The sequence below is a fragment of the Inquilinus ginsengisoli genome (assembly GCF_031453975.1).
GTDB lineage: Bacteria > Pseudomonadota > Alphaproteobacteria > DSM-16000 > Inquilinaceae > Inquilinus > Inquilinus ginsengisoli_A.
Genome location: NZ_JAVDPW010000013.1, coordinates 1 through 56,189, shown reverse-complemented (window position 1 = coordinate 56,189; position 56,189 = coordinate 1). Strand labels below are relative to the sequence as shown.

The 56,189-nt window shown below is 70.7% G+C and carries 48 protein-coding genes; 22 read left to right on the top strand and 26 right to left on the bottom strand.

Features of this window, described 5'->3' with window-relative positions; translation table 11 throughout:
* Positions 1-180: 180 nt before the first annotated feature.
* The 3 genes from dgcN to E9232_RS30605 all read left to right on the top strand — a co-directional run bounded on the left by dgcN (position 181) and on the right by E9232_RS30605 (position 3,665).
* Positions 181-1,179 carry an N-acetyltransferase DgcN gene (dgcN, locus tag E9232_RS30615; RefSeq protein WP_309800741.1) on the top strand — a complete coding sequence of 333 codons (999 nt, stop codon included), beginning with the start codon at positions 181-183 and terminating at the stop codon, positions 1,177-1,179.
* Complete coding sequence (gene dgcA, locus E9232_RS30610) at positions 1,179-2,162, top strand: N-acetyl-D-Glu racemase DgcA (protein WP_309800738.1); 984 nt, start codon at positions 1,179-1,181, stop codon at positions 2,160-2,162. The genes dgcN and dgcA overlap by 1 nt, the downstream gene beginning before the upstream one ends.
* A gap of 306 nt (positions 2,163-2,468) precedes the next feature.
* Entirely contained in the window at positions 2,469-3,665 is a 1,197-nt protein-coding gene (locus E9232_RS30605) for an adenylate/guanylate cyclase domain-containing protein (protein ID WP_309800736.1), read from the top strand.
* Here the strand turns inward: E9232_RS30605 and E9232_RS30600 are convergent.
* Both E9232_RS30600 and E9232_RS30595 read right to left on the bottom strand, forming a co-directional pair.
* A complete protein-coding gene (locus tag E9232_RS30600) occupies positions 3,625-4,572 on the bottom strand; it encodes an alpha/beta hydrolase (protein WP_309800734.1) in 948 nt (315 codons plus the stop codon). The genes E9232_RS30605 and E9232_RS30600 overlap by 41 nt on opposite strands.
* Before the next feature lie 166 nt (positions 4,573-4,738).
* A complete protein-coding gene (locus E9232_RS30595) occupies positions 4,739-5,647 on the bottom strand; it encodes a LysR family transcriptional regulator (RefSeq protein WP_309800732.1) in 909 nt (302 codons plus the stop codon).
* Positions 5,648-5,816: 169 nt separating this feature from the next.
* On the opposite strand from E9232_RS30595, the gene E9232_RS30590 reads away from it, so the two are divergent.
* Positions 5,817-9,404, top strand: coding sequence for an ABC transporter ATP-binding protein (locus E9232_RS30590; protein WP_309800731.1), 3,588 nt, complete (start codon positions 5,817-5,819; stop codon positions 9,402-9,404).
* A gap of 263 nt (positions 9,405-9,667) precedes the next feature.
* Here the strand turns inward: E9232_RS30590 and E9232_RS30585 are convergent, their stop codons facing one another.
* Positions 9,668-10,669, bottom strand: a complete 1,002-nt coding sequence (locus E9232_RS30585; RefSeq protein WP_309800728.1) for an ABC transporter ATP-binding protein — start codon at positions 10,667-10,669, stop codon at positions 9,668-9,670.
* Positions 10,670-10,785: 116 nt separating this feature from the next.
* Between E9232_RS30585 and E9232_RS30580 the strand changes: the two genes are divergently transcribed.
* The 4 genes from E9232_RS30580 (at position 10,786) to E9232_RS30565 (ending at position 12,267) form a co-directional block, all read left to right on the top strand.
* Positions 10,786-10,974, top strand: a complete 189-nt coding sequence (locus E9232_RS30580) for a zinc-finger domain-containing protein (protein ID WP_309800726.1) — start codon at positions 10,786-10,788, stop codon at positions 10,972-10,974.
* A gap of 157 nt (positions 10,975-11,131) precedes the next feature.
* Positions 11,132-11,482, top strand: coding sequence for an MmcQ/YjbR family DNA-binding protein (locus tag E9232_RS30575; RefSeq protein ID WP_309800724.1), 351 nt, complete (start codon positions 11,132-11,134; stop codon positions 11,480-11,482).
* Between the two features lie 62 nt (positions 11,483-11,544).
* A complete protein-coding gene (locus E9232_RS30570; protein WP_309800722.1) occupies positions 11,545-11,787 on the top strand; it encodes a hypothetical protein in 243 nt (80 codons plus the stop codon).
* A 78-nt stretch (positions 11,788-11,865) separates the two neighbouring features.
* A complete protein-coding gene (locus tag E9232_RS30565) occupies positions 11,866-12,267 on the top strand; it encodes a DUF6984 family protein (RefSeq protein WP_309800720.1) in 402 nt (133 codons plus the stop codon).
* A gap of 22 nt (positions 12,268-12,289) precedes the next feature.
* Here E9232_RS30565 and folE read toward each other — a convergent pair whose 3' ends face one another.
* From folE to E9232_RS30550, 3 genes are all read right to left on the bottom strand, one after another.
* Positions 12,290-12,937, bottom strand: a complete 648-nt coding sequence (folE, locus tag E9232_RS30560) for a GTP cyclohydrolase I FolE (RefSeq protein WP_309800717.1) — start codon at positions 12,935-12,937, stop codon at positions 12,290-12,292.
* A 106-nt stretch (positions 12,938-13,043) separates the two neighbouring features.
* The gene (gene apaG, locus E9232_RS30555; protein ID WP_309800715.1) at positions 13,044-13,436 is read right to left on the bottom strand and encodes a Co2+/Mg2+ efflux facilitator ApaG/CorD; all 393 of its coding nucleotides are present in this window, start codon (positions 13,434-13,436) and stop codon (positions 13,044-13,046) included.
* Positions 13,437-13,694: 258 nt separating this feature from the next.
* Positions 13,695-14,162, bottom strand: a complete 468-nt coding sequence (locus tag E9232_RS30550) for an OmpA family protein (RefSeq protein ID WP_309800713.1) — start codon at positions 14,160-14,162, stop codon at positions 13,695-13,697.
* 160 nt (positions 14,163-14,322) lie between these two features.
* Here E9232_RS30550 and E9232_RS30545 point away from each other — a divergent pair, with 160 nt between their 5' ends.
* Positions 14,323-15,705 carry an FAD/NAD(P)-binding protein gene (locus E9232_RS30545; RefSeq protein WP_309800712.1) on the top strand — a complete coding sequence of 461 codons (1,383 nt, stop codon included), beginning with the start codon at positions 14,323-14,325 and terminating at the stop codon, positions 15,703-15,705.
* Between the two features lie 58 nt (positions 15,706-15,763).
* On the opposite strand, the gene E9232_RS30540 is transcribed toward E9232_RS30545, so the two are convergent.
* The 7 genes from E9232_RS30540 to glpD all read right to left on the bottom strand — a co-directional run bounded on the left by E9232_RS30540 (position 15,764) and on the right by glpD (position 23,329).
* On the bottom strand, positions 15,764-17,554 hold the full coding sequence (locus E9232_RS30540) for an ABC transporter substrate-binding protein (protein WP_374710675.1): 1,791 nt from the start codon (positions 17,552-17,554) through the stop codon (positions 15,764-15,766).
* Positions 17,555-17,641: 87 nt separating this feature from the next.
* Entirely contained in the window at positions 17,642-17,920 is a 279-nt protein-coding gene (locus tag E9232_RS30535) for a DUF2160 domain-containing protein (RefSeq protein WP_309800710.1), read from the bottom strand.
* Between the two features lie 12 nt (positions 17,921-17,932).
* Positions 17,933-18,736, bottom strand: a complete 804-nt coding sequence (locus E9232_RS30530) for a carbohydrate ABC transporter permease (protein ID WP_309800708.1) — start codon at positions 18,734-18,736, stop codon at positions 17,933-17,935.
* Positions 18,733-19,605 (bottom strand): carbohydrate ABC transporter permease, encoded by an 873-nt coding sequence (locus E9232_RS30525; RefSeq protein ID WP_309800706.1) that lies wholly within the window; start codon positions 19,603-19,605, stop codon positions 18,733-18,735. Before E9232_RS30525 ends, E9232_RS30530 begins: the two co-directional genes overlap by 4 nt.
* Position 19,606: 1 nt before the next feature.
* A complete protein-coding gene (locus tag E9232_RS30520; RefSeq protein ID WP_309800704.1) occupies positions 19,607-20,692 on the bottom strand; it encodes an ABC transporter ATP-binding protein in 1,086 nt (361 codons plus the stop codon).
* Positions 20,693-20,696: 4 nt separating this feature from the next.
* Complete coding sequence (locus E9232_RS30515; RefSeq protein ID WP_309800702.1) at positions 20,697-21,809, bottom strand: ABC transporter ATP-binding protein; 1,113 nt, start codon at positions 21,807-21,809, stop codon at positions 20,697-20,699.
* Positions 21,806-23,329: a glycerol-3-phosphate dehydrogenase gene (gene glpD / locus E9232_RS30510; protein WP_309800700.1), complete on the bottom strand. Its 1,524-nt coding sequence runs from the start codon at positions 23,327-23,329 to the stop codon at positions 21,806-21,808. Before glpD ends, E9232_RS30515 begins: the two co-directional genes overlap by 4 nt.
* A 300-nt stretch (positions 23,330-23,629) precedes the next feature.
* Here glpD and E9232_RS30505 point away from each other — a divergent pair, with 300 nt between their 5' ends.
* The 4 genes from E9232_RS30505 to E9232_RS30490 are packed head-to-tail and all read left to right on the top strand — an operon-like array spanning position 23,630 to position 27,429.
* Complete coding sequence (locus E9232_RS30505; protein ID WP_374710673.1) at positions 23,630-24,637, top strand: sulfate ABC transporter substrate-binding protein; 1,008 nt, start codon at positions 23,630-23,632, stop codon at positions 24,635-24,637.
* Complete coding sequence (cysT, locus tag E9232_RS30500) at positions 24,600-25,475, top strand: sulfate ABC transporter permease subunit CysT (RefSeq protein ID WP_374710672.1); 876 nt, start codon at positions 24,600-24,602, stop codon at positions 25,473-25,475. The genes E9232_RS30505 and cysT overlap by 38 nt, the downstream gene beginning before the upstream one ends.
* On the top strand, positions 25,463-26,353 hold the full coding sequence (cysW, locus tag E9232_RS30495) for a sulfate ABC transporter permease subunit CysW (RefSeq protein ID WP_309800697.1): 891 nt from the start codon (positions 25,463-25,465) through the stop codon (positions 26,351-26,353). Before cysT ends, cysW begins: the two co-directional genes overlap by 13 nt.
* A gap of 5 nt (positions 26,354-26,358) precedes the next feature.
* On the top strand, positions 26,359-27,429 hold the full coding sequence (locus tag E9232_RS30490; protein WP_309800695.1) for a sulfate/molybdate ABC transporter ATP-binding protein: 1,071 nt from the start codon (positions 26,359-26,361) through the stop codon (positions 27,427-27,429).
* Between the two features lie 25 nt (positions 27,430-27,454).
* On the opposite strand, the gene E9232_RS30485 is transcribed toward E9232_RS30490, so the two are convergent.
* Positions 27,455-28,891, bottom strand: coding sequence for an MFS transporter (locus E9232_RS30485; RefSeq protein ID WP_309800693.1), 1,437 nt, complete (start codon positions 28,889-28,891; stop codon positions 27,455-27,457).
* 211 nt (positions 28,892-29,102) lie between these two features.
* Between E9232_RS30485 and E9232_RS30480 the strand changes: the two genes are divergently transcribed.
* The gene (locus E9232_RS30480; protein WP_309800692.1) at positions 29,103-29,519 is read left to right on the top strand and encodes an ester cyclase; all 417 of its coding nucleotides are present in this window, start codon (positions 29,103-29,105) and stop codon (positions 29,517-29,519) included.
* A gap of 6 nt (positions 29,520-29,525) precedes the next feature.
* Here the strand turns inward: E9232_RS30480 and E9232_RS30475 are convergent, their stop codons facing one another.
* The 6 genes from E9232_RS30475 to E9232_RS30450 all read right to left on the bottom strand — a co-directional run bounded on the left by E9232_RS30475 (position 29,526) and on the right by E9232_RS30450 (position 38,334).
* The gene (locus E9232_RS30475) at positions 29,526-29,837 is read right to left on the bottom strand and encodes a hypothetical protein (protein WP_309800690.1); all 312 of its coding nucleotides are present in this window, start codon (positions 29,835-29,837) and stop codon (positions 29,526-29,528) included.
* Between the two features lie 239 nt (positions 29,838-30,076).
* Positions 30,077-31,885 (bottom strand): translation elongation factor 4, encoded by a 1,809-nt coding sequence (gene lepA / locus E9232_RS30470; RefSeq protein WP_309800688.1) that lies wholly within the window; start codon positions 31,883-31,885, stop codon positions 30,077-30,079.
* 256 nt (positions 31,886-32,141) lie between these two features.
* Complete coding sequence (locus E9232_RS30465) at positions 32,142-34,505, bottom strand: DUF6600 domain-containing protein (RefSeq protein WP_309800687.1); 2,364 nt, start codon at positions 34,503-34,505, stop codon at positions 32,142-32,144.
* A gap of 164 nt (positions 34,506-34,669) precedes the next feature.
* Positions 34,670-36,913 carry a peptidoglycan-binding domain-containing protein gene (locus E9232_RS30460; RefSeq protein ID WP_309800684.1) on the bottom strand — a complete coding sequence of 748 codons (2,244 nt, stop codon included), beginning with the start codon at positions 36,911-36,913 and terminating at the stop codon, positions 34,670-34,672.
* Positions 36,888-37,538 carry a DedA family protein gene (locus E9232_RS30455; protein ID WP_309800682.1) on the bottom strand — a complete coding sequence of 217 codons (651 nt, stop codon included), beginning with the start codon at positions 37,536-37,538 and terminating at the stop codon, positions 36,888-36,890. Before E9232_RS30455 ends, E9232_RS30460 begins: the two co-directional genes overlap by 26 nt.
* 64 nt (positions 37,539-37,602) lie before the next feature.
* Positions 37,603-38,334 carry a glycerophosphoryl diester phosphodiesterase gene (locus tag E9232_RS30450; RefSeq protein ID WP_309800681.1) on the bottom strand — a complete coding sequence of 244 codons (732 nt, stop codon included), beginning with the start codon at positions 38,332-38,334 and terminating at the stop codon, positions 37,603-37,605.
* Positions 38,335-38,583: 249 nt separating this feature from the next.
* Between E9232_RS30450 and ychF the strand changes: the two genes are divergently transcribed.
* A complete protein-coding gene (ychF, locus tag E9232_RS30445) occupies positions 38,584-39,678 on the top strand; it encodes a redox-regulated ATPase YchF (RefSeq protein WP_309800679.1) in 1,095 nt (364 codons plus the stop codon).
* A 93-nt stretch (positions 39,679-39,771) separates the two neighbouring features.
* On the opposite strand, the gene E9232_RS30440 is transcribed toward ychF, so the two are convergent.
* The gene (locus tag E9232_RS30440; RefSeq protein WP_309800677.1) at positions 39,772-40,107 is read right to left on the bottom strand and encodes an MliC family protein; all 336 of its coding nucleotides are present in this window, start codon (positions 40,105-40,107) and stop codon (positions 39,772-39,774) included.
* A 190-nt stretch (positions 40,108-40,297) separates the two neighbouring features.
* Between E9232_RS30440 and E9232_RS30435 the strand changes: the two genes are divergently transcribed.
* The 3 genes from E9232_RS30435 to E9232_RS30425 all read left to right on the top strand — a co-directional run bounded on the left by E9232_RS30435 (position 40,298) and on the right by E9232_RS30425 (position 44,287).
* Complete coding sequence (locus tag E9232_RS30435) at positions 40,298-41,539, top strand: PQQ-dependent sugar dehydrogenase (RefSeq protein ID WP_309800675.1); 1,242 nt, start codon at positions 40,298-40,300, stop codon at positions 41,537-41,539.
* A 636-nt stretch (positions 41,540-42,175) separates the two neighbouring features.
* Positions 42,176-43,696: a YifB family Mg chelatase-like AAA ATPase gene (locus E9232_RS30430; protein WP_309800673.1), complete on the top strand. Its 1,521-nt coding sequence runs from the start codon at positions 42,176-42,178 to the stop codon at positions 43,694-43,696.
* A 318-nt stretch (positions 43,697-44,014) separates the two neighbouring features.
* Positions 44,015-44,287: a hypothetical protein gene (locus tag E9232_RS30425; protein ID WP_309800671.1), complete on the top strand. Its 273-nt coding sequence runs from the start codon at positions 44,015-44,017 to the stop codon at positions 44,285-44,287.
* 274 nt (positions 44,288-44,561) lie between these two features.
* Here E9232_RS30425 and pth read toward each other — a convergent pair whose 3' ends face one another.
* The 5 genes from pth to E9232_RS30400 all read right to left on the bottom strand — a co-directional run bounded on the left by pth (position 44,562) and on the right by E9232_RS30400 (position 50,734).
* The gene (gene pth / locus E9232_RS30420) at positions 44,562-45,134 is read right to left on the bottom strand and encodes an aminoacyl-tRNA hydrolase (RefSeq protein ID WP_309800670.1); all 573 of its coding nucleotides are present in this window, start codon (positions 45,132-45,134) and stop codon (positions 44,562-44,564) included.
* 40 nt (positions 45,135-45,174) lie between these two features.
* On the bottom strand, positions 45,175-45,825 hold the full coding sequence (locus E9232_RS30415; protein WP_309800668.1) for a 50S ribosomal protein L25/general stress protein Ctc: 651 nt from the start codon (positions 45,823-45,825) through the stop codon (positions 45,175-45,177).
* 289 nt (positions 45,826-46,114) lie between these two features.
* Positions 46,115-46,921: a MetQ/NlpA family ABC transporter substrate-binding protein gene (locus tag E9232_RS30410; RefSeq protein ID WP_309800666.1), complete on the bottom strand. Its 807-nt coding sequence runs from the start codon at positions 46,919-46,921 to the stop codon at positions 46,115-46,117.
* A gap of 65 nt (positions 46,922-46,986) precedes the next feature.
* A complete protein-coding gene (locus E9232_RS30405) occupies positions 46,987-47,199 on the bottom strand; it encodes a hypothetical protein (RefSeq protein WP_309800665.1) in 213 nt (70 codons plus the stop codon).
* 598 nt (positions 47,200-47,797) lie between these two features.
* Positions 47,798-50,734 (bottom strand): Rne/Rng family ribonuclease, encoded by a 2,937-nt coding sequence (locus E9232_RS30400; protein WP_309800663.1) that lies wholly within the window; start codon positions 50,732-50,734, stop codon positions 47,798-47,800.
* A 589-nt stretch (positions 50,735-51,323) separates the two neighbouring features.
* On the opposite strand from E9232_RS30400, the gene E9232_RS30395 reads away from it, so the two are divergent.
* The 4 genes from E9232_RS30395 (at position 51,324) to prfB (ending at position 56,009) form a co-directional block, all read left to right on the top strand.
* Positions 51,324-53,765, top strand: a complete 2,442-nt coding sequence (locus E9232_RS30395; RefSeq protein WP_309800661.1) for a penicillin-binding protein 1A — start codon at positions 51,324-51,326, stop codon at positions 53,763-53,765.
* Positions 53,766-53,840: 75 nt separating this feature from the next.
* Entirely contained in the window at positions 53,841-54,125 is a 285-nt protein-coding gene (locus tag E9232_RS30390; RefSeq protein ID WP_309800659.1) for a DUF4242 domain-containing protein, read from the top strand.
* Between the two features lie 36 nt (positions 54,126-54,161).
* Entirely contained in the window at positions 54,162-54,617 is a 456-nt protein-coding gene (locus tag E9232_RS30385) for a DUF3293 domain-containing protein (RefSeq protein WP_309800657.1), read from the top strand.
* Between the two features lie 266 nt (positions 54,618-54,883).
* Positions 54,884-56,009 (top strand): peptide chain release factor 2 gene (gene prfB, locus E9232_RS30380; RefSeq protein ID WP_309800654.1). Its coding sequence is split into 2 segments (ribosomal slippage): positions 54,884-54,952 and positions 54,954-56,009, totalling 1,125 coding nucleotides; the frame shifts between segments, so codons are not numbered across the junction.
* Positions 56,010-56,189: the final 180 nt, after the last annotated feature.

The window sequence follows — 56,189 nt, the reverse complement described above, 5'->3', positions numbered from 1 at the left end:
CTGGATGCCACGGTCAAGCCGTGGCATGACAAGAAACAGGGGCACGGGCCGTCCATCCATCACGCCCGCGACCGCCGCCGGACCGTGACCGCCGGTTATGACATGCGGATGCCGCGTTCCTGGCCAGCCTGCCGATTCCCGGTACACTCGCGGCGACCGTTGCCCGAGGAGCTTCGCATCGTGGATATCAGGCGCCCGTATCTGCTGTTCCTGGGGGACGCCGGGGACCAGCTCGCCGCCAAGACCGCCTATGGCGTGGCGCAGTGGCGCCGCGACGGCTGCGTCGGCCAGCTGCGGCTGGAGGGCTGCCGCGCCACCTGCGGCCTGCCGGACCTGACCCTGGAGGAGGCGGCGGCCAAGGGCGCCCAGACGCTGATCATCGGCGTCGCCAACCGCGGCGGCCGGGTCTCGGAGCTGTGGCAGGACACCATGCTGCGGGCGCTCGACCTCGGCATGGACATCGCCTCGGGCCTGCACAACCGCATCGCCGACCTGCCCGCGGTGGCCGAACGGGCCCAGGCCCTCGGCCGCAGCCTGTTCGACGTGCGCCACCCCGACCGCGACTTCGACGTCGCCACCGGTGAGCCGAGAAGCGGCCGGCGCCTGCTGACGGTCGGCACCGACTGCTCGGTCGGCAAGATGTTCACCTCGCTGGCGCTCGAGCGCGAGATGCGGGCCCGCGGCCTGAAGGCCGACTTCCGCGCCACCGGCCAGACCGGCATCCTGATCGCTGGCGGCGGCGTCTCGGTCGATGCCGTGGTCGCCGACTTCATCTCCGGCGCCACCGAATGGCTGTCGCCGGCCAACGACCCGGACCATTGGGACCTGATCGAGGGCCAGGGGTCGCTGTTCCACGCCTCCTATGCCGGGGTGTCGCTCGGCCTGCTGCACGGCGCCCAGGCCGAGGCGCTGGTGATGTGCCACGAGCCGGGGCGGCCGCACATGCGCGGCCTGCCGAAATCGCCGGTGCCCGACATCGCCGACTGCATCGCCCTGAACGAGCGCTGCGCCCGGCTGACCAGCCCGAACGCCAGGGTCGTCGGCCTCGCCTTCAACACCTCGGCGCTCGACCCGCAGACGGCGGAGCGGACGCTGAAGGAGGCGGAGGACCGCTACGGCCTGCCGGCGGCCGACCCGGTGCGCACCGGGGTCGGCGCCATCGTCGACCGGTTGGCCTGATGGGCCGGCAGCTGTCGGTCCGCGAGGCGGTCTGGCCGATCCGCGGCGTCTTCACCATCTCGCGCGGCAGCCGCACCGAGGCGCGGACGCTGATCGCCGAGGTCGCGGCCGGCGGCCTGGTCGGCCGCGGCGAATGCACGCCCTATGCCCGCTATGGCGAAAGTCTCGACAGCGTCCGGGCGCAGATCGAATCGGTGGCCTCGGAAATCGCCGCCGGGGCCGACCGCCCGGCGCTGCAGGCACTGCTGCCGGCCGGCGCCGCACGCAACGCCATCGACTGCGCGCTGTGGGACCTCGAGGCCAAGCTGGCCGGGGTGCCGGCCTGGGCCCTGGCCGGCCTGCCCGAACCCAGCCCGGTCACCACCGTCTTCACCCTCAGCCTCGGCAGCGTCGAAAGCATGGGCCAGGCGGCGCGGGAGGCGGCGCATCACCCGCTGCTCAAGCTGAAGCTGACTGGCGACGGCGACCTGGAGCGGGTTCAGGCGGTGCGGGCGAACGCGCCGGCCAGCCGGCTGGTGGTCGACGCCAACGAGGCCTGGTCGATCGGGCACCTTGAGCGTTTCGGCTCCGCCTTCGCCGAGCTCGGGGTGGAACTGATCGAGCAGCCGCTGAAGGCGGCGGAGGACGGCGCGCTGAAGGGGTTCCGCAGCCCGATCCCGCTCTGCGCCGACGAAAGCTGCCACGACACCGCGAGCCTGGAGCACTGCGTCGGCAAATACGCCATGGTGAACATCAAGCTCGACAAGACCGGCGGGCTGACCGAGGCGCTGCGCCTGCGCGACGCGGCGCGCGAGCGCGGCTTCACCGTGATGGTCGGCTGCATGGTCGCCTCGTCGCTGGCCATGGCGCCGGCGACGCTGGTGGCCCAGGGGGCGGAGGTGGTGGACCTCGACGGCCCGCTGCTGCTGGCCCAGGACCACGACCCGGCATTGCGCTACGACGGCGCCACCGTCTGGCCGCCGGACCCCTCGCTCTGGGGCTGAGAGCCCGTTCGAGGCGGGGCTGACAGCCGCAGCGATGCCGGCCGGGCGGCGCTGACCGCCCCTGCGCGCCCCACGGCTTCATGAACTCCGATTCGCACCATAGGGCGCGCCCCCTGCGGCATCGGCGCCATCTCGCCACCGCGGCCGATGTCGGGCATGCTGCGCAGACATGTTGCCGGGGTCTGCTGCCCATTTTGCGCAGTGCAGGGGCGCCTGACTCGAAATCCGGGTGTGGCGCGCCTAGATGAAGAGGGTTGTGCTGCGAGGGGCGGGAAAATGGGCATCGTGATCGAGAAAGACCAGACGATGACGAGCTGTACCGGCTCCCCCACGCTGGACTGGCTGCTCTATGAGGCGCCGGCCATCCGCGACACCGGCCTGCTGCTGCAGGAATTCTGTGAAAGACTGCAGTCGCAGGGCGTGCCGGTGGCGCGCGGCCTCGCCATCATCCCGGCGCTGCATCCGCTCTATTTCGGCACCGCCTACATCTGGCGCGGCTCCGGCGCGATCGAGCGCCGCCGCGGCCTGTGGGAGAACCGGGATGCGCCGGAATACCAGGACAGCCCGATCCGCGAGGTGATCGACAACGGCGCGGACGCGCTGCGCCGCCGCCTGGTCGGCCCCAAGGCCCAGCTCGACTACCCCGTCCTGGTCGAGTTCCGCGACGAAGGGCTGACCGACTACGCCCTGTTCGGCCTCAGCTTCAGCAGCGGCCGGCGCTCCGCCATCTCCTTCGCCACCCGGGAGGAGGGCGGCTTCCCCGAGGAGGCGCTGGCCCAGATCGACCGGCTGATGCCGATCCTGACCCGGCTGATCGAGATCCACTCGCTGCGCGCCACCGCGGTCAACCTGCTCGACACCTATGTCGGCCACGATGCCGGGGCGCGGATCCTGAGCGGCCAGATCCGCCGCGGCATGTCCGAATCGCTGAACGCCGCGATCTGGTACTGCGACCTGCGCGACTTCACCGCGATGAGCGAGAAGGTCGGGCGCGAGCAGATCGTCGCCTCGCTCGACAGCTATTTCGAGACCATGGCCGCCGCGGTGCAGGAATCTGGCGGCGAGATCCTGAAGTTCATCGGCGACGCCATGCTGGCGATCTTCCCGGTCGATGACGAGGGCGCGCGGGCGGCCACGCTGAAGGCCCTGGCGGCCTCGGCGATGGCGGAACACGGCATGGCCGCGCTGAACGAGCGCCGCGCCGCCGACGGGCTGCCGGCGCTCGACTACGGCCTGTCGCTGCATATCGGCGAGGTGATGTACGGCAACATCGGCGCCGCCGACCGGCTGGACTTCACGGTGATCGGCCCGGCGGTGAATCTGGCCAGCCGGGTCGAGGCGCTGTGCCGGATCACCGGCCGCCGCCCGCTGATGACCGAGGCCTTCCGCGCCATCGCGGAGGTCGAGGCCGAGCCGATGGGCCGGTTCAGCCTGCGCGGCGTGTCGGAGGAGCAGGAGGTGTTCAGCCCCCTGCAGCTGCCCGTGCCGGAGCCGGTGGCGTAACCAGGTCCCGGCGGGCGGCACCGCGCTGGTCCGCCCCTGAGGGCAGGGCCGGCCCGGGGTGCAGCACCCAGTCGGCGATGTCGCGCTGCGGGGCCCGCCGGCCGAGGTCGCGCAGCAGCCAGTGCCAGCCGCGGCTGTAGGAGGCGACCACGACATCCGGCCGTCGCGGCAGCCGCTGCAGCAGCCTCTCCACCGATTCCGGCGCCAGCACCTGCTCATGCTCCGCCATCAGCACCAGGGTCGGCTCGGCGATCTCCGCCACCGCGTCCGAGGCCCGGCCCATCAGGTCGACCACCCCGTCGATGGTGTCGACCCGGGTGGCGCGGATGTACAGCGGGTCGCGGCCCAGCGCGACCAGCATCGGGATGTTGTCGCTGGCCTGGATGCCCAGGTCGCGGCCGGTGAAGGTCATGCCCGGGATCAGCAGGCGGCTCAGCCACAGCGTGGCCCGCGGCAGGGCGGCCATGGTCTGCCGGCCCCAGGTCGCCGGCGACGACAGGATCAGCCCGGCGATCGGCGGATGGCCGGGCGCGGTCGCGGTCAGGATCGCCACGGCGCCGCCCATGCTTTCGCCCAGCAGGTAGAGGGGCACGCCGGGATGGCGAGCCTCCAGCAGCCGCAGCGTCGCGGCGGCGTCGGCCGTCAGGGTGTTCGTTCCCGGCCAGATGCCGCGCCGGGCGGTGGCGCCGAAGCCGCGCTGGTCATAGGCGTAGGTGGCGATGCCCAGCTGGCCCCAGAACCGGGCCGGGTCGTCGAAGGCGTTGCCGTATTCGTTGAAGCCGTGCAGCGCCAGGATCACCGCGCGGGGCTTGTCCACCGGCCCCCAATGCCGCAGCGGCAGGCGGTAGCCGTCGGCGGCGACGATCGCCTCCGCCGCCAGCTGCGGCGCCGCGGTCTGCCCGCCCATCGGCTGGGTCATCCCCCCGCAGGCGGCGAGCAGGAGCAGGGCGAGGACGGGAAACAGGCGACACAGAAGAGGAAATCGGGACTCGGGCATGGCGGCGCGGGGCACGGTTCTCATCACGGGCATCTGTCGCTCATTGCCATTGTCATCCGCCATCACGGCGGCACGATCAAGGCGTCACGGCGTCTTCGGGTAGCCGGCCTTCCAGCAGGTCGCGCTGCTCCCGGAACAGGGCCACCAGCGAATCCATCACCCGGCGCACCCGCGACAGCGCGCGCAGGTCGCGATGCACCAGCAGCCACTGGTCGACCCCGACCTCCGCGATCACCGGGCCCAGCCGCTGCAGGCCGGGGTCGGGGTCGCCTCGATGGCAGGGCAGCAGCGCCACCGCCTCGCCGCTGCGCACCACCTCCTGCAGCACCAGCCAGTTGTTGACCCGGACTGCCGGGCGGGCGCCCCCCAGCAGCTCGGCCACCCAGGCCTGCCCCGGCATGTAGCTGTGCTCCTCGTCGAAGCCGACCCAGGTCAGGCGGCGCAGCGCTTCCGGCCCGGTATCCGGCCCCGCGCGGCCGCGGGCGGCGTAGATCGCATATTCCACCCGGCCCAGTCGCCGGGCCACGATGCTGGCGATGTCGGGCACCTGCTCGCGCACCATCAGGTCGGCTTCGCGGCGCGACAGGTTGGCCAGCATGTGGCTGGCCACCAGCTCGATCTCGATGCATTGCAGGCCGCGCCGCAGCCGCGGCAGATGCGTCGCCAGGAAGCCGGCCGTACCCTCGCCGGCCGACAGCCGCACCGTGCCATGGGCGGTGTCGCCCAGGCCGGCGCTGCGGCGCTGGATCGATTCGGCCGCACGCTCCATCGCCTCGGTGTCGGCCAGCAGCTCCTCGCCGGCCGCGGTCAGCACGAAGCGGTCGGGCAGCCGGTCGAACAGCCGGGCGCCGATGGCGTCCTCCAGCGCCTTGACCCGCCGCGCCACGGTGGGGTGGCTGACCTCCAGCCGCCGCGCCGCCGCGGTCAGGTTGCCTTCGCGTGCAAGGGTGAGGAACACCCGCAAATCGTCCCAATCGGCGGCCATGGCCCGGCCTTCTCCGCAAAGCTGCTCTGAACGAAAACGTACAAGGCATTCTTGAATTTGTCGAATGGCGTACGTCAGCGTTCAGATTATCGTGCAGTGAAGAGCGGCCCGACCCATCCATCGACCGGCGGCCGACCAACGTCTTCACCGGTACAATGGAGCCCGCGCGATGCATTTCGAACCGCGCCTGTGGAATTTTACCCAAGGGGTGCGCCTGCGCATCCTCTGGTCGGTCGCGATCGGGCTGGTCTCGGTCGGGCTCGGCGTCGCCCGGCTGGCGCTGCTGGGCTGGCTGATCGGCCAGGTCTTCGCCGGCCGGCCGCTGGCCGAGCTGGTGCCGTCGATCGCGCTGATCGCCGGCGTCATGCTGCTGCGCGGCGTGTTCGAATATTTCAGGGTGATGGTGGCGCATGAGACGGCGTCGCGGGTCCAGGCCAAGCTGCGGCGGACGATCTACGACCGCATCGCGACGCTCGGGCCCGGCACGGTCGGCCGCCGCCGCTCCGGCGCGCTGACCCTGTCGCTGATCGACGGGGTGGAGCAGCTGGAGACCTATTTCGGCCAGTTCCTGCCGCAGTTCCTGATCGCGCTGCTGACCCCGATCCTGATCTTCGCCGCGATCGCCTTCGTCGACCTGCCGGTGGCGGCGGTGATGCTGGCCTTCGCCCTGGTCGCCCTGTTCGCCCCGGCGCTGTGGCACCGGCACGAGACCGGCAGCGCCCAGGGGCTGCGCAAGGTCTACTCCACCTTCGCCGCCGAGTTCCTCGATTCGGTCCAGGGCCTGGCCACGCTGAAGGCCTTCGGCCAGAGCAAGGCCCGCGCCGATGTGCTGGAGCGCGAGGCGCAGTCGGTGTTCCGCAGCACCATGCGGGTGCTGGCGACCAATGTGCTGGCCCGCGGCATCACCGACAGCGCCGTCGCCTGCGGCGCCGCCGCGGCCCTGGCGCTGGGCGCCTGGCGGGTGGACAGCGGCACCATGGCCCTGCCGGCGCTGCTGGTGATCCTGATGCTGGGGGTCGAGATCTTCCGGCCGATGCGCGAGCTGCGGTCGGTGCTGCACCAGGGCATGGTCGGCCTGTCCGCCGCCCAGGGCATCTATCAGGTGCTGGACGACCAGCCGGAGGTGGCGGATGCGCCGGCCGCTTCGCTGGCCCGGCCGCTGGCCCCCACCATCGCCTTCGACGGCGTGCGCTTCCGCTATCCCGGCACCCGCCGCACCATCCATGAGGCGCTGAGCTTCGAGGCCAAGGCGGGCGAGCGCATCGGTCTGGTCGGCCCGTCGGGCGGCGGCAAGTCGTCGATCGTCCGCCTGCTGCTGCGCTTCTACGACCCTGAGGCGGGGACGATCCGGCTCGGCGGGCACGATCTGCGCGGCCTGTCCTTCGACCAGATCCGGTCGATGATCTCGGTAGTGAACCAGGACACCTTCCTGTTCCACGGCACGGTCGAGGACAACATCCGCATGGGCCGGCTGGAGGCGACCGAGGCCGAGGTCGAGGCCGCCGCCCGCGCCGCCAACATCCACGGCTTCATCCAGTCGCTGCCGCAGGGCTACCGCAGCGTGGTGGGCGAGAAGGGGGTGAAGCTGTCCGGCGGCCAGCGCCAGCGCGTCGCCATCGCCCGCGCCCTGCTGCGCGACACCCCGATCCTGGTGCTGGACGAGGCGCTGTCCGCGGTCGACGCCGAGAACGAGGCGGTGATCCAGGAGGCGCTGGACCGGCTGATGCAGGGCCGCACCACCCTGGTGCTGGCGCACCGCCTGTCCAGCGTGATCGGCTGCGACCGCATCCTGGTGCTGGATGGCGGCCGGGTGGTGGAAAGCGGCCCGCATGCCGCGCTGATGCAGCAGGGCGGCGTCTATGCCGGGCTGATGGCGGAGCAGGCGCGCGAATCGGCGGCCGGCACCATCATCGACTTGCCCGTAGCCGTCCGCGCCGTGGAAGCCACCGGCCCAAGTGACGCCATGGGGGACGATGCCGTGGCCAAGCCGCTGACCGAGGGCATCCTCAAGGCCGAAGGGCTGGGCTGGGGCCGGCTGGTGGCCGAGCTGATGACGCTGGCCATGCCGTGGAAGGGCAAGCTGGCCCTGACCTTCGGCTTCGGCGTGCTGCGCGTGGTGGCCTTCATCGGCGTCGGCGTGCTCAGCGCCCTGGTCCTGCTCGCGCTGAAGAACGGCGAGCCCTATGGCGGGCTGCTGTGGGCCCTGGCCGTGGTGGCGCCGCTGTCCGGCGTGCTGCACTGGCTGGAATCCTGGATCGCCCACGACATGGCGTTCCGCCTGCTGGCCGAGATGCGGATGGACGTGTTCCGCAAGCTCGACGCCCTGGCCCCGGCCTATCTGGTGCGCCGCCGCACCGGCGACCTGATGGCCCTGGTCACCCATGATATCGAGCTGGTGGAGTACTTCTTCGCCCACACCGTGGCGCCGGCCTTCGTCGCCGCTTTGGTGCCGGCCGCGGTGCTGGTGGTGCTGGCCTGGGCCAGCCCCTGGATCGCGCTGGCGCTGCTGCCCTTCCTGCTGGCGGTGGCGGTGAGCCCGATGCTGGGCCGCGGCCGGGTCGACCGGCTGGGGTCCGAGGCGCGCGAGGCGGCCGGCGAGCTCGGCGCCTTCGCGGTCGATTCGGTGCAGGGCTTGGGCGAGATCGTCGCCTTCCAGCAGGAGACGGCGCGCGGCGACCGGCTGGACGCCCTGTCCGACCGCTTCATCCGGCTGCGCCTGCCCTTCTTCGGCGAGCTGACGCGGCAGCAGAGCCTCTTGGAGATCCTGACCGGCCTCGGCGGCCTGGCGGTGGTGGTGACGGGCGCCGCCCTGTCGGCCCGCGGCGTCCTCGACCCGGGCCTGCTGCCGCTGCTGACCATCCTGGCGATGGCCGCCTTCCTGCCGGTGTCGGAAATCGCCCAGATCGGCCGCCAGCTGGCCGACACGCTGGGCGCCACCCGCCGCATCTACGGGCTGAAGGCCGAGCCGGTGCCGGTCGAGAACGGGCGGGGCGTGCCCGACCACCCCGGCGCGGCGGCGCTGACCCTGGAGGGCGTCGGCTTCACCTATCCGGGCCAGGGCCGTCGCGCCCTGTCCGGGGTGACGGTGGCGATCCCCGCCGGCAAGACCGTGGCGCTGGTCGGCACCTCCGGCGCCGGCAAGACCACCACGGCCCAGCTGCTGATGCGGTTCTGGGACGCGGATGAGGGCCGGATCACCCTGAACGGCGCCGATCTGCGCGACTACGACCTCGACGATTTGCGCCGCCGCATCGCCCTGGTGGCGCAGGACACCTACCTGTTCAACGACAGCTTGCGCGCCAACATCATGATTGCCCGGCCGGAGGCGACCGAGGCGGAGCTGCTGGAAGCGGTCGAGCACGCCTCGCTGGCCGAGCTGGTGGCGACCCTGCCGGAAGGCCTCGATTCGCCGGTCGGCGAGCGCGGCACCTCCCTGTCCGGCGGCCAGCGCCAGCGCGTCGCCATCGCCCGCGCCTTCCTGAAGAACGCGTCGGTGCTGATCCTGGACGAGGCGACGTCGCATCTCGACACGGTGAACGAGCAGGCGGTGCGCCGGGCGCTGGACCGGCTGCAGGCCGACCGCACCACCATCGTCATCGCCCATCGGCTGTCGACCATCCGCGACGCCGACCTGATCGTGGTGCTGGACGAGGGCCGGCTGGCCGAGACCGGCACCCATGCGGCGCTGGTCGCCCGCGGCGGGCTGTACGCCCAGCTGGTGTCGCGCCAGCTCGCCTCGGCGCATGCGGCGCAGTGATCCGTCACCTCAGGGACGGGAGCCGCCCCATGCAGCGGATCACCCCATTCCTGTGGTTCGAGGGGCAGGCGGAGGAGGCCGCGGAGTTCTACGTCAGGCTTACGCCGGGGTTTAGGGAGTGGTCCCTTTTCTGTCATTGCCCGGCTTGACCGGGCAATCCAGGGGCCACCAAGAACTGCTCTGGCCGCCCCTGGATGCCACGGTCAAGCCGTGGCATGACAGGTCGGGGATGAGACCGGGAGTACGAGGGACGCCGGCGGCGCCTACTCCCCCGCTGCCTGTCGGCGAGCGGCGGCGGCTTCGCCGGTCAGCTGCAGGAAGATGTCCTCCAGGTCGGTCTCTTCCGTGCTCAGATCGGCGATGCGCACGCCGTTCTGGTCCATCAGGGTCAACAGGTCGCCCAGCCGGGTCTCGCTGGGGCGGTAGCGCACCACCAGCCGGGTCGGCGCGGCCAGCTCCATGCCGCGCCCGGCCAGGCCGGGGGGCAGGGCGGCCAGCGGCTCGCTCAGGCTCACCACCATGGTCTTGCTGTCGACGCTGGACAGCAGGTTGGCGGTGCTGTCGCAGGCGACGATGCGGCCCTGGTCGATGATCGCGATCCGGTCGCACATCTCCTCCGCCTCCTCCAGATAGTGGGTGGTGAGGACGATGGTGGTGCCGGCCCGGTTCAGGGCGCGGACATGGGCCCACAGGCTGCGCCGCAGCTCGATGTCGACGCCGGCGGTCGGCTCGTCCAGCACCAGGACCGGCGGCGAATGCACCATGGCCTTGGCCACCATCAGCCGCCGCCGCATGCCGCCGGACAGGGTGCGGGCGTAGCTGTCGGCCTTGTCGGCCAGCCCCACCGCCTCGAGGATCTCGGTGGTGATCCGCTCCCGCTTCGGCACGCCGTAGAGGCCGGCCTGCAGGTCCAGCAGCTCGCGCGGGGTGAAGAACGGGTCGATGTTCAGCTCCTGCGGCACCACCCCGATCGCGGCGCGGGCCTGGCGCGGCGACCGGGCGATGTCGTAGCCCCAGATCCAGGCGTCGCCGGCGGTCTTGGTGACCAGCCCGGCCAGGATGTTGATCAGCGTCGACTTGCCGGCGCCGTTGGGGCCGAGCAGGCCGAAGATCGAGCCGGCGGGGATGTCGAGGTCGGTCGGCCGCAGGGCCAGCTTGTCCGGCTGCTTGTTGCGGCCGCGATAGGTCTTGGTCAGGCCGCGCAGCCGGATGGCGCTCTCCGGTGCGGCGCCGGATTGCGAGGTAAGCGACGGCTCGGCGGCCATGATCCCGTGCGAAATGGTTGATCGGTTGGGCGCCATGGGTATCATCCGGCCGTGATCCGGGCAATGATGCCCGGCCGTCCGTGTTGCCGCCCACTGTTCGCCAGGAAGCCCCAGCCATGCAGCCCGTCCTTCAGTCGCCAGAGGTCATCGAAGTCGACCGCGATGTCGAGACCGTCGGGTGCGACGGCGGCGGCGCGCCGCTGGGCCACCCCATGGTCTACTACCCGATCGCGCATGGGCACGAGGTGGTGTGCAACTATTGCGGCCGCCGCTTCGTCAAGAAGGCCAACCGCCACGGCCATTGAAAGCCCATCCGACAATGCTACTGCTGTGGCCGTCTGACGGCGGTTTCTGCGCTTCCGGTGCTCACGGACCAAACGTCCGCTGCGCGCCGGTTCTCGAAACCACCGCCAGCCGACTCACATCAGCGCATTCTCGAACGGGCTTTGGGCATATGCGTCGATGACGCCCGACGCGCTCGAGGAATTCTGCCTGTCCCTGCCCGGCGCGCGCCTGAGCGTGCAATGGGGCGGGGCGCATGTGTTCAAGGTCGGCGGCAAGATCTTCACCATCCTGGCCGGCCTGTCGCGCGGCGCGCCGGAAGCCTGGTTCAAGGCCTCCGAATTCTCCTACATCCTGCTGGTCGAACAGCCGGGCATCCGCCCGGCGCCCTATCTCGCCCGGGCGAAATGGGTTGCGGCCGCCCTCGACGCCCTGCCGGCCGACGATCTCCGCGCCTATCTGGGCGAGGCCCACCGCCTGGTGCTGGCCAAGCTGACCCGGGCGGCCCGGGCGGAGATTCTGGGGGCCTGAGAGCCACGCCGCTCCGTTGAAAAGGACTCCCCATCGGCCGCATCGAGTCGTATTTTGCTCAAATGCGGGAACAGATCAGGAACAATTGGGATATCGCGCTGCGGCTGAGCGACCTTTCGGCCGGCACGGCCATCGTCGCGAAATGCGGCCGCTGCGCCCGCAGCCGGGCGCTGAATCGCCCGCTGCTGGTCAAGCGCTACGGCCCCGACGCCCGATTGTTCCGGCTGGAGCAGACCCTGCGCTGCACCCGCTGCGGCAGCAAGGCAGCGGGCCGGATCGAGCTGCACGACGCGCCACGGAACTGAGATGCCCGCATCACCGGCTCCGGCACCGTGATAGCATCGCCCATGGTGCCTGATGAGATACTGATAGCTGAGAAGAAGATGCCGCCCCTTGCCGCGACGGACTACGAGGCCTGCCTTGCCTGGCAGCCGATTCGGTCGCTGCATGAATGGGAGCGACAGGTCCTGTCGGCACTGATCGAGGCGTCCTCGTTGGATGCGGCGCTCAGGAGCCCGGAGGCGCTCGATGCGCTGCGCGTCCGCGACATGCTGGATGGCGGCATGGACTCCATCCGGTTCGTCGCCCCGCAAGGTGAGACAAAGCGAAAGCTGGGGGCGGCCGGCGTTGCCGAGCTTGCCTATGTCGACGTGGATGGAGTCATGGTGTCGTTCGCCCTGAACCTCGACCAGCAGCGCGATCTCTACGAGATCGACGCCTGGAAGGTCGATTCCTCACCCCTTCGCCAGCCGCCGTCCCGCCGGGATCTGACCGTCAAACTGTGACGATGGGGACCCGGCGCAGTTCCTAAACCGGCATCCCGAGCATCATCTGGAATTCGCGGCGCAGCTGGGAGTCCTCGCGGAAGGCGCCGGTCATGTAGCTGGTGATCATCTGGGTGCCGTGCTTGTGCACGCCGCGCGTGGTCATGCAGTGGTGCTGCGACGACACCATCACCGCCACGCCGCGCGGCTTCAGCACCTCGTCGATCGCGGTCGCCACCTGCGCCGTCAGCCGCTCCTGGATCTGCAGCCGCTTGGCATAGGCGTCAACCACCCGCGCCAGCTTGGAGATGCCGACCACCCGCCGGCTCGGCAGGTAGGCGACATGCGCCTTGCCGATGATCGGCACCATGTGGTGCTCGCAATGCGACTCGAAGTCGATGTCGCGCAGCAGCACCATCTCGTCATAGCCCTCGACCTCCTCGAAGGTGCGGGACAAGAGCTCGACCGGGTCCTCGTGATAGCCGCGGAAGAACTCCTCATAGGACTTCACCACCCGCTTCGGCGTGTCGCGCAGGCCTTCGCGCGCGACGTCCTCGCCGGCCCAGCGCAGCAGCACGCGCACCGCGTCCTCGGCCTCGGCCCGGCTCGGCCGCGAAGCGGCCTCGGTGGCGGGCGTCGCGACGCCTGCGACATTGGCGGCGGCCACGGGCGAGAAGGGGATGCGGGTCATGGGGCCGGCCTTTCGGGACGGGGTGTCGATGCCGGACGGGGTCGGCGGCGTGGACGAGGCGGCGTCGTCCGCCGGGCCCTCGGGGTGTGATCCGTGATGCGCCACGTCAGTTCAGCCGCATCGTGCGGTGCGGGCTGTCCAGCGAGAAGGCCGGGATCGCCACGTCGAAGCGCTCGCCGCCCGGCGTCTCCATCTCATAGGTGCCGACCATGATGCCGGACGGCGTCGCGATCGGCGCGCCGCTGGTGTACTGGAAGTCCTTGCCCGGCTCGATCACCGGCTCGACCCCGACCACGCCCTTGCCGCGCACTTCCTGCACCCGGCCGAAATCGTCGGTGATGCGCCAGTAGCGGTTGCGCAGCTGCACCCGCTCCAGCCCGCGATTGGTGATGCGGACGGTGTAGGCCCAGACGTAGTGGTGCTCGTCGGGCGAGGATTCGTCCTCGAGATAGACCGGTTCGACCGACACTTCGATCGCCCGGGTTTCCGCTGTGTACATGAACCTCGATCCGCTTCAGGCGCGAGCCGCGCCATCGATCCCGAGCAGACTATATGGGGCCGCGGGCCCGCTCGTCCAATTGCGACGGCTGCCGGCCCGGCATGGCTGGCCCCCGCGAGACCGTCTGGAAACGCGCCGGCGTGGCCGCCTGATGGCGGTTGCTGCGCTTCCGGTGCTCACGGACGACCATGTCCGCTGCGCGCCGGTTCTCGAAACCACCACCAGCCGACTCACGCCAACGCGTTTCCAAACGGTCTCTTAGAAGCCGATCTCGACCCGGTCGTTGGCCGGCTCCGGCGTGCCGGCCGGGGCCGGCAGCAGCGGGTCGGCGGCGCCGGCGCCGCTGACGGCGATGCGGTCCGGCGCGATCCCCGCAGCGGCCAGCCGCCGCGCCACCGCCTCGGCCCGCCGCAGCGACAGGCGCTGCGCCACAGCGGTGTTGCCGGATCCGGGGCCACTGGAATCGGTGTGCCCGGTGACGGTCAGGCGGGGCAGGGGGCCCTTGGCCCGGCGCCGCGCATCCTCGACCACCGCGGCGGCGATGGCGGCGTCGCCCGGCGGGGTGATGGCAGCCTTGCCCGGGGCGAAGAAGACATAGCGGATGTCGGCCGACAGCGGCCGCTCCAGCGGCACCGATTCCGGCAGCTTCACCGGGGTGCGCGACGGCACGCAGCCCGCCGCCAGCACCGCCGCCATCGCCATTGCCGCCAGGAACCGTCCGGTCATCGCCCTGCCTCCGAATCGGCCGGCAGCATAGGGCTCCACCATGGCGGCGGCGAGGCGGCATGGCGCCGTGGCGGCCCGTTCTCCGGCGCGGCGATCCATCAGTGGCCGGATCGGGGAGGACGCGGCTACCATGCGGAGTCGAAGTTGCGGCTGGAGGATCATGCGCATCGCCATCATCGGCGCCGGTTTCACCGGATGCCTGCTCGCGGTCCAGCTGCTGCGCCGGTCCGCCGGCGCGGCGCAGGTCGTGCTGGTCGAACGCGGCGGCCCGCCCGGCCGGGGCATGGCCTATGGCACGCCGCATCCCGCCCATCTCTTGAATGTGCGCACCGCGAATATGAGCGCCTTCCCGGACGAGCCGGAGGATTTCCAGCGCTGGGCCCAGGCGCATGGCGCCGGCGACGAGCCGTACCTGCCGCGCCGGTTCTACGGCGACTATGTCGCCGACACGCTGGCCGCCGCCGGGCGCGACTTCCCCGGCGGCCTGACCATGCTGGCGGATGCGGCGGTGGCGCTGGACCGCGACGAGGCGGGGGTAACGCTGCGCCTGGCCTCCGGCCGGACCGAACGGATCGACGCCGTGGCGCTGTGCACCGGCAATGCGCCGCCGACCGCGCCGATTCCCCTACCGGACGTGCCGGGCCGGATCCTGGTGGGGCCGGAGGATGCGTGCCTGCCCTCGATCCTGCCCGACGAGACCGTGCTGATTCTCGGCACCGGGCTGACCATGGTCGACATCGCCGCCGGGCTCGCGGCGCAGGACCATCGCGGCAAGGTGCTGGCCGTGTCGCGGCGCGGGCTGGTGCCGCGGCCGCATCGCGGCGTCGCCAGCAAGCCGGCAACGCTGGCGGCGGCGGATTTCGTCGGCCTGCCGGCGTTGGCGCTGCTGCGCCGGCTGCGGGCGCTGTGCCGCGAGGCCGAGGCGGCGGGCGGCGACTGGCGCGCCGTGATCGACGGGCTGCGCCCCTTCACCCAACGGATGTGGCAGGCCTGGGACGAGACCCAGGCGCGGCGCTTCCTGCGCCATCTCCGGCCGTGGTGGGACGTGCACCGCCACCGCGTGGCGCCGGCCATCGCCGACACGGTCGGGGCGATGATGGCCTCGGGCCAGCTGCAGGTCCTGGCTGGCCGGCTTGGTGCCGTGACGGCCATCGAGGAGGGCTTGAGCGTGACGCTGCGCCGGCGGGGCGCCGCGGCGGACGAGACCCGGTCGATCTGCCGCCTGGTCCTGGCCAGCGGGCCGGAGACCGATCCCGGCCGCAGCGACGACCCGCTGCTGCGGTCGCTGCTGGCCGGCGGCGTGGCGCGGCCGGACCGGCTGCGCCTCGGCCTCGACATCGATGCCGCCGGGCGGCTGATCGGGCATGACGGCGTGGCCTCGCCGCGGCTCTACGCTGTCGGGCCGCCGACCCGCGGCGCGTTCTGGGAGATCACCGCCGTGCCCGACATCCGCCGGCAATGCGCCGAGGTGGCGGATGCGCTCCTGGCGGGCGCCGACGCTTTGGGTTCCGTCCCGCGGCGCGGTTTCGATCCGGGGATTTAGCGGCCAGCGTAGGTTGGGTTCGCCGAAGCGAACCCAACCTACGAAACGGGCGGCTGTCCTAGCGGACTTTCCCTTCCTTCCAGGCCTGCAGCAGGCTGTCATAGGCCACGGTCTGGCCCTTTTCCTTCTCGTTCTCCAGCTTGGGCTTGGGCGCGCCGGGCTGGTCGTACCAGTACTGCGCGTCCTTCTCCTCGTTCAGCTTCGGCCCGCAATCGCCGAGGTTGCCGGCCCGCTCCAGCCGCGCCAGCACCTGGTCCTGCTGCTTGGCCAGGTTGTCCATCGCCTGCTGCGGCGTGACCTCGCCGGTCACCGCCTCGGCCACGTTCTGCCACCACAGCTGCGCCAGCCGTGGATAGTCCGGAACGTTGGTGCCGGTGGGAGTCCACGCCACCCGGGCGGGACTGCGGTAGAACTCGACCAGACCGCCCAGCTTCGGCGCCATCTCGTCCATCGCCTTGGAGCGGATGTCGCTGTCGCGGATCGGGGTCAGGCCGACCTGCAGCTTCTTCAGCGAGGTCGATTTGCAGATGCAGAACTGGGCGTACAGCCAGGCCGCCTGCTGCCGCTCCTTCGGGGTGCTTTTCAAGAGGGTCCAGGAACCGCAATCCTGGTAGCCCAGCTTCATGCCCTCTTCCCAGTACGGGCCGTGCGGCGACGGCGCCATGCGCCACTTCGGCGTGCCGTCCTCGTTCACGACCGGCAGGCCCGGCTTGGTCAGGTCGGCGGTGAAGGCGGTGTACCAGAAGATCTGCTGGGCGATGTTGCCCTGGCCCGGCACCGGCCCGGCCTCGGAGAAGGTCATGCCGGCCGCCTCGGGCGGGGCGTACTTCTTCAGCCACTCGATGTACTTGTCCAGGGCGTACACCGCGGCCGGGCCGTTGGTGTCGCCGCCGCGGGTGACGCTGGACCCGGCCGGGCGGCAGCCCTCGACCCGGATGCCCCATTCGTCGACCGGCAGGCCGTTCGGGATGCCCTTGTCGCCGGCGCCGGCCATCGACAGCCAGGCGTCGGTGAAGCGCCAGCCCAGCGACGGGTCCTTCTTGCCGTAATCCATGTGGCCCCAGACGCGGACGCCGTTGATCTCCTTCACCTTGTTGGTGAAGAAGTCGGCGATGTCCTCATAGGCCGACCAGTTGACCGGCACGCCGAGATCGTAGCCATAGGCGGCCTTGAACTGCTCTTGCAGCTTCGGGTCGCTGAACCAGTCATGGCGGAACCAGTACAGATTGGCGAACTGCTGGTCCGGGATCTGGTACAGCTTGCCGTCGGGCGCGGTGGTGAAGCTCTTGCCCATGAAGTCGTCGACGTCGAGCGTCGGCAGGGTGAAATCCTTGCCGTCGCCGGTCATGAAATCGGACAGCGGCACGGCCTGGCCGTAGCGGAAATGGGTGCCGATCAGGTCGCTGTCGTTGACATACGCGTCATAGATGTTCTGGCCAGACTGCATCTGGGTCTGCAGCTTCTCGATCACGTCGCCTTCCTGAATCAAATCGTGCTTCAGGTTGATGCCGGTGATCTCGGAGAAGGCGCGGGCCAGCGTCTTCGACTCGTATTCGTGGGTGGTCAGGGTCTCGGACACCACGTTGATGTCCATGCCGCGGAACGGCTCGGCCGCCTTGATGAAGAACTCCATCTCCTTCATCTGCGCGTCCTTGGACAGCGTCGAGGGCTGGAATTCGGTGTCGACCCACTTCTTGGCGGCGGCGGTCATCTCCTCCGTCGTGGCCGCGAAGGCGCGGCGGGCGAAGCCCGGCACCGCGGCGGCCAGGCCCAGCGCCGAGGCGCCGCGCAGGAGGGTCCGGCGATGGACCGGGAATCCGCCCGGCGCGTCGTGCTGCATCTTGGTCATGATCTCTCCCCGTGTTTCACGTGAAACAAGCATTCCGACCCCTGTCCCGGGGCCTGGTCCGGCCAAGCGTCAGCTCATCGCGTCAGCTCATCCGAACCGCATCAGCGCGATCATCCAGACGACGGCGATCGCGGAGCCGTACCACAGGCTGCCCGAGGCCAGCCCGATCCAGGCAAGGTGGATGAAGGCGGCGCCCAGCAGGCCGATGAACAGCCGGTCGCCGCGGGTGGTGGTCAGCGGCAGCAGGCCGCGCCGCGGCACCGAGGGCGAGGCCAGCTGCCACGCCGTCATGCCGACCAGGAGCGCCGCGATGCCGCAGAAGAACCAGGCGGTCGGCGCGGTCCAGGACATCCATTCCAGGGTCATGGCGTCGCCTCCTCACACCCGGCCCAGGGCGAAGCCCTTGGCGATGTAGTTGCGGACGAACCAGATCACGATCGCGCCGGGGATGATGGTCAGCACGCCGGCGGCGGCCAAGAGCGACCAGTCCATGCCGGCGGCGCTGACCGTGCGGGTCATGGTGGCGGCGATCGGCTTGGCCTCGACCGAGGTCAGGGTCCGGGCCAGCAGCAGCTCGACCCAGGAGAACATGAAGCAGAAGAAGGCGGTGACGCCGATGCCGCCGCGGATCAGCGGCACGAAGATGGTCAGGAAGAAGCGCGGGAACGAGTAGCCGTCGATATAGGCGGTCTCGTCGATCTCCTTCGGGATGCCCGACATGAAGCCTTCCAGGATCCACACCGCCAGCGGCACGTTGAACAGGCAATGCGCCAGGGCCACGGCGTAGGGCGTGTCGATCAGCCCGATGGCGGAATAGAGCTGGAAGAACGGCAGCAGGAACACCGCCGGCGGCGACATCCGGTTCGACAGCAGCCAGAAGAACATGTGGGTGTCGCCGATGAAGCGGTAGCGGCTGAAGGCATAGGCCGCCGGCAGCGCCACCAGCACCGAGATCACCATGTTCATCAGCACATAGGTGATCGAGTGGATGTAGCCGGAATACCAGGACTGGTCGGTGAAGATGGTGACGTAGTTGGCGATGCTCAGCTTCTGCGGGAACAGGGTGAAGCCCGACAGGATCTCCTGGTTCTCCTTCAGCGACATGGTCACCAGCCAGTAGATCGGCAGCAGCAGGAAGACCATGTACACGACCAGGATGGCGGCGCGGGTGCGCGGGCTCATGACGCGTCGCCTTTCCCGAGGTTGGTGATCACCGTGTAGAACAGCCACGAGAACAGCAGGATGATCAGGAAGTAGATGATCGAGAACGCCGCCGCCGGCCCCAGGTCGAACTGGCCGACCGCCATCTTGGTCAGCTCCTGGCTCAGGAAGGTGGTGGCGTTGCCGGGCCCGCCGCCGGTCAGGACGAAGGGCTCGGTGTAGATCATGAAGCTGTCCATGAAGCGCAGCAGCAGCGCGATCAGCAGCACCCCGGTCATCTTCGGCAGCTGGATGTAGCGGAACACCGCCCAGCGCGAGGCGCCGTCGATCCGCGCCGCCTGGTAGAAGGCGTCCGGGATCGAGCGCAGCCCGGCATAGCCCAGGAGGGCGACCAGCGAGGTCCAGTGCCAGACATCCATCACCAGCACGGTGATCCAGGCATCGAAGGAATCGCCGGTGTAGTTGTAGTCGATGCCCAGCCGGTTGATCAGCACCCCGGCCAGGCCGATGTCGGGACGGGCGAAGATCTGCCAGATGGTGCCGACCACGTTCCAGGGAATCAGCAGCGGCAGCGCCAGCACCACCAGGGTGACCGACACGGCCCAGCCCCGCGCGGGCATGCACAGCGCCACCAGCACGCCGAGCGGGATCTCGATCGCCAGCACGCAGAAGCTGAAGATCAGCTGGCGGCCCAGGGCGGCCTGCAGCCGGTCGTCCTGCAGCACCTGCTCGAACCATTCGGTGCCGACGAAGACGCCCTGGCCGGGGCCGAAGATGTCCTGCACCGAATAGTTCACCACGGTCATCAGCGGGATGATGGCGCTGAACGCCACCAGCAGCACGACCGGGAGGACCAGGAGCCAGGCGGCGTTGTTCGGGGTCTTGTCCATCTCAGCCCACCAGCCTGCTGTCGGCGTAAAGCAGCGTGCGCTCCGGCGGGAAGCGCAGGAACGCGGTGTCGCCGGACAGGCGGCGGTCCTCGCCCAGCTTGGCCTTCACCGTGGCGCTGCCCAGCCGGAGGGTGACGATGGCATGGGTGCCGAGGTCGTCGACCGCGGTCACCGCCGCCGGCACGCCGCTGTCGGCGATCTCCAGGAATTCCGGCCGGATGCCGATCTCCAGCGTGCCGGCGCCGCCCTGCAGGAAGCCCGCGACCCCCTGCAGCATCGCGGCCGACAGCGGGATGCGGCCGCCATCGACCACGGCGTCGCCCTGGTCGACCACGCAGGGCAGCAGGTTGATGCCGGGGCTGCCGATGAAATAGCCGACGAAGGTGTGGGCCGGCCGCTCGAACAGGGCCTGCGGCGTGCCGATCTGCACCACCTGGCCGTCATACATCACGATCACCTCATCGGCGAAGGTCAGTGCCTCGACCTGGTCGTGGGTGACGTAGATCAGGCTGGTGCGCACCTGCTCGTGCACCTCCTTCAGCTTGCGCCGGAGCTGCCACTTCAGATGCGGGTCGATCACCGTCAGCGGCTCGTCGAACAGGATCGCGGCGACGTCCTTGCGCACCAGGCCGCGGCCCAGCGAGATCTTCTGCTTCTCGTCGGCGTCCAGGCCGCGGGCGCGGCGCTTCAGCACCGGCGTCAGCTCCAGCATCTCCGCCACCTCGGCGACGCGGGTGGCGATCTCCGGCTTCGGCAGCTTCCGGTTGCGCAAGGGGAAGGCCAGGTTCTCGGCCACCGTCATGGTGTCGTAGACCACCGGAAACTGGAACACCTGGGCGATGTTGCGCTGCTCCGGCGACGCCCGGGTGACGTCGGTGCCGTCGAACAGCACCTGGCCGTGGCTCGGCGTCACCAGGCCGGAGATGATGTTCAGCAGCGTGGTCTTGCCGCAGCCGGACGGACCCAGCAGCGCATAGGCGCGGCCGCTCTGCCACACCATGTCCATCGGCCGCAAGGCATAGTCCGACGGCTCGGTCGGGTTCGGCTTGTAGCTGTGGGCGAGGGCTTTGAGCTCGATGCGGGCCATGTCCTCACCCGTTCCTGGCTAGTGTGGGCCTGGCGTCGGGGGCCCGCTGCGGGGCGGCCGCCAGCCGTCCGGCCGCGTCGAACACATAGATCCGGCGGGGGTCGATCGCGATCGTCACCGGCGTGCCCAGCGGGTGCTTGTGCACCCCGGTCTGCTGCGCCACCCAGGGCCGGTCGCCGAAGTGGAAATGGATGTAGGTCTCCGACCCGCTGATCTCGGCCAGCTGGACCTCGGTCGCGACCGACGCTTCGCCCGGCCCGGCGTCGCCCAGGCGCAGATGGCTCGGCCGCACCCCGACGGTGCAGGGGCCGGCCGCCAGCCCAGCGAGGTGGCCGGCCAGCGGCACGGCGACGCCGTCGGCCAGCCGCAAGGCGCCGTCGGCCACCTCGGCCGGGCCGATGTTCATCGGCGGGTCGCTGAACACCTCCGCCACCTTGGTCGAGGCCGGGTGCTGGAACACCTCGACCGTCGGCCCGATCTGCAGCAGCCTTCCCTCGTCCAGCACCGCGGTGCGGCCGCCCAGGATCAGCGCCTCGGCCGGCTCGGTGGTGGCGTAGACCACGATCGCCTTGCCGCGGCGGAAGATCTCCGACAGCTCGGCCCGCAGCTCCTCGCGCAGCTTGTAGTCGAGATTGACCAAGGGTTCGTCCAGCAGCAGCAGGCCGGCATCCTTGACCAGGGCGCGGGCAATCGCGGTGCGCTGCTGCTGGCCGCCCGACAGCTCGCCCGGCAGCCGCTCCAGGAACCGGTCGATCCGCAGCATCGCCGCGGTCTCGCGCACCTTGCGGTCGACCTCGGCGCGGCCGAGGCCCTGCAGCCGCAGCGGCGAGGCGATGTTGTCGTAGACCGTCTTCGAGGGGTAGTTGATGAACTGCTGGTAGACCATGGCGACGTCGCGCTTGCGCACCGAGGCGCCGGTGACGTCACGGCCGTCGGCCAGGACCTTGCCGCGGGTCGGCCGGTCGAGGCCCGCCATCAGCCGCATCAGCGTGGTCTTGCCGGCCTGGGTGCGGCCCAGCAGCACGGTCAGGGTGCCGGGTTCGAGGGTCAGATCGAGCGGCGCGATGTGCAGCTCGGCCCCCACCTCCTTGGTCACGCCGTCGAGCACGAGGGTCACGATGCGGCCCTTTCCCGGGGCTGCGAGTTCCGCGCCCGCAGCCAGTCGTCGATGGCGCCATGCGCCGCGGCCGGGATGTGCAGGCCCAGCTTGGACCGGCGCCACAGCACGTCGTCGGCGGTCCGCGCCCATTCCTGGTCGGCCAGGTACTCCAGCTCGGCCTCGGTCAGCCCGGCGCCGAAGTCGCGGCCGAGATCCTCCAGGGATTGGGCGGTGCCCAGCAGCCGGTCGACCCGGGTGCCGTAGGCCCGTGCCAGCCGGCGGGCCAGCGCCTCCGGCAGCCAGGGCCGGGCGGCGCGCAGCTTGGCCAGGAAGCCTTCGAAATCGGCGTCCGGAATGTCGCCGCCAGGCAGGGCCGCGGTCGCGGTCCAGGGCTTGCCCGTGATCGCCATCACCGGCGCCAGCTTCTCCAGCGCATGCTCGGACAGCCGGCGGAAGGTGGTGATCTTGCCGCCGAACACCGACAGCGCCGGCGCCTGGCCGGCGGGAGCGTCCAGCTCCAGCACATAGTCGCGGGTGGCCTCCGACGCGCTGGACGACCCGTCGTCATACAGCGGCCGCACCCCGGCATAGCTCCAGACCACGTCGTCCGGCGTCGGCCCGGCGGTGAAGCAGCGGCCGACCGCCTCGCACAGATAGGCGGTTTCCTCCGGCGTGATCGCGGCGCCGGTCGGGTCGCCGTGATAGTCCAGGTCGGTGGTGCCGATCAGCGAGAATTTCCCCTCATAGGGGATGACGAAGACGATGCGCCGGTCGGCGTTCTGCAGGATGAAGGCCTCGGGCCCGTCATACAGCTTCGGCACCACGATGTGGCTGCCCTTGACCAGCCGGACCTTGCTGGCGCCCGGCAGGCCGACCGTGTCGTTCAGCACATGCTTGACCCAGGGGCCGCCGGCGTTGACTAGGCCGCGCGCCGCCACCTGCCGCTCGGTCCCGTCGTCGCCGCGCAGGGTCGCGATCCAGCGGTCGCCCTCGCGTTTCGCCGCGACGCAGGCGGTGCGGGTCAGGATCTCGGCGCCGCGCTCGCGCGCATCCAGCGCCGCCAGCGCCACCAGCCGGGCGTCGTCGACCGAGCAGTCGGAATATTCGAAACCGCGCGTCAGCTCCGGCCGCAGCACCCGGCCGATGGCGCCGCCGCGCAGCTTCAGCCCGTGGCTGGCCGGCAGGATCTTGCGGCCGCCGAGATGGTCGTAGAGGAACAGCCCGATCCGCACCATCCAGGCCGGCCGCATCGACCGGTCGTGCGGCAGCACGAATCGCAGCGGCCGGATGATGTGCGGGGCGGAGCGCAGCAGCACCTCGCGCTCCATCAGCGCCTCGCGGACCAGCCGGAACTCGTAGTATTCGAGGTAGCGCAGGCCGCCATGGATCAGCTTGGTCGAGGCCGAGGAGGTGGCGCCGGCCAGGTCGTTCTTCTCGCACAGCAGGACGGACAGGCCGCGCCCCACCGCATCGCGTGCGATACCGACGCCGTTGACGCCGCCGCCGATGACCAGGAGGTCGTACAGCACCTCAGTCACGTTTCCTGCCTCTGTTTGCGGCATCGCCGCTTTCGATATTCGCAAACGAAAATCTGCATCGGCCTGCTTTCCGATGCAATCGGAATTCGCGCCGATTGCGCAAGATCACGGCCGATCGGCCGTGTGCATGTGCGAAAGCGAAGGGCAAACGCGAACGTGTAAATAACTGTCTTCGATCGTATAATCTACATCCGATCGTTGCATTTGATGTAAAATAGAGATTGCGTTCGTCGCTTTTCCCCGCCTTACTGTCCCGCGACGCCGCGTCGACACACAACACGAACATTGGAGGGTCGAGTCATGCGAACCATGACCACTCGGCTGCTGGCCGCGGCGGCCATTGCGCTGGCCTCGGCCACGGCGCATGCGGCCGACATCAAGCTGCTCAACGTGTCCTACGATCCGACGCGCGAGCTGTACCAGAAGATCAACGCGGCCTTCGCCGAACAGTGGAAGGCCAAGACCGGCGACACCCTGACCATCGAGGCCTCGCATGGCGGGTCCGGCGCCCAGGCGCGGTCGGTGATCGACGGGCTGCAGGCCGACGTCGTCACCCTGGCCCTGGCCTATGACGTCGACGCCATCGCCGCCAAGGGGCTGATCGACAAGGACTGGCTGAAGAAGCTGCCGGACAACAGCGCGCCCTACACCTCGACCATCGTGTTCCTGGTGCGCAAGGGCAACCCAAAGGGCATCAAGGACTGGCCGGACCTGACCAAGGAAGGCGTCCAGGTCATCACCCCGAACCCGAAGACCTCGGGCGGGGCGCGCTGGAACTACCTCGCGGCCTGGGGCTACGCCCTGAAGCAGCCCGGCGGCAACGACAAGACGGCGGCGGAGTTCGTGCAGAAGATCTTCGCCAATGTCCCGGTGCTGGACACCGGCGCCCGCGGCTCCACCACCACCTTCGTCCAGCGCGGCATCGGCGACGTGCTGCTGGCGTGGGAGAACGAGGCCTTCCTCGCGGTCAAGGAACTCGGCCCCGACGAGTTCGACATCGTGGTGCCGTCGATCTCGATCCTGGCCGAACCCTCGGTCGCGGTGGTCGACAAGGTGGTCGATGCCCACGGCACCCGCGCCGTCGCCCAGGCCTACCTCGAATTCCTGTATTCGCCGGAAGGGCAGGACATCGCGGCCAAGAACTTCTACCGTCCGCGTTCGCCCGAGGTCGCGGCGAAGTACAAGGACGCCTTTCCCGCGGTCAACCTGATCACCATCGACGACCCCCTGTTCGGTGGCTGGCAGAAAGCACAGAAGACACATTTCTCGGATGGCGGCACCTTCGATCAGATCTACCGAAAGGGCTAGAGAGAGCCCGCCCCCGGCATCGCGCCATGTCGGCGTGCTGCCGGGATTCGGGCTGACCCTCGGCTTCTCCCTCACCTATCTCGCGCTGCTGGTGCTGCTGCCCCTGGCGGCGCTGGTGATTCGGCCCTGGGAGCTCGGGGCCGAGGGCGTGTGGCGGGTGGTCTCCTCGCCGCGCACGCTCGGTGCGCTCAAGCTCAGCTTCGGCCTGTCGCTGGTCGCGGCGGCGGTCAACGTCGTGTTCGGCACGCTGGTCGCCTGGGTGGTGGTGCGCTACCGCTTTTATGGCCGGCCGCTGATGAACGCGCTGATCGACCTGCCCTTCGCCCTGCCGACAGCGGTGGCGGGCATCGCCCTGGCGTCGCTGTACTCGCCCAAGGGCTGGCTCGGCGGGCCCTTGATGGACATCGGCATCAAGGCCGCCTTCGGCCCGCCCGGCATCTTCATCGCCCTGGTCTTCATCGGCCTGCCCTTCGTGGTGCGCACGGTCGAGCCGGTGCTGGAGGATCTCGACCGCGAGATCGAGGAAGCGGCGTCGACCCTCGGCGCCCGGCGCTGGCAGGTGGTGTGGCGGGTGGTGCTGCCGCCCCTGCTGCCTGCGATCCTCACCGGCTTCATCCTGGCCTTCGCCCGCGCGGTCGGCGAATACGGCTCGGTCATCTTCATCGCCGGCAACATCCCCGGCCTGTCAGAGATCGCACCGCTGCTGATCGTCATCCGGCTCGAGGAGTACGACTACGCCGGCGCCGCCACCATCGGGTCGATGATGCTGGCCGCGTCCTTCGTCATCATCCTGGTGGTCAACCTGCTGCAGCGCTGGAGCCGCAAATGGGCGGATTGACCAACACGCTGGCGGCGGCGCGCAAGCGCCTCAAGCCGGCGCAGCGGCCGTGGGAAGAGCCGCTGGGCATCCGCGTCGCGCTGATCGCGATCGCCGCCCTGTTCCTCGGCATCTTCCTGGTGCTGCCGCTGGCGGTCGTGCTGACCGAGGCGATGCGCAAGGGCTTCGCCGCCTATCTCGCCGGCATCGGCAGCGCCGATTCGCTGGCGGCGATCCGGCTGACCCTGATCGTCGCGGCCATCGCCGTGCCGCTGAACACCGTCTTCGGCCTGGCCACCGCCTGGGCCATCGCCAAGTTCGAATTCCCGGGCAAGAGCCTGCTGACCACGCTGGTCGACCTGCCCTTCTCGGTCTCGCCGGTGATCTCGGGCCTGATCTACGTGCTGGTGTTCGGGGCCAATGGCTGGTTCGGGCCGTTCCTGAAGGACCACGGCATCCAGGTGATCTTCACCGTCACCGGCCTGGTGATCGCCACCATCTTCGTCACCCTGCCCTTCGTGGCGCGCGAGCTGATCCCGCTGATGCAGGATCAGGGCACCGACGAGGAGGAGGCGGCGGTGCTGCTGGGCGCCAGCGGCTGGCAGACCTTCTTCCGGGTGACGCTGCCCAACGTCAAATGGGCGCTCTTGTACGGCGTGCTGCTGTGCAACGCCCGGGCGATGGGCGAATTCGGCGCGGTCTCGGTGGTCTCCGGCCACATCCGCGGCGTCACCAACACCATGCCGCTGCAGGTCGAGATCCTCTACAACGAGTACAACTTCGTCGGCGCCTTCGCCGTCGCCTCGCTGCTCGCCGGCCTCGCGCTGGTGACCCTGGTGCTGAAGACCCTGCTCGAATGGCGGTTCCGCTCGGACCGCTTCGATTCCGCGGAGAGCTGAGCCGTATGCCGATCGCCATTCAAGGCCTGACCAAGCGCTTCGGCCCGGTCTTCGCGCTCGACGGCATCGAGCTGGAGGTGCCGGACCGCGCCTTCGTCGCGCTGCTCGGCCCCTCCGGCTCGGGCAAGACCACGCTCTTGCGCATCATCGCCGGGCTGGAGCGGGCCGATGCCGGACAGATCCGGGTCGACGGCACCGACATCGCCGCGGTGCGGCCGCGCCAGCGCCGCATCGGCTTCGTGTTCCAGCACTATGCCCTGTTCCGGCACATGACGGTGTTCGGCAACATCGCCTTCGGCCTGCAGGTGCGCCCCGGCGCCACCCGCCCGGCGAAGAGCGAGATCGCCCGCCGGGTCGAGGAGCTGCTGGCCCTGGTGCACCTGCCCGGCCTCGGCGGGCGCTATCCGCGCCAGCTGTCGGGCGGCCAGCGCCAGCGCGTCGCCCTGGCCCGCGCCCTGGCGATCGAACCCAAGCTGCTGCTGCTCGACGAGCCCTTCGGCGCGCTCGACGCCAAGGTGCGGAAGGAGCTGCGGGTGTGGCTGCGCGAGCTGCACGACCGCTCCGGCCTGACCAGCCTGTTCGTCACCCACGACCAGGAGGAGGCGCTGGAGCTGGCCGACCAGGTGGTGGTGATGCGCGACGGCCGGATCGAGCAGCAGGGCGACCCGGCGGCGCTGGTCGACCATCCCGCCACCGCCTTCGTCTCCAGCTTCCTCGGCGACGTCAACCGCCTGCCCTGCACGGTCAGCGGCCAGGGCACGGTGGAGATCGCCGGGCTGCGCCTGCCGGCCGACACCCGCGGGCTGGCCGACGGCAGCCGGGCCATCGCCGACATCCGGCCCCGCGCCATCCGGCTGGTGCCGGCGGGAACGGCGGGCGACGGCGTGGTCGCCGGCACCGCCCGGCGGGTGCTGCACAGCGCCACCACGGTGACGATCGAGGCCGAGACCGGCCTGTCGCCCGACCCGATCCGGATCGAGGCCGACCGCTACGCCGCCGACCTGCCGACGCTGGCGGTGGGCGACGCGGTGGCGCTGCGCCTGCCCCAGCCCTTCGTCTTCGCCGCCGAGACCTGACGACTTCGTCGCAGGGAGTAGATCCTCACTCGATCGGGTCGATGTCGATCGGGTCGACCCGCCGCGGCCGGCGGTCCGGGTCGTTCGGCAGCAGGCGCAGGAAGCTGGCGATGCTGGCCGCCCCGGCGAAGCCGGCGCCCACCGCCAGGGCCAGGGCCGGCCCGTGCACCGCCGCCAGGCTGAAGCACAGCGCCACCAGGGCGGCGCCGATGGTCTGGCCCAGCAGGCGCGCCTGGGCAACGATGCCGCTGGCGCCGCCGCTGCGGTGCGGCGGGGCGCTGGCGATCAGCGCCTTCTGGTTCGGCGCCTGGAAGAAGCCGAAGCCCCAGCCGCACAGCGCCATGCGCCAGCAGATGTCCAAGACGCTCGGCTCCGGCGGCAGCAGGGCCATCAGCACCATGCCCAGGCATAGGATGGCCAGGCCGATGCCGCCCAGCACCCCGGCGGAATAGCGGTCCGACAGCCGGCCGGCGATCGGCGCCATGATCGCCACCACCACCGGCCATGGCGTCATCAGCAGGCCGGTCTCGACCGCGCTGCGGCCCAGCGTGCCCTGGAAGTAGAAGGGCAGGGCGACGAAGGCCAGGCCCTGGGTGGCGAAGGAGCAGGCGGCGGTCAGCGCCGACAGGGCGAAGATCGGCCGGCGGAACAGGTCGAGCGGCAGCAGCGGCGCCGGATGCTCCGCCTGCCGGCGCACCAGCAGCACGCCGAACAGCACCGCCCCGGCGAGCTCCAGCCCGACCTCGAGCGCCGACGCCCGGTGTGCGCCCTCGCCGATCGCCACGATCAGCAGGCCGAAGGCGCCGGCGTTCAGGGCGGCGCTGATCAGGTCGAAGCGGTGGGTCGACCGCGCGGTGTAGGGCAGGGTTGGCAGCGCCACGGCCAGCGCGATGATGCCGAGCGGCAGGTTGACGGCGAACAGCCACTGCCAGGACGCGACCGCCAGGATGCCGGCGGCGACGGTGGGACCGAGGGCGGAGAAGATCGCCACGATCAGGGTGTTGAAGCCGATCCCGCGGCCGAGCAGCCGGCTGGGGTAGATGAAGCGGATCAGCGCCGCGTTCACGCTCATGATGCCGCTGGCGCCGAAGCCCTGCAGCACCCGCGCCGCGGTCAGGCTGGGCAGCGACCAGGACAGGGCGCAGGCCACCGAGGCGACGGTGAACAGCGCCAGCCCGGCCATGTAGATGGTGCGGTAGCCGATGATCTCGCCCAGCGCCGCCAGCGGCAGCAGCGAGACCACCAGCGCCAGCTGGTAGGCGTTGACCACCCAGACCGAGGCGGCCGGGCTGGCCTGCAGGTCGATGGCGATGGTGGGCAGCGCGGTGTTGGCGATGGCGATGTCCAGCACCGACACGGCGATGGCGATCGACATCGCCAGCATGGCGCCGTAGCGGCGCGGCACCGGCAGCCCGTCTGCCTGCACGGCCTTGCGGTCGGGCAGCTTGATCGTCGCGTCCATCTCGGTCCCATCGCTCCGGAGCCGCCATCATCGCGGCAGCGGCCGGCGGGCACCAATGCAGCCACGGCGTATCAGCCGGGACCGCGCAATGAGTCGCAGCCCCGGCCAGCCATGAGCCGGGCGCGGGGCGGCCGCCGGGGCCTTGTCCGATCGGCCGGACTGGCGATGCGGCCCCGGGCCTATACTGGCGAGGTCACGAGGGGAGGACGACATGCATCCCAACGAGGTGCTGGGCCGCCGCTGGTTCCAGGAGGTGTGGAACGAACGGCGGATCGAGGCGGCGGACGGGATCCTGTGCGACAGCTGCGCCGCGACCGACATGCACAGCGGCGTCGGCCGCTCCAAGGGCGAGCTGAAGGAGCTCTACGCCAGGCTGCAGGAGCGGATGCCGGAGCTGCAGTTCACGGTCGAGGACGCCGTCGCCGACGACGACCGCGTCGCACTGCGCTGGCGGGCCCGCGGCTCCGCCATCGGGCCGTCCGGGCCGGTGGCGGTCGACATCAGCGGCCTGTCCTTCGCCCGGATCGAGGGCGGCAAGGCGACGCGGATCTGGGACGCGTGGGACAAGCTCGGCCTGCTGCAGCAGCTCGGCCACGTCCCGCGCGAGCTGGACCCGACCGCGATGTAACCTGCGCTAAGGCAGCTTGCCGGTGGCGGGATGCACGGTGTGGAAGGCGGCGATCAGCGCCACCGCCTCGCCCCGGGTCGCGGGGCTCAGCACCGGCTTGCCGGCGGCGATGTCGCCCTTCACGTCGCGCAGCAGCGCGTCGATCTGGGTCAGGATCTCCTCGCGCTTCAGCCCGGCCCGCTCATGCTCGACGCTGTGGTCGTCGGAGACGGTCTGGAACAGCGAGCCCAGCCAGGCCACCAGTTCGTCGGCGCGGCCGAGCAGCTTCTGCTTGCCATCCGCCTCATAGACGATCACCGGCTCGATCTCGGTCGTCATGGCACAGCCTCCCTCGCATCGCGCCCGCATCGCCGCGGGTGCCTATGCGCAACATCGACGATCGCCGCGAAGTTCCGCACTGTCTGCGCTCTGGTAGGCAAGCCGGCCGACGTCATCCCGTGCGCGGCGCGGCACGGAGTGCTGCGGCGCAGACACGGGATCTCTTCGCCACTTCGACGAGATTCCCGCTTTCGCGGGAATGACGTTGGACAAGAAGGCCGGTGCCGGTGCGAGGCCGACTATTGATCACCCATTTTCAGGGCGGCGATGAAGGCGCTCTGCGGGATCTCGACCTCGCCGAACTGGCGCATCCGCTTCTTGCCTTCCTTCTGCTTGTCCAGCAGCTTGCGCTTGCGGCTGATGTCGCCGCCATAGCACTTGGCCAGCACGTCCTTGCGCAGCGCGGCCAGCGATTCGCGGGCGATCACCTTGCCGCCGATCGCCGCCTGGATGGCGATCTTGAACAGCTGCTTCGGGATCAGGTCCTTCAGCCGCTCGCACAGGTGCCGGCCGCGGCGGTCGGCCTGGCTGCGGTGGACGATCATGGCCAGGGCGTCGACCGGCTCCTGGTTCACCAGGATCGACAGCTTCACCAGGTCGCCCTCGCGGTAGCTGTCGATCTGGTAGTCGAAGCTGGCATAGCCGCGGCTGATCGACTTCAGCCGGTCGTAGAAGTCGAACACCACCTCGTTCAGCGGCAGGCGGTAGACCAGCATGGCGCGGCCGCCGACATAGGTCAGCTCGATCTGCTCGCCGCGCCGCTCGGTGCACAGCTGCAGGATGCCGCCGAGATACTCGTCCGGCAGCATGATCGTGGCCTTGATCCAGGGCTCGTCGATCCGGTCGATCTTCATCACGTCGGGCATGTCGGACGGGTTGTGCAGGTCCATCACCGACCCGTCGGTCATCTGCAGCTTGTAGACCACCGACGGCGCGGTGGTGATCAGGTCGAGGTCGAACTCCCGCTCCAGCCGCTCCTGGATGATCTCGAGATGCAGCAGGCCCAGGAAGCCGCAGCGGAAGCCGAAGCCCAGCGCCGCCGAGGTCTCGGCCTCGAAATGGAAGCTGGCGTCGTTGAGGGCCAGCTTGCCCAAGGAATCGCGCAGCCGCTCGAAGTCGTTGGCGTCGGTCGGGAACAGGCCGCACCACACCACGGGGACCGAGGGCTTGAAGCCCGGCAGCGGCGCCGCGGCCGGGCGGCGGTCCTCGGTGAGGGTGTCGCCGACCTTGGTCTCGGCGATCTCCTTGATCCCGGCAGTGATGAAGCCGACCTCGCCGGGGCCGAGTTCGCGCACCTGTATCGCCTTGGGCGTGAAATAGCCGACGCGGTCCAGCTCGCGCGCCGCACCCGTCGCCATGAAGCGCACCTTCTGGCCGACCTTCAGCGTGCCCTCGACCACCCGCACCAGGATGACGACGCCGAGATAGGGGTCGTACCAGCTGTCGATCAGCAGCGCCTTCAGCGGCGCCTCGGGGTCGGCGTGCTTCGGCGCCGGCAGGCGGTGGACGATGGCCTCCAGCACGTCGTCGATGCCGATGCCGGTCTTGGCCGAGATCAGCACGGCGTCGGAGGCGTCGATGCCGATGACGTCCTCGATCTGCTGGCGGATCCGCTCCGGCTCCGCCGCGGGCAGGTCGATCTTGTTGAGGACCGGCACGACCTCGTGGTTGGCGTCGATCGCCTGGTAGACATTGGCCAGGGTCTGCGCCTCGACGCCTTGCGAGGCGTCGACGATCAGCAGCGAACCCTCGCAGGCGGCGAGCGACCGGCTGACCTCATAGGCGAAGTCGACATGGCCGGGCGTGTCCATCAGGTTCAGCTGATAGGATTCGCCGTTCTTGGCGGTGTAGCCCAGGCGCACGGTCTGCGCCTTGATGGTGATGCCGCGCTCGCGCTCGATGTCCATCGAATCCAGCATCTGCGCCTTCATCTCGCGCATTTCCATCCCGCCGCAGCGCTCGATCAACCGGTCGGCAAGGGTCGATTTGCCGTGGTCGATATGGGCGATGATCGAGAAGTTGCGGATATGGTCCTGGGGAGAGCTCATCGGTGCGCCTGAAGCCTTGATCGGCCCGGAACATAAGGGCCCGGACCGCCCGGCGCAATGTCGCCGCCCGCAGGCCGGGAAAGCCGGCCGAAACCGGGCGGGGCCGTGTTCCCGCCGGCGGGGACTTTTGCGGCATTCCCAACCCCGTCATTGCGAGCGCAGCGAAGCAATCCATCGGGCCGTTCGTGCGGCGCGATGGATTGCTTCGTCGGCTTTGCCTCCTCGCAATGACGATTGGGGGGCTGGAGGCAACGCGTCAGTTCTGGAGCGGGTCGCCCGGCTTGCGCTGCTCCGGCGGCGGGAGCGGGCGGCGTTCGGGCTGGGGCGGCGGCCGGTGCTGCGGCTGCGCCACATGGACCGGTGGCCGGGCCGCCCGCTCCGCCTGGACCGGACGGGGCGGGGCCTGCCGGGCGGCCGCCACCGGCTGGCGCGCCGGGGCCTGGGCGATCACCGGCGGATGGCTCGCCGCCACCGGCGGATGGCTCGCCGCCACCGCGGGACGGCTCGGCGCCACCGGCGGATGGCTTGCCGCCACCGCGGGATGGGCGGCCGCGGCCTGAGGGGCGGGGGCTGCCGCCTGCGGCGGCAGTGCGGCGCCGGCGGCCGGCCGGGTCGGCGCGGCCGGCGTCGGGGCGGTCACCAGCGGCTTGGCGGCGGGAGCGGTGGGGCCGCCGGGGCGCTGGCCGCGCTCCGGCAGCGGCGGGTGGCCTTGCTGGACCTGGGCCGTTCCCGGACCGGCCGCGCCGGGGGCGGTCGGGACGGCGCCCGGCCGGGTACCGGGCTGACCGGGCGCCGTCTGCGCCGTCGCCGGGGTTCCGGGCGCGCTGCCCGGTGTGCCGGGGCCGCCCGGGCGCTGGCCGCGCTCCGGCAGCGGGGGATGGCCCGGCACGGTCTGGGCCGCGCCGGGAGCGGCGGGCCTTGCCCCCGGCGGAGGGACGGGCTGTCCGGGAGTCGCCTGGGCTGTCCCCGGTGCGGTCGGCGCAACCGGACCATGCTGGTCTGGGCCGGGCAGCGGCGGCCGCCCTGGCTGGGCCTGGGCTGTTCCCGGCACGCCCGGCGCCGCCGGACCATGCTGGTCCGGGCCGGGCAGGGGCGGCCGGCCCGGCTGGGCCTGGGCGGTGCCTGGCGCTCCGGGTGTCCCCGGCTGGCCCTGGGCCACCGGCGGGCGGCCTGCCCCCGCCGGCTCGGCCGGCTGGCCGGCGATCGGGGCGTGCGGCCGGTTCGGGTCTCCGGCGGCCAGCGGCAGCCGGCCGTTCGGGGCGCGGGCCACCGCCGGGTGCGGCGCCTGGGGCTCGCCGACGGTCGGTGCGGCCGGGCGCGGCAAGGTCGAGACCGGCGTCAGCGGCCCCTTGGCCAGCTGGTCCGGCGGGACCTGCAGCGCCGCCCGGGCGACCGGCTGGCGTTCGGCCAGCACCCGCTCCGGCACCTCGGTGGCGAAGCGGCGGTTGGCGCCGTTCTCGACGATGGTCGGGCCGTTGTGGATGTTGATCTGGTTGACGTTGACATTGCGGATGTTGGTGACGTTGACGTTCCGGACATAGGTGTCGCTGACCCGGTAGGACGGGCGGTAGATCTCGCCCGGGCCCAGCGGGTACCAGCCGATCGGCCCCCCATGCCCGGAATGGCTGTCGATGGCGACGCCGATCGCCGCGCCGACGGCGGCGCCGGCGAAGAAGCTGACCAGAGCCGGGGCGTAGACCGGCCGCACCTCGACCGGGCCGGGCAGCCAGCCCCAGCGGTCGTCGACATAGGCCCAGCGGCCGTAATGGAACGGGGCGAAGCCCCAGGGCTGGTCGTCGACCCAGGTCCAGCCCCAGCGGCCGTCATACTCCCAGCGGCCGTCGCGGTACGGCACCCAGCCGGCGGGCACCGTGGTCGGGTACCAGACGGTGCCGTAGCTCGGGGTCTCGTGCCAGGTGCCGGCGCCGTCGAGGTCCTGGTAGCCGGTCATCGACCGCGAGACGTAGCGCGGCGCCGCAGCCGCGGCATGCAGCCGGCCGTCGGCCCAGTCGTCCAGCGGGCTGCGGTCGGCCGAGCGGGCCAGGGTGTAGGCGAAGGGGTCGGCGCCGTTGGCGATGCCGGTCTCGCCACCCTGGACGTCGACCGGGCCGTCCGGCCCGCCGGCGATCTGCGCCTCGCCCGAGAACACCACGACCTCGGTGGGGTCCTGGGTGGTGCCGGCGTCGATGCGGTATTCCCCCGGCCGCTGCAGCGTGACCGTGCCGCGCGGCGTGTCGACGGTGTAGGTCTCGCCCGGCTGCATGTCGGCGATGTCGAGATTGACCGACCCCTGGGCCAGCTGGGCCGCGAAAGTCTGGTCGTCCAGCTGCTGGATGTCGAGTTCGCTCTGGTCACCGAGATGCAGCTCGGTGGGGCCGACCTGCAGCTCGGCGCGGGCCTGCGGCTCGGTCCAGAACGACATGCCGGAGGTCACCGGCTGGTTGCGGGCGGCGACGGCCCAGGGCTGGGTCGGGTCGCTGCGCAGCGACACCGCGCCCGAGAGGTCGGCGAGCCGGCCGACGCGGGCCGGCGGGTCGTTTGCCGGGGCATCATCCGCCCGGGCGAATGACGCGCCGAGCAGGGCCGCCATGGCGACCCCCGCCAAGATGCGCGATTTCATCCGGTTCCTCCTCGGCTGGCCGGGCGCCGATGACGCCGGCCGGCCACAAATCCCTGTCCGGTGGTGCTGGCGCATGTCCGCTTCCCCGCAGCCTAGACGGCGGCGGCTTGCGACAGCCTGTCCCGAAGATGAACTCGCGGTGAGGTGAGCGGCGCGGCAGGGGATCAGTGCAGCAGGTGGTTGATCTGCGCCTTCAGCTCCGGCGCGTCCGGCATGCGGCCGGCGGCGGCCAGCACGGCGGCGCGCAGGAACAGCGACTGGGCCGACAGCTCGTCAACGCCGTCCTGGGCCTGGGCCATGACCTGCTCGATCTGGTCCAGCCGCTCGGCCATGCGGTCGGCGGTGCCGCCGTCCAGCGGCTTGGTCCCGGCGGCCTCGATCGCCTCCAGCAAGTCGGCGGCGACGATGCGCAGGCCCAGCCAGGCCGTCGCCGCCTCCAGCGACTGGCGCGACCGGCGGCTTTCGCCGCTGCCCAGCCGGCCGATCAGCGGCGCCGCCGCGACCAGGTAGCGCCGGGCCTCGGTGCGGGCGTCCAGCGCCTGGGCGGCCTGCACCAGCAGCAGGTCGGCGTCCAGCATCTGGGCCGATTCGGCGCCGTGCTCGAGCAGCGCCATGCCGACCAGCTGGTAGCGGCCGGTGCGGACCTGGTCCATCTCGCCCTTGGCGGCATGGCTCCGCATCTGGGCGTAGAGCGCGGTGAAGGGATCCTGGTCCGCGGCCGGGGCGGCCCCAGGCGCGGCCGGCATGGTGACCACCGGCGGCTGCGACCAGCCGCGCAGCGCCTCGACCAGCCGGGCGGTGATCCGGGCCGATGCCGCGGTGCGCGGGTCGGCCGCCGGGTCCGGCTGGGTCGGGGCGATCGCCGCCGGAGCCGGCGGGTTCGGGGCGGGCGCGGCGGGCGCCGCGTTCGAGGCCACGGCGACGGGCGGCTCCGGCGCTGGTGGCGTTGCAGCGGGCGGCGCTGCAGCGGCCGATGCTGCCGCCTCGGGGGTCGGCGGCGTGGCGTTCGCGGTGGTTGCCGGTGCGGGTGCCGCGACAGGTGCTTCGGCGACCGGGGCCGGCACGGCATCGGGGGCGGCGGTCGGAACCGTCGCCGCGGCTGCGGCCGCCGCCGCCTGCGCCAGCGCTTCGGTGGCCAGGGGTGACACGGCCGGCACCGGGTCGGCCGTCACCCCCGGTGCGGCTGGGGCCGTCGCCGGTGCGGCAGGGGCCGCCTCTGCCACTGCAGGGGCGTCCGAGACCGCAGGCGGCGGTTCAACCGCGGCCGGCGCTGCCGGCTCGACCGCGGCCGGTTCCGCGGCCTGGGGCGCCGGAACGGCCGCCGCCACGGCCTCGGCCGACTCCGCAGATTGCAGCGCCGGGACCAGCGGCCGCGGCGCCGTGGTGGCCGGGTCGGCCAGCAGCGCATCGGCCTGGGCCCGGGTCAGCCGGCCGGTGGCCGCGGCCCCGGTCGCGTTCTGATAGCGGGCGATCGCCAGCCGGGTGCCGTCGCCGAACTGGCCGTCGATGGGGCTGCGGTACTGGCCCAGCGCGGTCAGGCGCTGCTGGATCCGGCGGCGGTCGGCAGTGCTCAGCCGCGGCTCGGCCCCCTCCGGCGCCGGCGGGCCGATCAGCGTGTCGGCATGGTTCTGCAGCGCCTGCAGGGTCTGGCGGTCGATCGCGGCGCGGTCGCGGATCGCCGGGGCCTCGGTGCAGTCCGGCCCCTGGGTGGCGGCGCGGGCGTCGATGGTGTCGACGCGCTCGCGCTGCGCCGCGATGGTGTCGGCCACGGCCAGGGCGCCGGTGCGCGCCGCCATCGGCTCGGCCCGCTCCAGCTCATGCAGCCGCTGGCCGGTGCGCTCGAGGAAGGCGGCGGTGTCGGACTGCACCGACTGGGCGTCGTCGACCAGGGCCGGGCAGGCCTGCGGGCCGCCGGGCAGCGCGCCGGTCGGGGTCGAGGCGATGCGGTCGGCCAGGCGGCTGGCGCGCCGCGCCTCGGCGTCGAGCCGGTTGGCCAGGTTGCCCAGCCGCTCGCTCTGCAGGTCGGGGCGGCCGCATTGGCCGATGATGGTGGTGTAGGCCGCCCGGGCCCGGCGCAGCTTGGCCGACAGGCCCAGGGCCTGGCGCGCGGTCTGGGTCGCCTGGTCGATCGGGTCGCGGGCGGTGCCGGCGCCGGCGTCGCGCTCGATCCGGTCGATCCGCGCCCGCACCCGGCCGAGGTCGCTCTCCGCCGTGGTTGCCAGCACATGGGCCTCGCCCTCGGTCTGGGCGCAGGTCTGCGACCGGCTCGGCCTGGCCGGCTCCTCGAACTGGCGGCGGATGCCGCTGAAGAAGTCGTCCAGCCCGTCCGCCCGCGCCGTCGCCGGCACGGCAAGGACCAGCGCCGCGACGGCGGCAGCTAGGCTAGGAACGATCCGGGCGATCCTCATGCGGGCTCTTGCTCTTGCGCGTGACCAGGCGGAACGCCGCCGCGGCGCCGACCAGCGTCGCGACGACAATGAGTATGATCAGAACCGGCGCGGCATCTTCAATCCCGAAGATTCGTTTGAGCGCCTCGCCGGCGAACCAGCCGATGCCGACCCAGACCGGCGCCCAGACGATGCCGGAGGCCACGTTGGCGACCTGGAACGGCCCCTGGCGCATGCCCATCATGCCGGCGACCAGCGGGATCACCGCGCGGATCGGCCCCAGGAAGCGGCCGAGGAAGACGCTGATGCCGCCGTAGCGGGTGAAGAAGTCGCGGCCTGTCCGCAGCATCCGGGGATAGCGGGTGAACGGCCAGATCCGCTCCGTCCGGTCCTTCAGCCAGACCCCGATCCAGTACGAGATGGCGTCGCCCAGCACCGCGCCGGCGATGGCCCAGGGGATCACGTTCCACGGGCTCAGCGTGCCCGCCTGGATCAGCGTGCCGGCGGCGACCAGCACCGCGGTGGCGGGCAGCAGGAGGCTGATCACCGCAAAGGATTCGCCGAAGGCGAAGACCAGGATGATCGGCCCGGCCCAGGCGGCATTCGCGCCGATGAAGGCGACCGCCTGATCGATGAAACCCTGCACGCGCCCGTACTCTCCTGTGCTCCTACGCCGTGATCGCGCCCTATGTCGGCGGGAAAAGCGGCAATCAGAGGGCGAGGATGCGGTCCGGCGCGTCGGAGAACACGCCGGCGACGCCGAGATCGAACAGCTGCTTCGCCCGCTCGGCCTCGTTCACGGTGTAGGCCAGCACCGGCCGGCCGGTGGCGCGGTATTCGGCGATGGTCTCCGCCGTCTCCTTCTCATGGGAGATGTTGATGGTGGCGGCGCCGACGGCGTCGGCATTGGCGGCCCACACCGCCGGCCGCTCCCAGATCAGGTAGCCGCGCGGCCAGTCCGGCGCGATCTCGCGCGCCTTCAGCAGGCTCTCGATGGCGAAGCTGGAGACCAGCGGCGCCGGGCGGTCGGCCGGCCACAGCTTCAGCGCCGCGGCCAGCGCCACCTCGGCGGTCTCGACCTCGCGGCCGGGGCAGGGCTTGATCTCGATGTTGACGGCGAGATTCAGCTCCAGCGCCAGGGTCAGCACCTCGTCCAGGGTCGGGATGCGCTCGCCGCGGAACTCCGGGGCGAATTTGCGGCCGGCGTCGAGCATCCGCACCGCCGCGAAGTCGGAATTGGCGACCGGGCCGCTGCCGTCGGTGGTGCGGTCCAGCGTGTCGTCATGGATCACCACCGGCACCCGGTTGCGGGTCAGCTTGACGTCGAACTCGACCATCTGCACGCCCAGCTGGGCCGCCTTGCGGAACGAGGCCAGGGTGTTCTCGGGCGCGTGCGCCGCGGCGCCGCGATGGCCGATGACTCGGGGCAGGGTCGGGGTCATGGGCGGGTCTCCGAGCCTAAGGCACTGCTGGGATACGGGATTTGCGGCGTGGACCAGGGCGATCCGGCCCGGTCGGATCTGCGGACCATGGTGGCGGCGCGTGTCGACGATGCCCCATCAGGTGCCATCGTCGCCGAGCCGGCGTCAAGGGCGGGGTGCGGCCATGACGGCCCGGCAGGTCCGCTGCGACTCCCCCTCGCCGCGACAACCGTGCTAGATGGGCGCCGATTCGAAGATCGGACGAGACCCATGGGATTCAATTGCGGCATCGTCGGCCTGCCCAATGTCGGCAAGTCGACGCTGTTCAACGCGCTCACCTCCACCCAGGCGGCGGAAGCGGCGAACTATCCATTCTGCACCATCGAGCCGAACACCGGCCGGGTCGGCGTGCCCGATCCGCGGCTGGACAGGCTGGCGGCGATCGCGGGGTCGGCCAAGGTGGTGGCGACCCAGCTCGAGTTCGTCGACATCGCCGGGCTGGTGCGCGGCGCCTCCAAGGGCGAGGGCCTGGGCAACCAGTTCCTGGCCAACATCCGCGAGACCGATGCGGTGCTGCATGTGCTGCGCTGCTTCGAGGGCGAGGTCACCCATGTCGAGGGCTCGGTCGACCCGGTGCGCGACGCCGAGATCGTCGACACCGAGCTGATGCTGGCCGACCTCGAGGGGCTGGAGCGGCGGGTGCAGACCGCGGCCAAGCGCGCCAAGGGCGGCGACAAGGACGCCAAGGCCGAGATCGAGCTGATGGAGCGGGCGCTGGTGGTGCTGCGCGAGGGCAAGCCGGCCCGCACCGTCGCGCTCTCGGCCGATGAGCGCGAGCCGTTCCGGCGCCTGGCGCTCTTGACCTCCAAGCCGGTGCTCTATGTCTGCAACGTGGCCGAGGACGAGGCTGCGACCGGCAACGCCCATTCGGCGCGGGTGGCCGAGATGGCGAAGGCCCAGGGCGCCGAGGCGGTGGTGATCTCGGCCGCGATCGAATCCGAGCTGGCCCAGCTCTCGGCCGAGGAGAAGCAGGAGTTCCTGGCCTCGATCGGGCTGGAGGAGCCGGGGCTGAACAAGGTGATCCGCGCCGGCTACAAGCTGCTCGGCCTGCTCACCTTCTTCACCGTCGGGCCGAAGGAGGCGCGGGCCTGGACCGTGCGCGCCGGGGCCGCGGCGCCGGAGGCGGCGGCGGAGATCCACAGCGACATCCAGCGCGGCTTCATCAAGGCCGAGACCATCGACTACGACAGCTTCGTAGCACTCGGCGGCGAGCAAGGGGCGAAGGACGCCGGCAAGATGCGCCAGGAAGGCAAGGACTACGTCGTCCGCGACGGCGACATCTTCCACTTCCGCTTCAACGTTTAAGTCCAGCCCCATCCCCGCCGAGATCCCGTGTCTGCGGCGCGGCACTCCGCGCCGCAGACACGGGATGACGATGGGTGACTCGAATGGGCCGGGTCAGCCCGCCGTGCAGGTGGTGCTGGCGGCGCCGGCGATGCGGCTGTAGGTGGCCTGGCCGCCCTTGTCCCAGAACTCGGCGCCGTAGGGGTTGGTGTAGCGCGCACCGCTGCCCGAGATCGCGCGCTGCAGCGTCACCGTGTTGCCGCCATCGGCCAGCACCAGCGCGTCGCCGGTGAAGCCGGCGGACAGGCGGGTGCCGTCGGCGCAGCGGTAGCCGACGGTCTGGCTCGCGATCGCTTCGGTCTTCGCGCTCGGGTTCGGGGTGTCGTCGCCGCAGGCGGCCAGCGCGGCGAGCGCCAGCGCGCAGGGGATCAGGGTCAGGCGGCGGGTCATGGCAGTCTCCTCGATACGGCCCGGCGCCGACGGCCGGGCGGGCAATTGCCCCTCTGCAACCCCGCAGCCGGCTGTTTGTTTCGCGCCCGCACGCCGCAAGATGAACCTTGTCGGACAATTATCCCATCAGGGCTTTTCCTCGGGACATCCGCCCCACATGTTCATGGAAAGAGATGTGGAGGAGACGCCGATGCGAAGCCCTTTCGCGGCCCCAGCTGTGCTCGCCGCTGCCCTGCTCGCCGCCATCCCGTTCCTCACCCTGCCCGCTGTGGCCCAGGACATCGCGCCCGGCACCCGGTTCGAGGTCCGGCCCGACGCGCTGCCCAAGCCCTATGCCACCGACGCCGTGGCCAACAGCTCCGAGACCGTGGCCCGCACGCCTGCGATGCGGCCGCAGGTGCCGAAGGGGCTGACCGCCACGCTGTTCGCCGACGGCCTGTCCGGGCCGCGCGAGTTGTTCGTGCTGCCCGACGGGTCGGTGCTGGTGTCGGAGCCGGAGGCCGGCCGTATCTCCCGGCTGGTTCCCGCTGCGGGCGGCGGCAAGGCCCAGGCCGCGCCGTTCGTGGCCGGGCTGGACCAGCCCTACGGCATGGCCCTGCGCCAGGACGCGCTCTATATCGCCGATCTCGACGGGCTGTGGCGCCTGCCCTATGCCTCGGGCGACGCCAAGGCGCAGGCCAAGCCGCAGCGCATCACCCCGGACGGGGCCTTCGACGGCGGCCGGGGCCACAGCAGCCGCAACGTGCTGTGGGACCCGGCCTCCGACCGCTTCTTCGTCGCCATCGGCAGCCGCAGCAACATCGCGGAGGAGGCGGCGCCGCGCGCCACCATCCAGGTCTTCGCGCCCGACGGCTCGGGCGGCCGCACCTACGCCTCCGGCCTGCGCAACCCGGTGGCCATGGCGCTGCAGCCGGGCACCGGCAAGCTCTACACCGTGGTCAACGAGCGCGACGGCCTGGGCAACGGGCTGGTGCCGGACTACCTGACCTCGGTGCAGGACGGCGGCTTCTATGGCTGGCCCTACTCCTATATCGGCCACAACCCGCAGCCGGACCTCGCGACCAAGCGGCCCGATTTGGTGCAGAAGGCGATCGTGCCCGACCTCCTGTTCGAATCGCATTCGGCGCCGCTCGACCTGGTGTTCTACGAGGGCGCGATGTTCCCCGACTGGCGCGGCGACGCGCTGGTGACGCTGCACGGCTCGTGGAACCGGGCCGACCCGATCGGCTACATGGTCGCCCGGGTGCCGTTCCGGGACGGCAAGCCGCAGGGCGGCTACGAGGCGCTGGCGACCGGGTTCCGGCTGAACCGGGGCAACGAAGCCGCCCAGGTCTGGGGCCGCCCGGCCGGGATCGCGACGCTGCCCGACGGGTCGATCCTGGTCTCCGACGACGAGGGCGGCACCATCTGGCGCATCGCCAAGGCGCCCTGAGAGCCTGCCCGATACCGCTGCTGGCGTGGCCGTCTGACGGCGGCCTCTCGGCTTCCGGTGCTCACGGACGACCATGTCCGCTGCACGCCGGTTCTCGAAACCACCGCCAGCCGACTCACGCCAGCGCAGTCTCGGACAGGCTCCGGGGCGGAGGACGAGGGGCTTAGTTCGAAGGCGTCGAGTGGAGTGTCGAAGTCGGGTTCGATATGGATCTGGCCCTTCATGAGGCCGAACCGGATCCCGGCCGGCTTGCCGTCATCCAGCGGCGCCACCTTGGCCAACGGCCTGCCTGATTTGGCGATGACGAAGTGTTCTCCTTTGCTCGTCCGATCGACGATCTGCGAGAACCGGGTCTTGGCTGCGCGGCGCCGGCAGCCTGAGCGGCGGCGGGGTCGGGGCGCCCTCGATCCCGTACCAGGTGTCATCTGCAGCCGATCCATCAGAGCGTCGGCAGCCTGCAGGTCTTCGATCTGACGCTGTGACCCGGGAGCGGCCGGCCGATGCCGCCTCGGGCTGCGCCGGGCGGCGCCATTGACAAGTGTGGGCGCTGCCCGGATTATTGGTTGTGTTCCCGATACAGGCACAACTTTAGATATGTCGATGCCATCGGCCCCACATCTTGCGGCCCCGACCTAGATGGTCGCCCGCATCGCCACGGTCGCCTTCCAGGGCATCGACGTCGCGCCCGTCGACGTCCAGGTCCAGGTGTCCGGCGGGTTTCCCGGCATCACCGTGGTCGGCCTGCCGGACAAGGCGGTGGCGGAAAGCCGGGAACGGGTGCGGGCGGCGCTGCATGCCCTGGGCCTCGCCCTTCCGCCCAAGCGCATCACCGTCAACCTGGCCCCGGCGGACATGCTCAAGGAGGGCAGCCATTTCGACCTGCCGATCGCGCTCGGCCTGCTCACCGCGCTCGACGTGCTGCCGGTGCAGGAGATCGGCCAGTACATGGCGTTGGGCGAACTGGCGCTGGACGGGGCGCTGACCCCGGTCGCGGGCGTGCTGCCGGCAGCGCTGGGCGCGGCCGAACGCGGCCTCGGCCTGATCTGTCCCGCCGCCTCGGGGCCGGAGGCGGCCTGGGCGGCCGATGCCGACGGCCGGATCGACGTGCTGGCGGCGCCCACCCTGCTGGCCCTGATCAACCACTTCAAGGGCACCCAGGTGCTGGCCGCGCCGCAGCCGCTGCTGGCGGCGCTGGACGGGCCCGGCCTCGACCTGCGCGAGGTCAAGGGGCAGGAGACGGCGAAGCGGGCGCTGGAGATCGCGGCGGCGGGAAATCACAACCTCTTGATGATCGGGCCGCCCGGATCCGGCAAGTCGATGCTGGCGGCGCGGCTGCCCGACCTGCTGCCGCCGCTGTCGCCGGCCGAGGCGCTCGAGGTCTCGATGATCCATTCGGTGGCCGGGCTGCTGGAAGGCGGCCGGCTGATGCGCCGCCGGCCGTTCCGCGACCCGCACCATTCGGCCTCGCTGCCCGCCCTGATCGGCGGCGGGATGCGGGCCCGGCCGGGCGAGATCTCGCTGGCGCATCGCGGCGTGCTGTTCCTCGACGAGCTGCCGGAATTCGCCCGTGCCACGCTGGAGGCGCTGCGCCAGCCGATGGAGAGCGGCCGGGCGGTGATCGCGCGCGCCAACTCCCATATCACCTACCCCGCCCGGGTGCTGCTGGTGGCGGCGATGAACCCGTGCCGCTGCGGCTATCTCGGCGACCCCGGCCTGGGCTGCGGCCGGGCCCCGCGCTGCGGCCAGGACTATCAGGCGCGGCTGTCCGGCCCGCTGCTCGACCGCATCGACCTGCATGTCGACGTGCCCGCCGTGTCGGCCGCCGACCTGTCGCTGCCGCCGCCGGCCGAGGGCACGGCGGAGGTGGCGGCGCGGGTGGCCGCCGCGCGGCAGCTGCAGGTGGCGCGCTATGCCGCCGACGGCATCACCACCAACGCCGAGGCCGACGGGGCGGTGCTGGAGCGGGTGGCAGCCCCCGATCCGGCCGGCGCCGTGCTGCTGACCCAGGCGGCGGAGCGGCTGCGCCTGTCCGCCCGCGGCTACCACCGCGTGCTGCGCGTCGCCCGCACCCTGGCCGACCTGGCGGGCGCCGAAGGCATCGGCCGGGCCCAGATCGCCGAGGCCCTGTCCTATCGCCGGCTGGCCGTGGCGGGGTAGGACCCCATCGGCCTTGCTCGATGCCGCTGCCGGGCGGATCGGCGCGGTGAGGTTTATCGTCCGCCATCGCCGAACATGCCCTCGGCTCAAGTCCGGGCATGGCAATTAAAATACCCGTAAAATACCAGGCCGACCCGCCACCGCCGTCGGTCAAGTCCAGACTGGATGAAAGGACGACAATCCCTTCCGTTTCACTCGATTTCTGTGGATCCTCAATCGGAAGGGCTTGGCAACGGATTGGAACTTTGGAACCCTGATGGTGTTCGATTCTCACCGATATCAGCGATCCGATTTCAAACACCTTTTGGGAGCCCGCGGATGCGATCGATCTGCCTTGCCTTCGCCGCGCTGCTGGCCGGCGCCTGCGTGCCGCAGCCGGTTCCCAAGAACTTCGTCGTAGTGAGCACGGTCAACGAGCGCGACGCCCTGGGCGCCCAGGCCACGGCGGACTTCTATTGCGGCAAGACCGGGCGCGTCGCCCTGGCGACCGACCGGCAGTGGAACTACATCGGCTTCCAATGCATCGTTCCGGCCAGCACGGTGGTGGCCCAGACGCCGATCCCCGCGCGGTCGGAGCCGTCTTCGGACTAGTGAGAAACGCGGGCTTGGGCCAAAAAAGTAGAGGAGCCGCGCAAAGGCGGCTCCTCGTTGTGCTCTCTTGTCCGCAGGCTCACCCGACGATGCCGGGTTGCCATTCTGGCGGAGGTCGCCGCAAGGGCGTTGCGGCTGGCCAATACGCGTTACCGGCTGTGCCGACCACGTGGGAAAAGGATGCGCGCCCGGAACGATCGGATCAAGGGGGTCGTCGTGCACTGCAGCAAAGGTCAGCTTGGCTGTCCAGGGCCCAGCGCTCGGACGGCCGCGGCTACGCCGACTGGGTGGTCTGGGCGACCTTGGTCATGAACTTCTCCGCCGCCCTTTCGGCCAGCAGCGGCGCCGCCTCGGCGATGGCGTCGACCAGCGGATCCAGCCAGGGCTCGTCGGATTTGGCGAAGTTGCTCAGCACCCAGCCATGCACCCGGTCCTTGTGGCCGGGATGGCCGATGCCGATGCGCACGCGCCAGAAATCGGGGCCGATATGGGCGTCGAGCGAACGCAGGCCGTTGTGGCCGGCGGTGCCGCCGCCCTTCTTGACCCGCAGCTTGCCGGGGGCGAGGTCGAGCTCGTCATGGAAGACCACGACGTCGGCGGGCGTCAGCTTGTAGAAGCGCATCGCCTCGCCGACCGACCGGCCGCTCTCGTTCATGTAGGTCATCGGCTCCAGCGCCAGCACGCGCTCAGGCCCCAGGCGGCCCTCGGCCAGCCGGCCCTGGAACTTCAGCTTCCAGGGCGAAAAGGAATGGCGCTCGACGATGTCGTCGAGCGCCATGAAGCCGACATTGTGCCGGTGGTAGGCGTATTGCGCGCCGGGATTGCCGAGGCCGACGAACAGCAGCATCGAACCCTCCCAGGCGCGCAGCAGCCAGGATCCTTTCGGATCAGGCCTTCGCCGCCGGCTCTTCGGCCGCCGGGGTTTCCCCCGTCGCGGCGGCCGCGGCCGCCTCGGCCGCCTCGGCGCGGACCGCCGACGGCGCCGCAACGGTGGCGATCACGAAGTCGCGATCCTTGACCGCCACCTGGACACCGTCCGGCAGCTTGATCGCGCTCATGCGCAGCGAATCGCCGATCTCGGCGCCGGACAGGTCCAGCGACAGGAACTCGGGGATCGCCTCGGCGCTGCAGACCAGCTCGACATCGTGGCGCACGATGTTCAGCACGCCGCCGCGCTTGAGGCCCGGCGACGCCTCTTCATTGATGAAGTGCACCGGCACATCGGCATGCACCCGGGTCTTGTCGCTGACGCGCAGGAAGTCCAGGTGGATCGCCTTGTCGCTCACCGGGTCCAGCGCGATGTCGCGCGCCAGAACGTGGTGACGCTCCTTGCCGATCTCGATGTCGTAGATATGGGTCAGCGCGGCGGGGTCGCGCAGGATCTTCAGCAGCGACTGGGCGTTGACGCTGAACAGAACCGGCGGCTTGTTGTCGCCGTAAATGACGCCCGGGATCATCCCGGCCCGACGCGCTGCCCGTGCTGCCCCCTTACCGGCTCGGTCGCGCGCCTCGGCCGTGATCTTGATGGTTTCGGCCATAGGTCTCTCCTCGAATGGAGACGCCGGCCTCCAGGGGTGCCGGCGTCGTTACGGCGTGATGACTGTCACGCAAGCGCGGTCGTCTACCAGAAATGGCCCCGCCGCGCAACGGCGGGGCCGGCATGCCGCCCCCGCCTGTCAAGTGCCGGGAGATCGTTCGAGAATGCGCTCGGCGTGAGTCGGCTGGCGGTGGTTTCGAGAACCGGAGCGCAGCGGACGTTGGTCCGTGAGCACCGGAAGCGGAGAAACCGCCATCAGACGGCCGCGCCGGGCGCGTTATCGGACGATCTCACCAAGCGGGAAGGATGGCGCCCTTGAACCGGGTCTCCAGGAACTGCTTCACCTCGGGCGACTGGTAGGCCTCGACCAGGGTCTTCAGGTCGGCCCGGTCCTTGTCGGCGGCGCGGGCGGCGACGAAGTTGCCGTAGGGGTTGTCGGTGCGGCTCTCGGCGATCAGCGCGTCCTTGCGCGGGTCCAGCCCGGCGTTCAGCGCGTAGTCGGTGTTGATGATGGCGCCGTCGAGGTCGGGCAGGGCCAGGGCCAGCTGCGCCGCGTCGAGCTCGGAGAACGCGAATTTGTGCGGGTTCTCGGCGACGTCGAGCAGCGACGGGTTCAGGCCCTTGCCGGCCGACAGCTTGATCAGCCCATGCGCGGCCAGCAGGTTCAGCGCCCGGCCGCCGTTGCTGGGGTCGTTCGGGATGCCGATCTTGGCGCCGTCCGGCAGCTTCTCCAGCTTGTCGAACTTCTTCGAGTACAGGCCGATCGGCTCGACGATGGTGAAGCCGATCGGGACGATGTGATAGCCGCGGGCGGCGATCTGGGCGTCGAGATAGGGCTTGTGCTGGAAGGCGTTGGCGTCGAGGTCGCCGTTCTCCAGCGCCTCGTTCGGGATGGCGTAGTCGGAGAAGGTGACCAGCTGGACGTCGAGGCCGTGCTTGGCGGCGACCTGCTTGGCGACCTCGGCGATCTCCTCCTCGCTGCCGCCCATGACGCCGAGCTTGATGCTGGCGGCGAAGGCGCTGCCGGCGGTGGCGGCGCTCAGGGCGAGCCCCAGCGCCAGGCCGAACAGGCCGCGCTTCAGCGGGGAAAGGGACATGGTGTGCTCCTGCATTCGAAAGATGAGGCCGGCGGCGGTGCCGCCGCGTCCTGCTATGGTTAGGCTTAGGCGCGGGCCTGTTCCGGCCGGCGCTGGCGGCGGCTGATCGTGGTCAGCGCCGCATGGGCCGCTCGCCCGGCCGCCCGGGTGGAGCGGAACAGGCGGCCTTCGAGCGGCGTGAAGGCCGCGTCGGAGGCGTAGAAGCGGAAGCCGCGGGGCTCGCGGGTGATGATGCCGGCGGTCAGGCCGCCGGCGACGATGATGAAGGCGTCAGCCATCGGAAGATCCTCTCGGGGGGCGCCCGGAGGGGGCGCTGCGTCTGGTCGTGGCGGAAGGCGGCGGGACGGGGCCCGCGATCAACACCCGGGACAGGCGCAACACATCCGGCGCAGCGGGGCTTGGCCCGGTGCGGCGGCGGAGAGGAAGGTCAGGGTCGAACTCATGATCGGCTCCTCAGCATCACGTGCCGGAACCACGAACTCACGTCGTGGCGCTTTAGCGTTTGATGACGCGGCGCAAGCTGCTTCCGTCAAAATCCCGCGGGCCCGAAGACCGATGCGAACCTCGAACATACGCGAGGTTGTGTCAATAATAAAAAAACAACATATGCATTGTGCTGTTTATTCTTCGTCATCGCGAGGAGGCGAAGCCGACGGGCGATCCATCGCGCCGCGGGCAAGGCGTCGGGTCCCGTGTACCCGTTTTGTTTCACGTGAAACACTGTCTCACGCCGGGGCATGGATTGCTTCGCTGCGCCCGCAATGACGGAGAGAGGGCGAGGCAGGTCGCCGGCAACGCCGCCTCACGGCCGGCAACGAAAAAGCCCGCCCGGTGGGACCGGGCGGGCTTCTCGCGTTCTACAGGACGGAAGGAGGGTCAGCCTTCGCTGCGCCGCCACCAGCCGCGCTTCGGAGCCTCGGGCGGCTGGTTGACCACCTGATTGGCCTCGACCGCCAGATTCTCCGGCACCGGCTCCGGTTCGGGTGCAGCCGCCGGCTCGACCGGCGCGGCGCCATTGACTGGTGCCGCGGCGGCCGGCTCTGCCGCCGCTTCCTCGGCGACCGGCTCCGGTGCCGGTTCGGCCGCGACCTCGACCACCGGGTCGGTCTTCTTGCGGCGCGGGGCGCGACGCTTCGGCTTCGGCGCCTCGGCTTCGGCCGGTGCGGCCTCCGCCACGACCGCTTCCACCACCGGGGCCTCGACCACGGCGGCCACCGGCTCGGCGGGTGCTTCGGTCACGGCCCCGGCCTGGGCCTCGACCACCGTCTCGGCATCGTCCGCCTTCCGGCGACGGCCGCCGCGGCGACCGCGACGGCGGGCCTTGTCGTCCTCGGCCTGGGCGGCAGCGGCGGCGTCGATATCGGCCGGGACCGGCTCGGGCGCCGCAGCCTCGGCCACGGGGGCCTCGGCGACGGTCACTTCGGCCACGGCGACGTCGGTCGCACTGACCTCGGCGGTGACCGCTTCGGTCTCCGGCTCGGCATGCGCCGCGGCGTCGCCGGCCTCGACCGTGAACGGCTCGATGCCGCGGCCGTCATCGGCCTCGCCGTCGCGCGGGTCGTAGCCGAAGCTGCCATCGGCGGCGACGGCGGCGGGCTGGTCGGCGCGATGGCCCTCGTCGCCACGCCGGCGACCGCGACGACGGCGGCGGCGTTTTCCGCCACGGCCCTCGCCATCGCCCTCGGCAGCCCGAGGATGGCTCTGCTCGGGGCGCGGCTGCGGCGGGCGGCCCTGCTGCTGCTGGCGGCCCTGCTGCGGCGCCGGCTGGCGCTGCTCCTGCACCGGCTCCTCCGCCTCCTCGACCTCGACCTCGTCTTCCTCGACCTCGTTCTCGAACGCGGCGTCGGTCTCGGCCATGATCCGGGCGGTGTTGTCGATCGGCACCACCATCTGGCCCGGCAGTTCCTCGACCCGGGCGCGGGTGCGCTCGATCCGGTGGGCCGGCGGGATCAGGCTGTCATCGGCCTCGATCAGCACCCGCACGGCGTAGCGCCGCTCGATGTCGGCCAGGGCGTCGCGCTTCTGGTTGAGCAGGTACAGCGCCATGGCGGTGGCGACATGCACCGTGACCTCGGAGGCGCGCTTGCGGATGCCCTCCTCCTCGATCGCGCGCAGGACGGACAGCGCCGCGGAGCCGGTGGTCCGGGTCATGCCCAGGCCCCCGCAATGGGCGCAGGTCTCGAAATGCGTCTCCATCAGGCTCGGGCGCAGCCGCTGGCGCGACAGCTCCAACAGGCCGAAGGCGCTGATCCGGCCGAGCTGGATGCGGGCGCGGTCCTGCCGCATCGCCTCCTTCAGCCGATGCTCGACCGCCTTGTTGTGGCGGTCGTCCTCCATGTCGATGAAGTCGATGACGATCAGCCCGGCCAGGTCGCGCAGGCGCAGCTGGCGGGCCACCTCGTCGGCGGCCTCGAGGTTGGTCTTGTACGCCGTCTCCTCGATGTTCCGCTCGCGGGTCGAGCGGCCGGAGTTGACGTCGATCGAGACCAGCGCCTCGGTCGGGTTGATGACGATGTAGCCGCCGGAGCGCAGCTGCACCACCGGGCTGTGCATCGCATCGATCTGGCCTTCCACGTTGAAGCGGTGGAAGAGCGGGACGTCCTGGTCCAGGTAGGGCTGCACCTTCTTGGCATGGCTCGGCATGAGCATGCGCATGAAGTCCTTGGCGGTGCGGTAGCCCTCCTCGCCGGCGACCTGGACGTCGTCGATGTCCTTGGAATAGAGGTCGCGGATCGCCCGCTTGATGAGGTTCGCCTCCTCATGGATGGCGCAGGGCGCGGTCGACTGCAGCGTGGTCTGGCGGATCGAATCCCACAGGCGCAGCAGGTAGTCGAGGTCGCGCCGGATCTCCAGCTTGGTGCGCTCCAGCCCCGCCGTCCGCAGGATGACGGCCATGCCTTCCGGCACGTCCAGATCATCCATGATCGCCTTCATCTTCTTGCGATCCTTGGGATTGGCGATCTTCCGGCTGATGCCGCCGCCGCGCGGCGTGTTCGGCATCAGCACGCAGTAGCGGCCGGCGAGCGACAGGTAGGTGGTCAGCGCGGCGCCCTTGTTGCCGCGCTCCTCCTTGGTCACCTGCACCAGCATGATCTGCCGGCGCTTGATGACCTCCTGGATCTTGTAGTTGCGGTAGTTCGGCAGCTTCGAGCGGCGGTCGCGGGCCTCCTCGGCCTCGTCGCCGCCCATCACCTCGACGCTGGTCTCGCGGTGGCCGTCGTGACCGTTGCCGTCCTCGCCCCCGGCGGGGGTCGGGTCGTCGCCCTGCGGCGCCTCGGTGGCCGGGGCCAGGCCGACCGGGCCGCTGTCGCCCTCGGACGACACGGTCTCGCCGAACACGTCCTCGCCCGGGGTCTCGCTGCTCGATCCGCCGAAGCTGTCGGTGGCCTCGCCTGGGGCGGCCTCGCTCGGGCCGGCCTCGGCCGTCTCGGCGCGGGCCGGGCGGCGGTCGCCGCGGCCGCGGCGGCGGCGCGGCGCCGGTTCGGCCGAGGGGGCCTCGGCCGCCGGGGCCTCGGCCTCGTCGGCCTCCGCCGCCTGGCGCGCCAGGATGGCGTCGCGGTCGGCGATCGGGATGCGGTAGTAGTCGGGGTGGATTTCGGAGAAGGCGAGGAAGCCGTGCCGGTTCCCGCCATACTCGACGAAGGCGGCCTGGAGCGAGGGTTCGACCCGCGTCACCTTGGCCAGATAGATATTGCCCTTGAGCTGCTTCTTGGCTTCGGTCTCGAAATCGAACTCCTCGAGACGGTTGCCGTCCAACACCACCACCCGCGTTTCTTCCGCATGGGTGGCGTCCACCAACATTCTTTTGGCCATGTACAAACCCTGGCGACGCTGCCGGCGACCCCGCGCGACCGACGGGGCCGCGGCGCGTCCTTGTCCTGCGGAGGCCGCCGGAGTCGCGAACCGTGATCACCCGAGAACGGCGCTTCGCAGCAGGCCAGACGGGGGGGTTCGCGACCACCGGGTCCGGCACGGCATGCGCCGGGGCACGGCCTCGAGTTGATCCTCAATGTCGTCCGACGCCCGCAAATGCACATCGTGGCCGGCCGTTCGACTGGCGTTCCACGGCGGAAATCGATGCACATCCACGCAACCGACTCGGAGCCCCGGTGAACCGGGCCTCGCATCGGCCGATCGGACAGACTGTCGCGTGGCCACGATACCGGGGCGGTGCGGTCTCGACAATGGTAGATTTCAGCGGTAACGGGCGGCCCGCGGCAAAGGCCTGACTCGCGGGCGGCGTCGTGGTAACAGAGGCCGCCCCTGCAGGATCCGACGCCGTGCCGGTCATCTCCGGAACACAATCGCGGACTATCCGCTTCTGCGTCGAGGCCGGCCTGCCGGGTCAACCCCGCCGTTCCGGGGCGGCTGGCCGCCGCCCCATCACTGCTCCCGTGGTCCGATGCGCCTGATCGGCTGGCTCCTGTCCTCCCTCATCCTGCTGCTGGCCGTCGCCGCGGTCGGCGTCTTCGCGGCCGCGAGCTATTTCGGCCGCGACCTGCCGGACACGGCGCAGCTGGCCAACTACGCGCCGCCGATCACCACCCGGCTGCATGCGGCCGACGGCCGGCTGATGGCTGAATACGCCAACCAGAACCGGTTGTTCGTCCCCTTTGCGGCGATCCCGCCCCTGGTGGCGCAGGCCTTCGTCTCGGCCGAGGACCAGCGCTTCTACGACCATCCGGGCATCGACCCGCAGGGCATCGCCCGGGCCGCGATCAGCGGCGTGCAGAACTACCTCTCGGGCAAGCGCGTCGAAGGCGCCTCGACCATCACCCAGCAGGTCGCGCGCAACTTCTTCCTGACCCCGGACCGGGCGATCAGCCGCAAGATCCGCGAGGTGCTGCTGGCGCTGCGGATCGAAAGCACCTTCACCAAGCAGCAGATCCTCGAGCTGTACCTGAACCAGATCTATCTCGGCCGCGGCGCCTATGGCGTGGCGGCGGCGGGGCTGGCCTATTTCAACAAGCCGCTGCAGGACCTGACGGTGTCCGAGGCCGCCTTCCTGGCCGGGCTGCCGAAGGCGCCGAGCAACTACGATCCCAAGAGCAAGCCGGAAGCTGCGGTGAATCGCCGCAACTACGTCATCGGCCGGCTGCTGGAGGACGGCGCGATCACCAAGGCCCAGGCCGACGCGGCCCTGGCCGAGCCGCTGGTGGCCAAGGACCGCCGGCAGGTCGAGTTCGTCAGCGCCAACTACTTTGCCGAGGAAGTGCGGCGTGAGCTGCAGCGCCTGTACGGCAACGACGCGCTGTACCAGGGCGGGCTGTCGGTGCGCACCTCGCTCGACCCGCATCTGCAGGACCTGGCCGACCAGGCGCTGCGCAGCGGGCTGCGCAACTACGACACCCGGCATGGCTGGCGCGGGCCGCTGAAGAAGATCGAAGGCTTCGAAGACTGGGCCGGGCAGCTGGCCGCGATCGTGCGCCCGGCCGGCGCCGGCGACTGGCAGCTGGCGGTGGTGCTGGACGTCGACGCCAAATCCGCCGCCATCGGCTTCTCCGACAAGAGCCGCGGCACCATCCCCTTCGCCGGGATGAAATGGGCCCGGCCGTGGCGGTCGAACCAGAATGTCGGGGCCGAACCGCGCAAGCCGGCCGATGTGCTGGCCAAGGGCGACGTGGTGCTGGTCGAGCCGACCGGCCCGGTGCCGGAGGACAAGGCGATCCCGCAGGAATTCGGCCTGCGCCAGATCCCCGACGTGCAGGGCGCCCTGGTGGCGCTCGACCCCAACACCGGGCGGGTGATGGCGATCGCCGGCGGCTACGACTATGCGATGAGCGAATTCGACCGCGGCACCCAGGCGGTGCGGCAGCCGGGGTCCAGCTTCAAGCCCTTCGTCTACCTGACCGCGCTCGAGGCCGGCTACACCCCGACCACCATCATCGACGACGCGCCGATCTCGATCGACACCGGCACCTCGACCTGGGAGCCGGAGAATGACGACCACACCTTCCTGGGTCCGATGCCGCTGCGGGTCGGCGTGGAGAAGTCGCGCAACGCGATGACGGTGCGCCTGCTGCAGGTCCTCGGGCTGGACAAGGTGCGCGACACGGCCCAGCGCTTCGGCGTCTACAAGGACATGCCGCTGCTCTATTCCATGGCGCTCGGCGCCGGCGAGACCACGCCGCTGCAGATGGCGGCGGGGTACGGCCAGATCGCCAATGGCGGCAAGAAGATCATCCCGACCTTCATCGACCGGATCCAGGACCGCAACGGCAAGACCATCTACCGGCATGACGACCGGCCCTGCGACACCTGCGCCCAGCCCTGGGCCGACCAGGCGACGCCGGTGATCCCGGACACGCGCGAGCAGATCGCCGATCCGGTCTCGGCCTACCAGATGACCTCGATCCTGCAGGGCGTGATCCAGCGCGGCACCGGCGCGGCGCTGAACAAGCTGGGCTTCACCCTGGCCGGCAAGACCGGCACCACCAACGATGCCAAGGACGCCTGGTTCGTCGGCTTCGCCCCCGACCTGGTGGTGGCGATCTATGTCGGCTTCGACGACCCGAAGACGCTGGGTGCCCGGGAATGGGGGTCGACCGCGGCGCTGCCGATCTTCGGCGATTTCATGTCCGCCGCCCTCACGGGCAAGGACGTGCCGCCCTTCCGCATCCCGCCCGGCGTCAGCCTGGTCAAGATCGACCGCCAGACCGGCCAGCCCGCCTATGGCAACGACGGCAGCACGATCTGGGAGGCGTTCCGCCCGGGCACCGAGCCCGGCACCGGCTACGCGCTCGACCGGCTGTCCGGTTCGGGCGCGGCGGCGCCCGAAGGAGACACCACCGGCTTCGGCGACACCGTGCCGGAGGCGACGACCGGGACCGGCGGGCTGTACTGACGCCCGCCGCAACCCGGATCAGACGAAAGCAATGGGGGAACGAGGCACCATCGTACCAACCCAGGAAGAGTGATCATGTCCCTTCGTAAATTCATCATCGAACGTGATATCCCGGCCGTCGGCTCCCTGGAGCGCGACCAGCTGCGCGGCGCCGCGGCCAAGTCCAACGACGCCCTGCGCCAGATCGGCCCCGACATCCAGTGGGTCGAGAGCTATGTCGCCGACAACAAGACCTTCTGCGTCTACCTCGCCAAGGATGAGGGCGTGATCCGCAAGCATGCCGAGATCAGCGGCTTTCCGGCGACCAAGATCACCGAAATCCGCAAGATGATCGACCCGACGACCGAGCGGGCGGCCTGACGCCTTAGCCGTCGCCCGTCGGCGCAGGAGAGGGATATGGATCTCGGGGGCTTCATCCGGCTGCTCGAAGCCTACCGGGACACCCGCTACCTCTTCGTCGCCGACGGGATCGAACACGACGTGCGGGTCGACCGGCGCAACCCGGCCGCCGAGGCGTGGCTGGCGGGCCGCGGGTCGACCCATGCCGGCTTCATCACCGCCGACAACCCGCGCAGCCGCCGGCTGACCGAGGCCGAGAACGCGGCGGCGCGGGTGCGGCTGGCGGCGGCGGTGCGGGCCCACGGCTTCGACGCCGTGCCGCACACCGGCGCCGGTCTGGACGCCGCCTGGTGGGAGCATGGCCTGTTGGTGCTCAATATGCCGCTCGACGACCTGCTGGAGCTGGCCGAGAGCTTCGGGCAGAACGCCGTCGTCTGGTTCGCCCCCGGCCGCCCCGCGCGGCTGGTGCCGACCCGGATCCTGCTCGACGCCTTCGCCGAGGGGCTGGATTGAGGGTGCGCATTCCCCCTTTCCACGGGTCGTCATTCCCGCGAAAGCGGGAATCTCTCGCTGATCGGGCTGCGACGAGATCCCCGCTTTCGCGGGGATGACGGGAAAGATTCGCGGGATGACGGGAAGGAGGAGGCGGGGCAGTGGGGTCTTTTCCGGCTCGTGGCCTTTACCTTGCCGCCGATCCATCATACATCCCGAAGCTGAACGGACGGATCGCCGGCAGGCGAGCCGCCCGACACGAACGGATTTTCGAGAGGAACGCGCCGATGCGTGCCGAGACCGAAGCCATGGCCAATGACATCAAGCAGTCGCTCGCGCTGCTGAGGAGGTCTCTTTGACTGGGATAACTCCGTCAGACGCCTGGACGAACTGAACACCCTCGCCGAGGACCCCAAGCTCTGGGACAGCCCCGACAAGGCGCAGACGCTGCTGCGCGAACGCACCCATCTCGATGACGCCATCGGCGCCTACAAGGCGATGGCCGGCGAGTTCGAGGACACGCTCGGCCTGATCGAGCTGGCCGAGGCCGAAGGCGACGCCGAAGTGCTGGCCGGCGCCGAGGCGGAGCTGGGCCAGCTGGCCCAGCGAGTGGCGAAGAAGCAGCTGGAAAGCCTGCTGTCCGGCGAAGCCGACGGCAACGACTGCTATCTCGAGGTCAATGCCGGCGCCGGCGGCACCGAGGCCCAGGACTGGGGCCAGATGCTGCTGCGCATGTATGTGCGCTGGGCCGAACAGCACGGCTTCAAGGTCGAGTGGCTGGAGGAAAGCCCGGGCGAAGAGGCCGGGATCAAGTCGGCCACGGTGCTGATCAAGGGCCACAACGCCTATGGCTGGCTGAAGACCGAATCGGGCGTGCACCGCCTGGTCCGGATCAGCCCCTATGACAGCGCGGCGCGGCGCCACACCAGCTTCGCCTCGGCCTCGGTGTCGCCGGTGGTCGATGACACGATCGAGATCACGATCCTGGACAAGGATCTGAAGGTCGACACCTACCGGGCCTCCGGCGCCGGCGGCCAGCATGTGAACAAGACGGATTCGGCGATCCGCATCACCCATATGCCGACCGGCGTCATCGTCGCCTGCCAGAACGACCGGTCGCAGCACCGCAACCGGGCCATGGCGATGGACATGCTGCGGGCCCGGCTCTACGAGCGCGAGCTGAAGATCCGCGAGGCCCAGGCCGATGCGCTGAACGCCGAGAAGTCCGAGATCGGCTGGGGCCACCAGATCCGAAGCTACGTGCTGCAGCCATACCAGATGGTGAAGGATTTGCGCACCGGGGTCGAAACCAGCGCCTCCTCGGCGGTGCTGGACGGCGACATCGACCAGTTCCTCGAGGCGTCGCTGGCCGCGAGGCTCAAGGGGCAGGGCGAGGACCTTCAGACCGGCTGATCAGGTGGGAGCTCTCCCGCGAGGGCTTTCCTCACCCGTCATTGCGAGCGCAGCGAAGCAATCCATGGGGCTGCTCATACCGGCGCCATGGATTGCTTCGTCGGCTTCGCCTCCTCGCAATTGTCTGTTGGAAAGAGGGTAGAAAGGATCATTCCGCGAGAGCGGGATGCCCCGGTCCGG

What these genes read in the sequence shown, in the direction of transcription:
- E9232_RS30550 (WP_309800713.1), bottom strand. Translation starts at nt 14,162, where the DNA reads ATGACCGGACGGTTCCTGGCGGCAATGGCGATGGCGGCGGTGCTGGCG.
- cysW (WP_309800697.1), top strand. Translation starts at nt 25,463, where the DNA reads ATGGGCGGATTGACCAACACGCTGGCGGCGGCGCGCAAGCGCCTCAAG.
- cysT (WP_374710672.1), top strand. Translation starts at nt 24,600, where the DNA reads ATGGCGGCACCTTCGATCAGATCTACCGAAAGGGCTAGAGAGAGCCCG.
- E9232_RS30480 (WP_309800692.1), top strand. Translation starts at nt 29,103, where the DNA reads ATGCATCCCAACGAGGTGCTGGGCCGCCGCTGGTTCCAGGAGGTGTGG.
- E9232_RS30465 (WP_309800687.1), bottom strand. Translation starts at nt 34,505, where the DNA reads ATGAAATCGCGCATCTTGGCGGGGGTCGCCATGGCGGCCCTGCTCGGC.
- E9232_RS30485 (WP_309800693.1), bottom strand. Translation starts at nt 28,891, where the DNA reads ATGGACGCGACGATCAAGCTGCCCGACCGCAAGGCCGTGCAGGCAGAC.
- E9232_RS30580 (WP_309800726.1), top strand. Translation starts at nt 10,786, where the DNA reads ATGCAGCCCGTCCTTCAGTCGCCAGAGGTCATCGAAGTCGACCGCGAT.
- apaG (WP_309800715.1), bottom strand. Translation starts at nt 13,436, where the DNA reads ATGTACACAGCGGAAACCCGGGCGATCGAAGTGTCGGTCGAACCGGTC.
- E9232_RS30565 (WP_309800720.1), top strand. Translation starts at nt 11,866, where the DNA reads ATGCCGCCCCTTGCCGCGACGGACTACGAGGCCTGCCTTGCCTGGCAG.
- E9232_RS30585 (WP_309800728.1), bottom strand. Translation starts at nt 10,669, where the DNA reads ATGGCCGCCGAGCCGTCGCTTACCTCGCAATCCGGCGCCGCACCGGAG.
- lepA (WP_309800688.1), bottom strand. Translation starts at nt 31,885, where the DNA reads ATGAGCTCTCCCCAGGACCATATCCGCAACTTCTCGATCATCGCCCAT.
- dgcA (WP_309800738.1), top strand. Translation starts at nt 1,179, where the DNA reads ATGGGCCGGCAGCTGTCGGTCCGCGAGGCGGTCTGGCCGATCCGCGGC.
- E9232_RS30575 (WP_309800724.1), top strand. Translation starts at nt 11,132, where the DNA reads ATGACGCCCGACGCGCTCGAGGAATTCTGCCTGTCCCTGCCCGGCGCG.
- E9232_RS30570 (WP_309800722.1), top strand. Translation starts at nt 11,545, where the DNA reads ATGCGGGAACAGATCAGGAACAATTGGGATATCGCGCTGCGGCTGAGC.
- E9232_RS30605 (WP_309800736.1), top strand. Translation starts at nt 2,469, where the DNA reads ATGACGAGCTGTACCGGCTCCCCCACGCTGGACTGGCTGCTCTATGAG.
- E9232_RS30530 (WP_309800708.1), bottom strand. Translation starts at nt 18,736, where the DNA reads ATGAGCCCGCGCACCCGCGCCGCCATCCTGGTCGTGTACATGGTCTTC.
- E9232_RS30600 (WP_309800734.1), bottom strand. Translation starts at nt 4,572, where the DNA reads ATGGGCGGGCAGACCGCGGCGCCGCAGCTGGCGGCGGAGGCGATCGTC.
- E9232_RS30540 (WP_374710675.1), bottom strand. Translation starts at nt 17,554, where the DNA reads ATGACCAAGATGCAGCACGACGCGCCGGGCGGATTCCCGGTCCATCGC.
- E9232_RS30405 (WP_309800665.1), bottom strand. Translation starts at nt 47,199, where the DNA reads ATGGCTGACGCCTTCATCATCGTCGCCGGCGGCCTGACCGCCGGCATC.
- E9232_RS30520 (WP_309800704.1), bottom strand. Translation starts at nt 20,692, where the DNA reads ATGGCCCGCATCGAGCTCAAAGCCCTCGCCCACAGCTACAAGCCGAAC.
- E9232_RS30590 (WP_309800731.1), top strand. Translation starts at nt 5,817, where the DNA reads ATGCATTTCGAACCGCGCCTGTGGAATTTTACCCAAGGGGTGCGCCTG.
- E9232_RS30490 (WP_309800695.1), top strand. Translation starts at nt 26,359, where the DNA reads ATGCCGATCGCCATTCAAGGCCTGACCAAGCGCTTCGGCCCGGTCTTC.
- E9232_RS30395 (WP_309800661.1), top strand. Translation starts at nt 51,324, where the DNA reads ATGCGCCTGATCGGCTGGCTCCTGTCCTCCCTCATCCTGCTGCTGGCC.
- E9232_RS30425 (WP_309800671.1), top strand. Translation starts at nt 44,015, where the DNA reads ATGCGATCGATCTGCCTTGCCTTCGCCGCGCTGCTGGCCGGCGCCTGC.
- E9232_RS30450 (WP_309800681.1), bottom strand. Translation starts at nt 38,334, where the DNA reads ATGACCCCGACCCTGCCCCGAGTCATCGGCCATCGCGGCGCCGCGGCG.
- E9232_RS30525 (WP_309800706.1), bottom strand. Translation starts at nt 19,605, where the DNA reads ATGGACAAGACCCCGAACAACGCCGCCTGGCTCCTGGTCCTCCCGGTC.
- E9232_RS30415 (WP_309800668.1), bottom strand. Translation starts at nt 45,825, where the DNA reads ATGGCCGAAACCATCAAGATCACGGCCGAGGCGCGCGACCGAGCCGGT.
- E9232_RS30435 (WP_309800675.1), top strand. Translation starts at nt 40,298, where the DNA reads ATGCGAAGCCCTTTCGCGGCCCCAGCTGTGCTCGCCGCTGCCCTGCTC.
- E9232_RS30595 (WP_309800732.1), bottom strand. Translation starts at nt 5,647, where the DNA reads ATGGCCGCCGATTGGGACGATTTGCGGGTGTTCCTCACCCTTGCACGC.
- E9232_RS30400 (WP_309800663.1), bottom strand. Translation starts at nt 50,734, where the DNA reads ATGGCCAAAAGAATGTTGGTGGACGCCACCCATGCGGAAGAAACGCGG.
- folE (WP_309800717.1), bottom strand. Translation starts at nt 12,937, where the DNA reads ATGACCCGCATCCCCTTCTCGCCCGTGGCCGCCGCCAATGTCGCAGGC.
- E9232_RS30430 (WP_309800673.1), top strand. Translation starts at nt 42,176, where the DNA reads ATGGTCGCCCGCATCGCCACGGTCGCCTTCCAGGGCATCGACGTCGCG.
- E9232_RS30505 (WP_374710673.1), top strand. Translation starts at nt 23,630, where the DNA reads ATGCGAACCATGACCACTCGGCTGCTGGCCGCGGCGGCCATTGCGCTG.
- E9232_RS30545 (WP_309800712.1), top strand. Translation starts at nt 14,323, where the DNA reads ATGCGCATCGCCATCATCGGCGCCGGTTTCACCGGATGCCTGCTCGCG.
- E9232_RS30410 (WP_309800666.1), bottom strand. Translation starts at nt 46,921, where the DNA reads ATGTCCCTTTCCCCGCTGAAGCGCGGCCTGTTCGGCCTGGCGCTGGGG.
- E9232_RS30460 (WP_309800684.1), bottom strand. Translation starts at nt 36,913, where the DNA reads ATGAGGATCGCCCGGATCGTTCCTAGCCTAGCTGCCGCCGTCGCGGCG.
- E9232_RS30440 (WP_309800677.1), bottom strand. Translation starts at nt 40,107, where the DNA reads ATGACCCGCCGCCTGACCCTGATCCCCTGCGCGCTGGCGCTCGCCGCG.
- E9232_RS30385 (WP_309800657.1), top strand. Translation starts at nt 54,162, where the DNA reads ATGGATCTCGGGGGCTTCATCCGGCTGCTCGAAGCCTACCGGGACACC.
- E9232_RS30475 (WP_309800690.1), bottom strand. Translation starts at nt 29,837, where the DNA reads ATGACGACCGAGATCGAGCCGGTGATCGTCTATGAGGCGGATGGCAAG.
- E9232_RS30535 (WP_309800710.1), bottom strand. Translation starts at nt 17,920, where the DNA reads ATGACCCTGGAATGGATGTCCTGGACCGCGCCGACCGCCTGGTTCTTC.
- pth (WP_309800670.1), bottom strand. Translation starts at nt 45,134, where the DNA reads ATGCTGCTGTTCGTCGGCCTCGGCAATCCCGGCGCGCAATACGCCTAC.
- ychF (WP_309800679.1), top strand. Translation starts at nt 38,584, where the DNA reads ATGGGATTCAATTGCGGCATCGTCGGCCTGCCCAATGTCGGCAAGTCG.
- E9232_RS30390 (WP_309800659.1), top strand. Translation starts at nt 53,841, where the DNA reads ATGTCCCTTCGTAAATTCATCATCGAACGTGATATCCCGGCCGTCGGC.